At 64.1% G+C, this 50,639-nt stretch carries 40 protein-coding genes and 1 pseudogene; 19 read left to right on the forward strand and 22 right to left on the reverse strand.

Going from position 1 to position 50,639, the window contains the following annotated elements; translation table 11 throughout:
- The 4 genes and pseudogenes from AC52Q4_RS14055 to AC52Q4_RS14070 form a co-directional block, all read left to right on the forward strand.
- The coding region (locus AC52Q4_RS14055; RefSeq protein ID WP_495537425.1) for a hypothetical protein at positions 1 to 937 on the forward strand (937 nt) is incomplete at its 5' end.
- Between the two features lie 2,332 nt (positions 938 to 3,269).
- Positions 3,270 to 3,548, forward strand: a pseudogene (locus tag AC52Q4_RS14060) (helicase-related protein); the annotation flags it as partial.
- Between the two features lie 604 nt (positions 3,549 to 4,152).
- Entirely contained in the window at positions 4,153 to 5,949 is a 1,797-nt protein-coding gene (gene drmB / locus AC52Q4_RS14065) for a DrmB family protein (RefSeq protein WP_495537426.1), read from the forward strand.
- 1 nt (position 5,950) lies between these two features.
- A complete protein-coding gene (locus AC52Q4_RS14070) occupies positions 5,951 to 7,648 on the forward strand; it encodes a nuclease-related domain-containing DEAD/DEAH box helicase (protein ID WP_495537427.1) in 1,698 nt (565 codons plus the stop codon).
- A gap of 56 nt (positions 7,649 to 7,704) precedes the next feature.
- Here AC52Q4_RS14070 and AC52Q4_RS14075 read toward each other — a convergent pair whose 3' ends face one another.
- The 3 genes from AC52Q4_RS14075 to AC52Q4_RS14085 all read right to left on the reverse strand — a co-directional run bounded on the left by AC52Q4_RS14075 (position 7,705) and on the right by AC52Q4_RS14085 (position 11,802).
- Positions 7,705 to 8,025, reverse strand: coding sequence for a PD-(D/E)XK nuclease domain-containing protein (locus AC52Q4_RS14075; protein WP_495537428.1), 321 nt, complete (start codon positions 8,023 to 8,025; stop codon positions 7,705 to 7,707).
- Positions 8,026 to 8,284: 259 nt separating this feature from the next.
- Positions 8,285 to 11,035: a putative bifunctional diguanylate cyclase/phosphodiesterase gene (locus AC52Q4_RS14080; RefSeq protein ID WP_495537429.1), complete on the reverse strand. Its 2,751-nt coding sequence runs from the start codon at positions 11,033 to 11,035 to the stop codon at positions 8,285 to 8,287.
- A 329-nt stretch (positions 11,036 to 11,364) separates the two neighbouring features.
- Positions 11,365 to 11,802 carry an OsmC family protein gene (locus tag AC52Q4_RS14085; protein ID WP_495537430.1) on the reverse strand — a complete coding sequence of 146 codons (438 nt, stop codon included), beginning with the start codon at positions 11,800 to 11,802 and terminating at the stop codon, positions 11,365 to 11,367.
- A 321-nt stretch (positions 11,803 to 12,123) separates the two neighbouring features.
- On the opposite strand from AC52Q4_RS14085, the gene AC52Q4_RS14090 reads away from it, so the two are divergent.
- Genes AC52Q4_RS14090 through AC52Q4_RS14100 form a run of 3 tightly spaced genes read left to right on the forward strand, consistent with a single transcriptional unit; the run spans position 12,124 to position 16,142 of the window.
- On the forward strand, positions 12,124 to 13,488 hold the full coding sequence (locus AC52Q4_RS14090; RefSeq protein WP_495537431.1) for a glutamine synthetase family protein: 1,365 nt from the start codon (positions 12,124 to 12,126) through the stop codon (positions 13,486 to 13,488).
- 28 nt (positions 13,489 to 13,516) lie between these two features.
- Entirely contained in the window at positions 13,517 to 14,908 is a 1,392-nt protein-coding gene (locus AC52Q4_RS14095; RefSeq protein ID WP_495537432.1) for an aldehyde dehydrogenase family protein, read from the forward strand.
- A 49-nt stretch (positions 14,909 to 14,957) separates the two neighbouring features.
- Positions 14,958 to 16,142 carry an iron-containing alcohol dehydrogenase gene (locus AC52Q4_RS14100; protein ID WP_495537433.1) on the forward strand — a complete coding sequence of 395 codons (1,185 nt, stop codon included), beginning with the start codon at positions 14,958 to 14,960 and terminating at the stop codon, positions 16,140 to 16,142.
- 209 nt (positions 16,143 to 16,351) lie between these two features.
- Here AC52Q4_RS14100 and AC52Q4_RS14105 read toward each other — a convergent pair whose 3' ends face one another.
- A complete protein-coding gene (locus AC52Q4_RS14105) occupies positions 16,352 to 16,606 on the reverse strand; it encodes a CsbD family protein (RefSeq protein ID WP_495537434.1) in 255 nt (84 codons plus the stop codon).
- A 148-nt stretch (positions 16,607 to 16,754) separates the two neighbouring features.
- Positions 16,755 to 18,053: an ATP-grasp domain-containing protein gene (locus tag AC52Q4_RS14110; protein ID WP_495537435.1), complete on the reverse strand. Its 1,299-nt coding sequence runs from the start codon at positions 18,051 to 18,053 to the stop codon at positions 16,755 to 16,757.
- Between the two features lie 157 nt (positions 18,054 to 18,210).
- Here AC52Q4_RS14110 and AC52Q4_RS14115 point away from each other — a divergent pair, with 157 nt between their 5' ends.
- Positions 18,211 to 19,116: a glutathione S-transferase gene (locus AC52Q4_RS14115; RefSeq protein ID WP_495537436.1), complete on the forward strand. Its 906-nt coding sequence runs from the start codon at positions 18,211 to 18,213 to the stop codon at positions 19,114 to 19,116.
- Positions 19,117 to 19,236: 120 nt separating this feature from the next.
- Here AC52Q4_RS14115 and AC52Q4_RS14120 read toward each other — a convergent pair whose 3' ends face one another.
- Entirely contained in the window at positions 19,237 to 21,663 is a 2,427-nt protein-coding gene (locus AC52Q4_RS14120; protein ID WP_495537437.1) for a heavy metal translocating P-type ATPase, read from the reverse strand.
- A 138-nt stretch (positions 21,664 to 21,801) separates the two neighbouring features.
- Positions 21,802 to 23,187, reverse strand: coding sequence for a glucose-6-phosphate dehydrogenase (gene zwf / locus AC52Q4_RS14125; protein ID WP_495537438.1), 1,386 nt, complete (start codon positions 23,185 to 23,187; stop codon positions 21,802 to 21,804).
- A 306-nt stretch (positions 23,188 to 23,493) separates the two neighbouring features.
- Here zwf and AC52Q4_RS14130 point away from each other — a divergent pair, with 306 nt between their 5' ends.
- Complete coding sequence (locus AC52Q4_RS14130) at positions 23,494 to 23,844, forward strand: DUF190 domain-containing protein (protein ID WP_495537439.1); 351 nt, start codon at positions 23,494 to 23,496, stop codon at positions 23,842 to 23,844.
- A 196-nt stretch (positions 23,845 to 24,040) separates the two neighbouring features.
- Here the strand turns inward: AC52Q4_RS14130 and AC52Q4_RS14135 are convergent, their stop codons facing one another.
- Complete coding sequence (locus tag AC52Q4_RS14135; protein WP_495537440.1) at positions 24,041 to 24,322, reverse strand: alpha/beta fold hydrolase; 282 nt, start codon at positions 24,320 to 24,322, stop codon at positions 24,041 to 24,043.
- Positions 24,323 to 24,898: 576 nt separating this feature from the next.
- Here AC52Q4_RS14135 and AC52Q4_RS14140 point away from each other — a divergent pair.
- A complete protein-coding gene (locus tag AC52Q4_RS14140) occupies positions 24,899 to 25,216 on the forward strand; it encodes a hypothetical protein (RefSeq protein ID WP_495537441.1) in 318 nt (105 codons plus the stop codon).
- A 481-nt stretch (positions 25,217 to 25,697) separates the two neighbouring features.
- Here the strand turns inward: AC52Q4_RS14140 and AC52Q4_RS14145 are convergent, their stop codons facing one another.
- From AC52Q4_RS14145 to AC52Q4_RS14165, 5 genes are all read right to left on the reverse strand, one after another.
- Positions 25,698 to 26,123 (reverse strand): cytochrome P450, encoded by a 426-nt coding sequence (locus AC52Q4_RS14145; RefSeq protein WP_495537442.1) that lies wholly within the window; start codon positions 26,121 to 26,123, stop codon positions 25,698 to 25,700.
- 152 nt (positions 26,124 to 26,275) lie between these two features.
- Entirely contained in the window at positions 26,276 to 27,469 is a 1,194-nt protein-coding gene (locus AC52Q4_RS14150; RefSeq protein ID WP_495537443.1) for a zinc-dependent alcohol dehydrogenase, read from the reverse strand.
- Complete coding sequence (locus AC52Q4_RS14155) at positions 27,466 to 28,374, reverse strand: SRPBCC family protein (RefSeq protein ID WP_495537444.1); 909 nt, start codon at positions 28,372 to 28,374, stop codon at positions 27,466 to 27,468. Before AC52Q4_RS14155 ends, AC52Q4_RS14150 begins: the two co-directional genes overlap by 4 nt.
- A gap of 153 nt (positions 28,375 to 28,527) precedes the next feature.
- Positions 28,528 to 29,307: a hypothetical protein gene (locus tag AC52Q4_RS14160; RefSeq protein WP_495537445.1), complete on the reverse strand. Its 780-nt coding sequence runs from the start codon at positions 29,305 to 29,307 to the stop codon at positions 28,528 to 28,530.
- An 88-nt stretch (positions 29,308 to 29,395) separates the two neighbouring features.
- Positions 29,396 to 29,875, reverse strand: coding sequence for a YbhB/YbcL family Raf kinase inhibitor-like protein (locus tag AC52Q4_RS14165; RefSeq protein WP_495537446.1), 480 nt, complete (start codon positions 29,873 to 29,875; stop codon positions 29,396 to 29,398).
- Between the two features lie 494 nt (positions 29,876 to 30,369).
- Between AC52Q4_RS14165 and AC52Q4_RS14170 the strand changes: the two genes are divergently transcribed.
- Positions 30,370 to 30,747 (forward strand): sensory rhodopsin transducer, encoded by a 378-nt coding sequence (locus tag AC52Q4_RS14170; RefSeq protein ID WP_495537447.1) that lies wholly within the window; start codon positions 30,370 to 30,372, stop codon positions 30,745 to 30,747.
- 45 nt (positions 30,748 to 30,792) lie between these two features.
- On the opposite strand, the gene AC52Q4_RS14175 is transcribed toward AC52Q4_RS14170, so the two are convergent.
- From AC52Q4_RS14175 to AC52Q4_RS14195, 5 genes are all read right to left on the reverse strand, one after another.
- The gene (locus tag AC52Q4_RS14175; protein ID WP_495537448.1) at positions 30,793 to 31,911 is read right to left on the reverse strand and encodes an SDR family oxidoreductase; all 1,119 of its coding nucleotides are present in this window, start codon (positions 31,909 to 31,911) and stop codon (positions 30,793 to 30,795) included.
- Between the two features lie 86 nt (positions 31,912 to 31,997).
- Complete coding sequence (locus AC52Q4_RS14180; protein ID WP_495537449.1) at positions 31,998 to 35,084, reverse strand: FAD-binding and (Fe-S)-binding domain-containing protein; 3,087 nt, start codon at positions 35,082 to 35,084, stop codon at positions 31,998 to 32,000.
- 71 nt (positions 35,085 to 35,155) lie between these two features.
- Entirely contained in the window at positions 35,156 to 35,701 is a 546-nt protein-coding gene (locus AC52Q4_RS14185; RefSeq protein WP_495537464.1) for an enolase C-terminal domain-like protein, read from the reverse strand.
- A 15-nt stretch (positions 35,702 to 35,716) separates the two neighbouring features.
- Positions 35,717 to 36,256 carry an enolase-like domain-containing protein gene (locus AC52Q4_RS14190; protein ID WP_495537450.1) on the reverse strand — a complete coding sequence of 180 codons (540 nt, stop codon included), beginning with the start codon at positions 36,254 to 36,256 and terminating at the stop codon, positions 35,717 to 35,719.
- Positions 36,257 to 36,274: 18 nt separating this feature from the next.
- Positions 36,275 to 38,068, reverse strand: a complete 1,794-nt coding sequence (locus tag AC52Q4_RS14195) for a thiamine pyrophosphate-requiring protein (RefSeq protein WP_495537451.1) — start codon at positions 38,066 to 38,068, stop codon at positions 36,275 to 36,277.
- Positions 38,069 to 38,366: 298 nt separating this feature from the next.
- On the opposite strand from AC52Q4_RS14195, the gene AC52Q4_RS14200 reads away from it, so the two are divergent.
- The 3 genes from AC52Q4_RS14200 (at position 38,367) to AC52Q4_RS14210 (ending at position 42,070) form a co-directional block, all read left to right on the forward strand.
- Positions 38,367 to 39,155 carry a glycoside hydrolase family 15 protein gene (locus AC52Q4_RS14200; RefSeq protein WP_495537452.1) on the forward strand — a complete coding sequence of 263 codons (789 nt, stop codon included), beginning with the start codon at positions 38,367 to 38,369 and terminating at the stop codon, positions 39,153 to 39,155.
- On the forward strand, positions 39,070 to 40,155 hold the full coding sequence (locus tag AC52Q4_RS14205) for a glycoside hydrolase family 15 protein (protein ID WP_495537453.1): 1,086 nt from the start codon (positions 39,070 to 39,072) through the stop codon (positions 40,153 to 40,155). Before AC52Q4_RS14200 ends, AC52Q4_RS14205 begins: the two co-directional genes overlap by 86 nt.
- Before the next feature lie 61 nt (positions 40,156 to 40,216).
- On the forward strand, positions 40,217 to 42,070 hold the full coding sequence (locus AC52Q4_RS14210) for an AI-2E family transporter (protein WP_495537454.1): 1,854 nt from the start codon (positions 40,217 to 40,219) through the stop codon (positions 42,068 to 42,070).
- A gap of 33 nt (positions 42,071 to 42,103) precedes the next feature.
- Here the strand turns inward: AC52Q4_RS14210 and AC52Q4_RS14215 are convergent, their stop codons facing one another.
- Positions 42,104 to 43,369 (reverse strand): two-component system sensor histidine kinase NtrB, encoded by a 1,266-nt coding sequence (locus tag AC52Q4_RS14215; RefSeq protein ID WP_495537455.1) that lies wholly within the window; start codon positions 43,367 to 43,369, stop codon positions 42,104 to 42,106.
- A 514-nt stretch (positions 43,370 to 43,883) separates the two neighbouring features.
- On the opposite strand from AC52Q4_RS14215, the gene AC52Q4_RS14220 reads away from it, so the two are divergent.
- A complete protein-coding gene (locus AC52Q4_RS14220; protein ID WP_495537456.1) occupies positions 43,884 to 44,258 on the forward strand; it encodes a hypothetical protein in 375 nt (124 codons plus the stop codon).
- Between the two features lie 36 nt (positions 44,259 to 44,294).
- Here the strand turns inward: AC52Q4_RS14220 and AC52Q4_RS14225 are convergent, their stop codons facing one another.
- Positions 44,295 to 44,921 (reverse strand): response regulator transcription factor, encoded by a 627-nt coding sequence (locus tag AC52Q4_RS14225; RefSeq protein WP_495537457.1) that lies wholly within the window; start codon positions 44,919 to 44,921, stop codon positions 44,295 to 44,297.
- 101 nt (positions 44,922 to 45,022) lie between these two features.
- Here AC52Q4_RS14225 and AC52Q4_RS14230 point away from each other — a divergent pair, with 101 nt between their 5' ends.
- Positions 45,023 to 45,259, forward strand: coding sequence for a hypothetical protein (locus AC52Q4_RS14230; RefSeq protein ID WP_495537458.1), 237 nt, complete (start codon positions 45,023 to 45,025; stop codon positions 45,257 to 45,259).
- A 184-nt stretch (positions 45,260 to 45,443) separates the two neighbouring features.
- Entirely contained in the window at positions 45,444 to 46,160 is a 717-nt protein-coding gene (locus tag AC52Q4_RS14235) for a response regulator transcription factor (RefSeq protein ID WP_495537459.1), read from the forward strand.
- 43 nt (positions 46,161 to 46,203) lie between these two features.
- Here AC52Q4_RS14235 and aspS read toward each other — a convergent pair whose 3' ends face one another.
- Both aspS and AC52Q4_RS14245 read right to left on the reverse strand, forming a co-directional pair.
- Positions 46,204 to 47,991: an aspartate--tRNA ligase gene (aspS, locus tag AC52Q4_RS14240; RefSeq protein ID WP_495537460.1), complete on the reverse strand. Its 1,788-nt coding sequence runs from the start codon at positions 47,989 to 47,991 to the stop codon at positions 46,204 to 46,206.
- Between the two features lie 129 nt (positions 47,992 to 48,120).
- Complete coding sequence (locus tag AC52Q4_RS14245) at positions 48,121 to 48,501, reverse strand: FmdB family zinc ribbon protein (RefSeq protein WP_495537461.1); 381 nt, start codon at positions 48,499 to 48,501, stop codon at positions 48,121 to 48,123.
- A gap of 184 nt (positions 48,502 to 48,685) precedes the next feature.
- Here AC52Q4_RS14245 and AC52Q4_RS14250 point away from each other — a divergent pair, with 184 nt between their 5' ends.
- Both AC52Q4_RS14250 and AC52Q4_RS14255 read left to right on the forward strand, forming a co-directional pair.
- The gene (locus AC52Q4_RS14250; protein WP_495537462.1) at positions 48,686 to 49,339 is read left to right on the forward strand and encodes a DUF1614 domain-containing protein; all 654 of its coding nucleotides are present in this window, start codon (positions 48,686 to 48,688) and stop codon (positions 49,337 to 49,339) included.
- 65 nt (positions 49,340 to 49,404) lie between these two features.
- Positions 49,405 to 50,268 (forward strand): SDR family NAD(P)-dependent oxidoreductase, encoded by an 864-nt coding sequence (locus AC52Q4_RS14255; RefSeq protein WP_495537463.1) that lies wholly within the window; start codon positions 49,405 to 49,407, stop codon positions 50,266 to 50,268.
- The last annotated feature ends 371 nt before the right edge of the window (positions 50,269 to 50,639 follow it).

Here is a 50,639-nt window from a genome sequence, read left to right on the forward strand (position 1 = left end):
TACGGATGCCGATCTGAACCGCGACAGGTTCATAGCCCTGTGGGCCGAAAAGGTGCACGATACGTCGCTCGCGACCTGCGACGCCGATGACGCGTGGGCGCATCTGGTGCGCATTGCGGGCCGGACGCAGACTGTCGTGGAGATGCGCCTGTTGCGGCAGCGCCTTGGGCGCAAACAGCCGCCCGCGGAACTGTGTCATGCCGAACTGGGGCTGCATGGCCCCATCGTCGGCACGATTCATGCATCCAAGGGGCGAGAAGCGGACACCGTGCATCTGATGCTGTCCGACATGCAGGGCCGCAATGTGGACCAGGACGAAGAAGCGCGGGTCGTATTCGTCGGCGCGACGCGCGGACGCTCGCGGCTGCTGGTCGGCCGCGGCTGGAGACAATTCGCAAGCCGGGTCGAGGCCTCCGGCAGGGCGTATTGTCTTCAGACGAAGAACAACAAGCCGCGCGCCCAGGTCGAAATCGGCCATGACGCCGATATCGGGGCCGAAGGGTTGGTGGGCCGAGGTTTCTTTGCAAGCCCCGGCGCGGTGCGCGCCGCGCAGACGCGGATTCGCAGCTTCGCGGACGAAACCGTGTCGCTGGTCGCCGAAAGCGACCGCGACGCCGGTTTCGTGTACAGGCTAAAAGAAGACGGACAGGGGCAATGCCTTGCAGTCCTGTCGCAAGCGGTGAACTCCGACCTGTTCACCGTCGCAAACGCCGTTCAGACGAAACTCGGCGGCGACCGGCGGCGGCCGCCCGACAGATTCCGGCACCTGCATGTGCGCGGGGTGCGCACGATCGTCCTGCCGCCGGATGCGCCGGACGGCGAGACGCTGTTTGAGCCGTGGCGCAGCAGCGGGATCATGTTGGCGCCACTGGTGCTGGGCTACAGCACGGCGTTCTTCCCTTTTGCGCGCGGACGAGGGAGGCGGCGAAATGCGTGACAGTCTTCTCGACAGGCTGAGATGCGATCTGGTGGGGCCGTATACGGCGGACGAGGTCCTGACCTCGCGCCCCGCGGCCGAGTCTCTGACGGGCATTTTGGTGCCGCGCGAAACCCGCATGGGCTCGGTGGTAGACGAACGCCTCGGCCTGTCCGGAGGAGATGACACAGAATCCGACGGTGGCGGCGAGGAAGAGGAAGTCTGGCTGGCCGTTCTTGTGCGCCCGTGTTCGGCGGGCGTGTCCTTCGCAGCACGCGCGGCGGAGGGAGGGTCCCCCGGACTCGACGTGACGGTCCGCTTCGCAACCTACGAGCCCGTCGTTCCCGACGAGTCGGGCGCCGGGGAACAGGAAAACGGCGGCGGCCGTGCGCGGCGGCGCACGGAATGGCGACGCCGGGCGCATGACATACCGGTGGACGGCATCACGCTGGACGATGCGTCGCGCTTCGTCGATCTCGAACCGCACGGCGCGCCGGCGGGCGTGCGACTGCACATGCGCACCGCGCCGTGGTCGGGCGGTACGCTCGCCACCGTCACGCTGCTGAACCAGGCCGAGCCCGATGAAGATGAAGGCCACGACGGAATCGAGCGACTGACGCTGTTCCAGACCTGTGTCGAGGTTCGTCCCCGGCCGGGCACCGTGCTGGTGGCGCGGCCGTCGCGGCGGCCGGTACTTGATGACGACGATCGCGCCGCGGCGCTGCTATACCGCAATGCCCATGAGTTCGCGACCGGTCACACCTGCTCGGTTGAATGGGAGACAGGGACCGACCCGGCGACAGCCGACATGGTCGCCACGAGCTGGATTCCCACGGCCACGGTGCCCGCGACCAGCGCGGCCGGCCACGAGGTGTTCGACACACTGCGCGGAAACGGACCGCTCAAGCCGCTCTCGGCGCGGTGGCTGGCGATGGCCGCGCCGGACGAGCTCGGCGATGCCCTGCAACAGCTCCCCGCCGCCTATGCGCGTTGGCTCGAAAACAGGGAAGCGGAAGTGCCTTCGCTTCCCGAAGAATTCCGAAACCAGGCCGAAAAGAACATCGCGATTTGTCGCGAGGTCCATGCCCGCATCGCCGGAGGTGCCGCGCGTATCGCCGAAAACGCCGCGATGTCCCGCGCCTTTCGTCTGGCCAATCTCGCGATGGACATGCAGCACGGCTGGGATCCCGAGAAAAGCGCGCGCGGTCCCCTTGCGTGGCGGCCGTTCCAGCTCGGCTTCATCCTTCTTGCGGCAGCATCCGTCGTCGACCGCGAGCATCCGGAACGCCGGATCATGGACCTGCTGTGGTTCCCGACCGGCGGCGGCAAGACGGAAGCCTATCTTGCGCTCATCGCCTTCCTCGCCTTCTACAGAAGGCTGTCCGCGGGCGATGATCCGGACGCGGGGGACGGTGTCGCCGCCATCATGCGCTACACGCTGCGCCTGCTGACCACCCAGCAGTTTACGCGCGCCGCCTCCGTCCTGCTCGCCTGCGAGGCGATCCGACGCGGACGCATCCGCGAAGCGGGCGTATCGCGCCGGGAACTGGGGAACACGCCGTTCTCGATCGGTCTCTGGGTCGGGGGCGATGCCGTACCGAACCGGGTCAGCAATGCCGCCGCGGCGCTCGGCGGCGCGGCTGACCAGCCGGCGCCGAAGCAGCTCGTGCATTGCCCGACGTGTCGGGAACCGCTGACCTGGAAACACGACGAACAGGCAAACGCGATTCACGTCCACTGCGAGAAGGAAGACTGCCTCCTGTTCGATCCGGATACACCGCTCCCGGTCTGGACCGTGGACGAGTATGTGTACCGGATGCGACCGACGCTGCTGATCGGCACGTTCGTCAAGTTCGCGCAGATCGTCCGGCGCAAGGAAGTCAACGGCCTGTTCGGGCTGGACGCCGGCACGCCGCCCGATCTGATCCTGCAGGACGAGTTGCATCTGATTTCCGGGCCACTCGGCACGGTCGCCGGTCTGTATGAAGTCGCGATCGACCGGATGTTCGCCGCGCGCGGAGCGCGCCCGAAGATCATCGGCTCCACGGCGACGATCCGGCGCGCCTCCGAACAGGTGGCTGCACTGTTCGACCGCGAGACGGAACAGTTCCCGCCGTCATTTCTGGACGCCTCTGATTCCGCATTCGCCGTTTTGGACCGCGACGCGCCCGGCCGCGTCTATGCAGGCGTCACGACGGCAGGCCGATCGGCGAAATTCCCCCTCCAGGGCGTGGCCGCATCGCTTCTCCAGTCCGCCTTCGGCGGCACGTCGGATGACGCCGCCCGCGACCCGTACTGGACGCTGGTGTCGTATTTCAACTCACTGCGCGAGCTGGGCGGCGCGCTCGTCCTGATGCAGGACGACGTGAACGACAGCCTGGCATTGCTCGCGCAACGGCGCGGCGAGAACGCACGTCGCCCTGAGTTCACCGAAGAGCTGACCTCCAGGCGCACGCAGGCCGAAGTCCGGGACATGCTGGACCGGCTCGCGATCCGCGCCGCAGATCAGGGTGCACTCGATGTCGTGCTTGCGACGAATATGCTCAGCGTCGGCGTCGATATTCCGCGTCTCGGCCTGATGCTGGTCAACGGCCAGCCGAAAGGCATCGCCGAATACATCCAGGCGACGAGCCGCGTCGGGCGCGGCGATGTGCCGGGGCTCGTCGTCGCCGTGCTCAACAATGCCAAGGCCCGCGACCGGTCGCATTACGAAGGCTTCCCGACCTGGCACGAAACCCTGTACCGGGATGTCGAACCGACCAGCGTGACGCCCTTCGCATCGCGGGCGCGCGACCGCGCACTGCACGCGGTGCTGGTGGCGCTGGTGCGTCATCTGGCGCCCGGCATGATCGACCGGCCGGCGCTCGACGACGATGCGACCGATGCCGCGAAAGTCCTCATAAACGACATCGTCGGACGCGCCGCGGCGATCGATCCGCAGGAAGCGGCCGTCAGACTGGAGCTGGAGCGCTGTCTCGACACCTGGGAGTTCCGCGCGCCGCGAAGCTACTGGAGCCGGCAGGTCCGCAGCTCGCTGCTTCAGGATGCGGAACGCGCTGCGACGCTTCGGGCGATGGGGCGCATGCCGGGCGAAGCTTGGCCGACGCTGAACAACATGCGCAGCGTCGAGGCCGCAACAAGGTTCAGGCTCGCCGAATGGCTGCGCGAACAGACATCCGGGGGGAGCGGCGATGGCAAATTACCGGCTGGGAGAATTGCGCAGAAGCGCCGCCGTCATGACCTTCGGGCCGGGTTCCGTCGTGGACTTCCGCGCCGACGGCGCACCCGTATCCGCCGTCGCGGCGGGGCTCGAAGAATGGGACAGGTCTTTCCCGCCGGCGGGGCTGGTCAATCCGCAGAGAATCACCGAGCCGCGTTTGCAGCGAAAGCTCTCCGTCGGCGGTTTCCGTCTGCCGCCGGTCGTCGATGAAAACTGGCGGGACGATCAGGGTAATCCCGACGGTCGCACGCTCGTCGCGGCACGGTTTCCGGAATGGCTGCAATGCCCACAATGCGACCGTCTCGCCCCGGCGGGGCGCTGGTCGCAGGACCCCGGCCGGGCCGGTCGCTATTGCGCGGGCTGCACGCGCAAGGCGCCGGGCCAGCGCAGGATATTCGCGGTGCCGACCCGCTTCGTCATGGCCTGCCCCAAGGGACATCTGGACGATTTCCCGTGGCATATCTGGGTCGGACACAAGGCCGATTGCAAGAAGAAGGACCGCGCCGATCTCTATCTCAGGTCGGAGCGGCCGGGCCTCGCCGGATTGATCCTGAGCTGCCGCGACTGCGGGGCGCGGCGCTCGATGGACGGGGTATTCAGCGCCCAGACTTGGCGCGGTTTCCGCTGCCGCGGACGGCGGCCCTGGCTCGCCGCAGCGAACGAGACATGCGATTGCGAACCGCGGGCGCTGCAACGCGGTGCATCGAACCTGTATTTCCCGGTGATCGAGTCGGCGCTCAGCATTCCGCCGTGGTCGGATGCAATACAGGAAGCGGTCGGAGTCTACTGGAACGACATTGTCGAGACAGAGCCCAATGATCGCGCCACCTTTATCCGCATCCTCGCCAAGGGCGGTCTCGAACCGGTTCTCCGGGAACTCGGCCTGAGCCCCGACGAGCTTGCTCGGCATATCGAGGCTCGCCTGACCCGATACAACGACGATGCCGTCCTGAACATCCGCCAGGAGGAATACAGACAGTTCGTCTCAGGCACGGACACGCGGGACAGCGACGCGCGGGAATTCGAGGTGCGGAACGTACCCGTGCCCGACAGGCTGCGCCCGTTTCTCAGCCACATCGTCCGCGTGGTCCGGCTTCGCGAGGTGCGCGCCCTGAAGGGCTTCACGCGGATCAATCCGCCGGGCGACGAAGACAGCCCGGACATCGCGGCGATCGCCGTCGGCGATCCCGGCTGGCTCCCGGCGGTGGAGGTCCGCGGCGAAGGCATTTTCCTCGCCTTCAACCAGAACACGCTCCGTGCCTGGGAGACGCAGGATTATGTGGCGTCGCGCGCGCAAAGCGTCGATGAAGCGTGGCGGATCGAATGGCACCGGCGGTACGGCGAAGGCGAGCCCGCTTGGCCGATAACGCCGCGCTACCTGCTGGCGCACAGCTTCGCCCATGCGCTCATGCGCCAGCTCACGCTGGAGTGCGGCTACTCAACCGCCGCGTTGCGCGAACGTCTCTATGTGAGCGACGGGACCGACGGCATGGCAGGGCTGCTGATCTATACCGCCACCTCCGATTCCGACGGCACGCTCGGCGGTTTGCAGCGCCAGGGCGAAGCCCATCGCATCGAACGGGCCGTCGGCGCGGCGATTGCGGGGATGGAATGGTGTTCCTCCGATCCGCTGTGCATCGAAGGCATGATCTCTGGCGCCGATCGCCTGTCCCTTGCCGCCTGTCATGCCTGCGTCCTCGCGCCGGAGACCGCCTGCGAGGAATACAATCGCTTCCTGGACCGGGCCGTGCTCGTCGGCCTGCCGGACAAGGACGAAGTCGGATTCTTCTCGCCGCTTGTTCCGAGGACGTGACATGGCGGTGATGTGGCCGAGAACGCTGCCGCCCGATGTCACAGGCAACATGCTGCGAAGCACCGAATGCGAGGTGTTCAGACGGCTGGAAGCCGTGCTGGATGACTCCTTCGTCGTCTTCTATTCGCGGCCGTGGCTCGGGCTGAAACTCGATGGCGAGGAAATCGACGGCGAATGCGATTTAATCGTCGCGCACGCCGAACGCGGGATGCTGACGATCGAAGTGAAAGGCGGCGCGGTCGCCTATGATCCCCGCGCCGATCGATGGACGAGCCGCGATCGCTGGAAGCTCACGCACAACATCAAGAACCCGGTGCACCAAGCCAGAAGCGCGAAGCACGAACTGCTGAAGAAGCTGAACGTCTCGCCGCACTGGACGTCGCGGCGCATCCGGGCGCGGCACGGCGTCGTGCTGCCGCATTCCTCCGCGCCGCCCGGCGACATCGGTGCGGACATGCCACTGCGCATATTCTGCTTCGCCGAACGGTTCGAGGACGGGTTCCGGGACTGGATTCTTGAGCGCTTCGGCGATGCGCCGCGCGATGAAGGACGCACGAAAGAGCTGGGCCGGGACGGCGTTCAGGCGCTTGAAAAAATCCTCGCGAAGCCGTTCCAGCTTCGCACGCCGCTCGGCACGGTGCTGTCCCGCGACGATGCCGCGCTTCAGGTGCTGACACGGCAGCAGTTTCATATCCTGCGTGCGATAGAAGCGGTGCCGCGCGCCGCGATCAGTGGCGGCGCCGGTACCGGCAAGACCGTGCTGGCGATGGAAGAAGCTAGGCGCTGCGCAGAAAGCAGCCTCCGCACCTTGTTCGTTTGCTACAACCGCGGTCTGGCGACAGAAACCCGCCACCGGCTCAAGGACGGCCCGCCGGTTTCGGTTATGACCTTCCATGAGCTGTGCGCGGAAATGACCCGTCGTGCGGACATCCCGCGTCCGGCAGGCATCCCGGAAAGACAGCTCTTCGAAGAAATCTGGCCCGAACTCCTGATGCAGGCATTCGAGCGGCTGCCGGACGAAAGATACGATGCGATCATCGTCGATGAGGGGCAGGACTTCCTGCCGCTGTGGTGGACGGCCGTCGAGTCGGGCCTCGATCCCGAAGGCCGGGGGATATTCCGGATATTCTACGACAACAACCAGCGCGTATACGCGAGCGCGATCAAACTTCCCGAAGACGTTGACCTGGTTCCGATCCGCCTCACGCTGAACCTGCGCAACACGCGGCACATCCACGAGCTGGTTCGCCAGCATTATACCGGCCATGAAATCGAGGCCGTCGGTCCCGAAGGCGTCGAGGTTCACTGGATCAAGGCGGATGCGCCGGACGCGCTCGCGCACCGAATTTCCGACTGCGTGGCAAAGCTGAATTCACTCGAACGCGTGTCGCCCGATGACATCGCAGTTCTGGTCGCCACAGAGGCGGCAATCGACAAAATCGCGCCGGGCAACCGCCTGGGCGAGTTTCGTACCGCGCGCTGCGACGAGCAATCCGAAGGCCGGATCATCGTTGACAGCATCAGGCGCTTCAAAGGGCTTGAACGCCCGGTCGTCGTGATCGCGGCGACGCCGGGCACCGTGATCGATACGGAGCTTCCTTATGTCGCGCTGTCGCGGGCGCGCACGCATTTGGTGATTGCGGGAACCGAGAAGGTGCTGGAACGGATGCGCGGTATGACCGCCGCATCACTCGAATGATCGACTCGAATGATCGCCGGCCCCGGGGCTCTATTTGCGCGCCTTGCGGCCCGGAATCATGCTGCGCCGTTGCGTTGCACGATGACGACATCGACAATGCGCTCGCTGCGTCGCTTGAAAGCGTCGCGGATCGCGGGGTAATTTTCCGGCTTCGGTTTGTCCCGGTCGTCGTAGATATAGACGATCATTGCCCTGAACGGATTGCCGTCCTTGAAATACAGCGCCAGATCGGCGGCGATTTCCGATTCCAGCTTGTTGATTTCGTTCGTACTGCGCATCACCTTGACCTCGACGATCAGGCCAAGTCCCGTAACCGCGATATCAAATCGCCCCTGCCTGAGCCCGAATCCTTGCAGATACTGCTCGTCTTGCAGCATTTTGCATCAGAGACTGCCTGCGACTCTTCGGCAGGTCAAGAGTATTTCGCGAACAAATCCAGAACTTTGGGTTGTATTTGCCCTTCGCCGTAATCCCGATGGGCGGCGCGGACGGCTGCCGGAGGTGCATTCGCCCACTCAGGCCCGCCAAACATCCAACATTAGCTGGAAGTAGCCGCATCGCCCGATTTCCCCGTAAGAGTGCGTTTGCGTACAGCACCACAACCCCCACCACACATGAGCACGGCGCGAGGCGGAATCACGCTCGGGCGCGTTTGTAATAGTCGATGAATTCATCGCCGGGCATGGGTTTGCCGAACAGCCAGCCTTGCGCCCGGGTACACCCGTGCTGGAAGAGGAAGCGCTGTTGCGCCGGAAGCTCCACTCCTTCGGCTACGACCGAAATGTCAAAAGTTTTCGCCAGCCCGATTATGGCCAGCGTAATTCGCGCATCGACGGCTTCCTCGGCGAGTTGCTGGATGAAGCTGCGGTCGATTTTAAGGGTGTGGATGGGAAAATCGCGGAAATAGCTGAAGCTCGAGTAGCCGGTACCGAAATCGTCGATGGCGAACCTTACGCCCAGATCGATCAGGGCATCGAGGACGCGGCGGTTCTGAGGAATGGCGTCGACGAGCAGACGTTCGGTCAACTCCACTTCCAGGCGCCCGCGCGCCGCCGGGTAACTGTTCAGTATTTCACGAAAATCGTCGAGCAGCCGCTCCTTGTAGAGCTGGCGGGCGGAAATGTTGATGCTGACCCAAGGCAGCGCGAGCCCGTCCTCGCTCCAGCGCTGCAGGTCGGCGGCCACGTGGTGCAGCACCTCGCTGTCGATCTGCACGATCAGATCGCTCTCTTCGGCCAGCGGGATGAAGCTGTTCGGCGGCACCAGGCCGTATCCCGGGCGATCCCAGCGCACCAGCGCTTCCGCGGCCACGATACGGCCGTCGGCGAGCGATACCTGGGGCTGGTAGTGCACCCGCAACTCGCCGTTGCGAACGGCATAGCGCAATGCCCGCCTGAGGTCGACGCGGGCAAGCGCCGCCTCTCCCAGCTCCGGCCCGTAGAGCACATAAGTGTTGCGCCCGGCGGCCTTGGCCTGGCGCATCGCCGCGTCGGCGTTTTGTATCAACGCCTCGGCCGTCGTGCCGGAGTCCGGATACCGCGCCACGCCGATGCTCGTCGTCACCGCGACCTCACTTGAGCCCGCCTGGAAGCCTTCTCCCATGGCGCCGAGAATTTTCTCCGCGATACCAACCGCGCGGTCGAAGGCACCCAAATCCGGACACAGGACGACGAACTCATCTCCGCCCAGGCGCGCGAGGACATCGCTGCGGCGCAGGCACTGAGCCACGCGCCGGGAGAACGCCCGCAGCAGATCGTCACCGGCGGCGTGCCCCAGGCTGTTGTTGACTTCCTGGAAGTAGTCGATCGCCAGACAGATAACCGCCAATCGCCGGCTTTTTCGATCCGCTTCCGCCAATGCCTGGCGCAGGTGCTCACTGAAGAGCATCCGGTTCGGCAGCTCGGTCAGCAAATCGTGGGTGGCGAGATAAGAGAGCTCCTCGCTGCGCTGAGCGATTTCCTTCTCCAGCCCCTGCTTCGATCGCGTCAGGTCGCTCGCGCGCATGGCCAGAAGCTGGCGGCTGCGCAGCGCGATACCAAGCAGCATGGCCAGCACCAGGCCAAGGACGAGCACCGTCTCCGGCAAAGCCGTCCTGATCGCCGCCGTCCCCTTCGGCACGCGGTATATGGCCAGTCGCCAGTCCTTGCCGGCGACCGGAATCGTCACTTCGTAATCGGCTGAATGCCGCGATGCGGACGCTTCGGAGGCCGCGCCGAGCCCCAACCTGTGCCCGTCTTCGAAAAGCACGAACCGATAACCGCGCTGTAGATACGTTTCGGCCAGCGGTAAAAGCACGGATTTGAGGTCGACGAGCGCGATGAAATAACCCACGACGTCCTGACCCTGGCGTATCGGCATGAACACGTAGAAGCCGGAGCCGCCCTTGTCGTACAACTCGGTCACCGAAGAGCGGAATAGCTGCCTGCCGCCCAGTTTCACCGGCGAACCGCTCGAGAGATCGTCGATCGCCGGCAGGCGCAGCGCCTTCGAATCAACCGAGGGCACGGCCGTGATCACGGAGCGGACCGCCAAGTCCCGGTCGGCCCACAGCAAAGCATAGTAGGGGTCGGTTTCGAGATAGCGCTGTGCATCCGACTGCCACCGGGCACCCGGCGGCACGCTGTCGCCTTCCATTCGCCAGGCCATCCGTTGCAACGCCTCGAGGTCTTCGCGAATCGGAGCGGCAATCGCCTGGCGCAGGAAATAGGCTTCGGCGGCCAAACGCCGGGTCGCGTAAGCCGCCTCATTCGCCCGCAATCCGCTCCAGAGAAATACCGCGGCGACCAGCACGGACAAGCTCGCCGCCCACGGGGCCCAATCGATCTGCCGATCCGGCATCGCAAGCTGCGTCCGACGCGCGGCAAATCCCGTGAGGCTCACCCCGGCCAATAGGAACGCCACTGCCGCGGGCAGGGCCATTCCCGTGTGACTTACCAGCCGGAAGGCGGCCTCGACCCCCGTGAGATAGCCCAGCAGAGGCACGGCACCCATGGTGGTCGTGGCACTGCCGATGAGCCCCACCGCCCAGCGTACCCAGCGATGGTGCGTATCCAAGGCGAACAGGGCAATCCCCGCGCCCAGAAAGACGAATGCGAACGACGAGTTGGGCGAGGGCCGCCCCGGAGCGGAGCTCATCTCCGTGATGAAGTGGTGAATGAAGAGGGTGTCTATGCCGAGCCGAGTGCCGGTTACATCCTCGAAAAGGCTGGCGGCGCCGAGGAGGAAAACCAGCACGGCGGCCACGAAACCGAGCACGCGCTGGCGGAAAGCCCCGGCAAGCAATCCGATCCCGGCGAGCGCAACCCCGACCGCGGTATTGAACTGCATCGGCACGAACGACGGGCTCAACCGCACGACGCTCGGCCATTTCAGGTACCAACCGGCCATGACCGCCGCGCCCAGCCCGACCAGGATTAAATTTATTATTGCGAATACACGCTGCGTTGGGCGTTCGGGACTCTCGGCGTAATCCATTAGCTCGGGCTACGTTCTGTCGAGAACGGCCTGTTTAAGCCTTCCCTGTACTACGGGCCGGCATGACGTATCAGCCGGTTCTGAGTAAATTTTTCAACGGCACCAAGCCATGGCACCCGGGCGGCTATACCTCGCTTCTTCCCCCCGCCGCGTGAGGTTGGCATGATGCATGCTTACTCTAACCCGCTCCGGGCGGGTTAGGTCCACCACGGTGCGCAATGGCAAGCGTACGATCGCGATGCCTAGGCGCCCCTCGACACCGTTGCTTTCAACCGCGTCGCGCCGAGCAGTGAGTTCGTTATGAGACAGTTCTCTTCTGCTTTCTGAAGGATTCGCTGAGCGCGATCCTCGTTCGCTTCGGGGGCCACCTCCAGCGTCGCGTGGATCACGAACTGCGTAAACTTCGCCTTACCCTCGCTGCGCTCGAGCGTCCCGCTCACTTCACACTGCAAGGCCGTCCAGGACAGCCGGGACGCCGCAGCACTCGCCCGAAAGCTGAGCATAAAGCAATCCGCAATGGCGGCCACTAACAATGTTTCAGGTGACCACCGACCTCCGGGCCCGTCAAACTCCACGGAGGGTGCGGAAGGCAAGGGCTCGAGTCCATCGCCCGTAAGGCGAACGTCCCCCTCGGGGCCTGCACTCGCGGCAACTTTGTATTGATGAGGAAAATTCTGCATGTTCGATCTCTCAAGGCTTCACCCCGTCTTTTTTAGATAGGAACAGGCTCGCCGTCCACCATTTTCAGCCGCTCGTGCCGCTGGCCACCCGTAGCGAGGCGTCGCTGGCACGGCTTCGCGCCTTGCGCTGGGCCGACGGCGGCGGCCGCTCGGCGCTGGCACCTGTTCCATTGGGGGTATGAGTCCGCCTCGCGACCTCAGGTTGCCGGACGAGGGTGCCATGAGCCCTGCCGTGGCGCGGCCGCGGCGTCTTGGCGCAGAATGGTTTGATGACGGTCCGCTTGAAAAACACGGGATTCGTAGCGACGAGAGGATAGCCACATGTCCGATCATGCGCACCGAGGGCAGTTGACGCTGGAAGACATTCGTGCCGGCGCGCAGGCCGGAACGCTCCATACCGTGATGCTCGCCATGGTCGATATGCAAGGGCGCTTGCAGGGCAAGCGCCTGACCGCCGAGCATTTCCTAAACGAGGTGATCGTGCACAAGGCCGAAGGGTGCTGCTATCAGCTCGCCGTGGATGTGGAAATGAATACCGTGGCCGGCTATCGACATGCGTCCTGGGCGACGGGCTACGGCGATTTCGTATTCGCGCCGGATCTCGCCACGCTGCGTTCTATTCCCTGGCACGCGGGCAGCGCGCTCGTCATGAACGACCTCGAGTGGGAGGACGGCTCGCCGGTCACGGTCTCGCCCCGCCAGATTCTGCGCCGCCAGATCGCGCGCCTGGAAGAGCGCGGGCTCACCGCCTATGCCGGCACAGAACTCGAGTTCATCGTTTTCCGCGAGAGTTACGAGGAAGCTTGGCGCAAGGGCTACCGCGATCTCACCCCGGCCAATCACTACAATGTCGACTATGCGCTGCTCGACACCGCGCGCCTGGAGCCGCTGCTATCGCGTATACGCAATGAGATGCGGGGGGCGGGACTTGCGGTGGAGGACTCCAAGGGCGAGTGCAACCTCGGCCAGCACGAGATCAACTTCCGCTACCGCCCGGCACTGGAAGCGGCCGACGGCCACGCCATCTATAAGACCGGCGCCAAGGAAATTGCCGCTCAGGAAGGTTACGCGCTCACCTTCATGCCCAAGTTCAACGCCCGCGAGGGCAGCTCCTGTCATATCCATCTCAGCGTGCGCTCGGCGGACGACACCCCGGTGATGGCCGAAAACCATGGGTTGTCCGCGCTCGGCGAGCATTTCGTCGCGGGCCTGCTGGCCGGCCTGCGGGAGATGACCCTGTTCTTCGCCCCCAACATCAACTCCTACAAACGCTACATGGCGGGCAGCTTCGCGCCCACCGCGGTCGCCTGGGGCCGCGACAACCGCACCTGCGCTCTGCGTCTGGTCGGGCGCGGGCCGTCGCTGCGAATCGAAAACCGGGTGCCCGGCGGAGACGTCAATCCCTACCTGGCACTCGCCGCGATGATCGCCGCCGGCATCCACGGCCTGGATCATCAGCTCCCGCTGGAGCCCGCCTTCACCGGCAATGCCTACCAGGCCGACAAGCCTCACGTGCCGCGTACACTCGCCGCGGCCCGGGATCTTTTCGCCGGCTGCGAGCTGGCCGTGGAAGCGTTCGGCGCCGATGTGGTCGAGCATTACCTGCACATGGCTCAGGTGGAGCTCGACGCCTTCGAGGCCGCGGTGACGGACTGGGAGCGTTACCGCGGGTTCGAGCGGCTCTGACCGGCTCCGAGAGAGGGAGGTTGCGACCGTGACAGAGACCTTTGAGATCATCAGCCCGGTGGATGGTTCGGTCTATGCCGAGCGGCCGCTCGCCGAGCGCACCGAGGCGCTTGCCGCCCTCGCCCGCAGCACCTCGGCCCAGCGTGACTGGCGCGAAACCTCACTCGCGCAGCGCCAGCAGATTCTCTCCGCCGCCGTGGACGGGCTCATCGCGGAGCGCGACGGCGTTGCCGAGGAGCTCGCCTGGCAGATGGGCCGTCCCGTGAGCCAGGGGGCTGCGGAGACCGACGGCTTCGCCGAGCGCGCCCGTTACATGATCGACCTCGCGCCGGCGGCGTTCGCGGACATCGAACCCGGGGCGAAGCCCGGATTTCGCCGCTTCATCCGCCGCGAGCCCATCGGCTTGGTGTTCACCATCGTGCCCTGGAATTTCCCCTACCTCACGGCGGTGAACTCCGTTTGGCCGGCGCTGCTCGCCGGCAATGCCGTGATCCTCAAGCCGGCACAGCAAACCGCGCTTTGCGCCGAACGCCTGGCCCGCTTGCTCGCCGAGGCCGGGCTGCCCGAGGGCGTGTTTCAGGCCATGAACCTCAGTCACGATACCGCCGCCGCCGTGATGCGCCACGAGGCGGTGGGCCTGGTGAGCTTCACCGGTTCGGTGCGCGGCGGCCGGGAGGTGCAGCGGGCGGTCGCCGCCGGCGAGGGCTTTGCCGGCACGGCACTCGAGCTCGGCGGCAAGGATCCTGCCTACGTGCGCGCCGATGCGGATCTCGCGGTGAGTGTGCCTGGCATTGCCGATGGCGCCTTCTTCAATGCCGGCCAATCATGCTGCTCGCTGGAGCGGGTCTATGTGGACGAGGCGGTCTACGAGGACGTCGTGGCAGGGCTGGTCAGCGAGGCGCGACGATTGGTGCTCGGCAACCCGCTCGACGGGGGCACCACGCTGGGTCCGGTGGTCCGGCCCGCCGCGGCGGCTTTCGTGCGGGAGCAGATCGCCGCCGCCGTGCACTCGGGTGCACGGGCATTGATCGATCCGGCATCCTTCCCTGCCAACGCCCCGGACACTGCGTATCTGGCACCCCAGGTGCTGGTGGACGTGGATCACGGCATGCGCGTGATGCGCGAGGAGAGCTTCGCTCCGGTGGTCGCCGTGATGTGCGTGCGCTCGGATGCGGAGGCGGTACGGCTGATGAACGACAGCGCCTTCGGCCTGAGCGCCTCCCTGTGGACTCGCGATGTGGCGGCGGCCGAGCGTATCGGCGAGTCTCTGGAGACCGGAACCGTTTTCATGAACCGCTGCGATTACCTCGATCCGGCGCTGGCGTGGACCGGGGTCAAGCTCAGCGGGCGAGGCTGCACGCTCTCGGTACTCGGCTACGGGCAGCTCACGCGCCCGAAGAGCTTCAACCTCAAGCTTTAGCGCCGAGCCCTTGCAGGGGGGGCGCAGGCAGGATAGGAATGGGGGCCGTATGGGGACAAAGGGTTTTGATCCGGCGGCCGTGACCGCCGACTGGGGCTTTCCCAACCGCATACTGGTCGGGCCGGGACGGCGCGCCGAGCTGCCGAGGCAGTGCCAGGATGTCGGTATCTCCCGGCCGCTGCTGGTCACGGATTCCGGTCTACGCTCGCTGGCGATGATCGACGAGGCGCTCGGCGCGCTCCGCGGCGCGGGTTTCGCCGCCGTGCTCTTCGCTGAGGCCCAGGGCAACCCCGTAGAGGCCAATGTCGCCGCCGGCGTTACGGCCTATCAGCGCGGCGCTCACGATGGGGTGGTGGCCTTCGGCGGCGGCAGCGCGCTGGATGTCGCCAAGGCCGTGGCGCTGATGGTGGGCCAGCAGCGAGCGATCTGGGATTTCGAGGACGTGGGCGAGAACTGGCGGCGGGCGGACGCCGACGCCATTGCACCCGTGATCGCCGTTCCCACGACCGCGGGAACCGGCTCCGAGGTGGGACGCGCCGCGGTGATTCTCGACCCGGCACGTCAGCGCAAAATAATCGTCTTTCACCCCCGCATGCTGCCCCAAGCGGTGATACTGGACCCCGAGGTGACCGTGGGGCTGCCCGCGTGGGTCACGGCGGCCACGGGTATGGACGCCTTCGTACACTGTTTCGAGTCGTGGTGCGCGCGAGGCTTTCACCCGATGGCCGAGGGCATCGCCCTGCAGGGCATGCGGCTGATCGCCGAAGCGTTGCCCCGCGCCTACCGCAATGGCGGTGATCTGGAAGCACGCACGCACATGCTCGCCGCGGCGAGCATGGGGGCGCTCGCCTTCCAAAAAGGGCTCGGCGCGGTGCATGCCCTCGCCCATGCGGTCGGCGCGCTGTACGGCACGCACCACGGGCTGACCAATGCCGTGCTTCTACCCTATGTGATGCGCTTCAACCGTGAGGCCATTGCCGAGCGCATGCCCCCCGTGGCCCAGGCGCTTGGTATGAGTGACGGCGGTTTCGATGCCGTGTTGGACTGGGTGCTGCGCTTTCGCGAGCATCTGGGTATTCCGTGCACACTCATGGAGCTGGGCGTGGACGCCGCCCGGGCAGAGGAGATTGGCCGGCTGGCCGAAATCGATCCGTCTGCGGCCGGCAACCCGCAACCGGCTACGGCGGAAGGCCTGCGGCGGGTCTTTATCGAGGCGGTGCCAGGAAAGGACTGATCAACGCGAGCGTCTATGCGCTCGGGGAAGCTGCGCCTTGAGGCAAAGCACAGGAAGAGCGTCGCTCGGCCATCGGATGGCCGGGCCGAAAAGAGCGGCTTTCATGTCAGGCCCGCGGTGCTTGTCTCCTCCTGAACCGGCGCCGGGAACGCAACCTCCAGCGCGATCCACCCAACAGGGCCCGGAGGGACTCAGGAGCCCTCAGGCAATCAGGACAATGGGCTGCAAGGCGGATTTGCGCTGGTATCGGTATCCTGCGGCTCGTTGCGTACCCGGTACCATTCCCTGAGCTTCTCGTCAGCCTCCTTCTTACTGATTCCGTAAGCCTTTTGAAGCTTTCCGCTCAGCTCTTCCTCGTAGCCATCGGTGAGGTGGTCCAAATCCTGATTGGTGAGCATTCCCCACCGCTGCCGGACTTTGCCCTTCAAGATATGCCAGCTGCCACCGATCTGATCCCGAAGCATGTCCGTCTCCGTCATGTTCGAATGACCGCCATCAATCACTAGAACACATCGCAATTCCATTATAGCTGCCCTGCCATTTTGCTCAGGACCGCGCCTCGGAAGACACGCCCGCGGCGCGGGCGTCGCGTAAAACTCGTACCGCCGGCCGTTAGCTGTAGTTCGTGGGGAGCACCTCCGAGAATTGGAAATCGAGCAGCTGCATGGTCTCGCGGAACTTCTGGTGCAGCTCCTCTTCGCTATGACCACCCAGGAAGACATCGGCGATTTCATAGCTGTAGCTGTCCTGGTTGTGCAGCTCGGAGAGCTGCATCCCCTCCTCGACGTAGACGTTTACGCTCAGCTCCGGGTGATGGCGCTGGATAGCCTCGATCTCGGCCGCCGAGGGCACCCGGTTGACGATCGCATCGCCGTAGACCCGGGGCATGAACTTCGCCGCCATGGGAAAACGGCCCTCGGGACGCGGGAAGTCCGGGCGCCGACCGAGCACGATGTCGATGGCCACCTCGTGGTGCGAGGCGCCGGTGGCCATTTGGAAAATGGGGCAGTGTGACTTCGATATCCGCGGATTGATCTCCAGCAACCAGACCCGGTCGGTCTGTGGGTCCCAGAAGAACTCCATATTGAACGGCGTCTGATCCAGGGCGATATGTTTGAGAATCCGCTCGGCGTGGGCCTGCATCCGATTCTGGATGCCCTCCGGCAGCTGCGAAGGGTACTGATAACTGAGAAAGCTGACGTTGTTGGAGCCCCGCAGGGAGTCGACCACCGCGTAGGTCACCACCTCGCCCTCGTGGACGTAGCCCTCCAAAGTGCACAGGTGACCGCCGATCAGGCCCTCGGCGAGCACGGTGGCCCCGTTGCCGCGCGCCGGTAAGGCCGCCCGGTTCTCGCAATGCTGCAGGATGTAGTCGAAGGGCTCGGCGAAGACATGAATGTTCTCGCGAATGGTGGCCATGGCCTGGCGGTATTGATCCTCGTTGTCGATGCGAAAGCCCAGATACGAGGAGAAGGCCGTGGTGGGTTTGAGCCAAAAAGGGTAGTCGAGCTCCAGATCCCCCACCGGGTCGTCGCTGTAGGCATCGATCCCCTGGAATGAAGGCGTGCATTCCGGCACCGCTTCCTGGTGCGCGATGCGGCTCCAATACTTGCTCTCGCAGTAAAGCACGCTCTCCAGTGTCGGCGTGGGAAGTCCCCACTCGCGGCGCAGGATCGGCAGCATCGAAGTGGTGGGGAAATCCCAGTGGCCGATGATGGCGTCCACGCCCGGCGCCGCGCGCAGCGTACGGCGGGCCTCCGCCATGATTTCCGGCATCGGGTAGGAAGTCGGTTTGACCATGGTGTCGTAGGCGACGAGGCCGTGGAACTCATAGTCGGCGGCGTTCCGCACGGTCTGAAGCTCCCTTAGATTGAACTCGTCCAGGCCGATTACGAATACGTGTTTGGTCATGGAGAAACCTCTCTAGCAGCCGCTGCAACCCTAGTAAGAATAAACACTCTGTTTTCTCAGATCGATCGAGCCACGAAGACGTTCATTCACCGTGATCCTCGCATTATTCCCGGTGGATCCGACACCCGGCTGAGCGCCGGACAGAAGCGCCGGGGCAATGGCCACGGCTGACCGGCTGTTCCCGTCCGCCGCGGTGCGTGCGGCGGCGACTGGAGCACTCGCCCATTTCGCTGCCTGGCCGCTTGTGCGTGCGCTGCACTGCTCGACCAGCGATGCCATGATGCGTTTTAAAGCGGAGCGCTCGGAGTTCATCACACGAGAGGAGGCTGCCATGCGATATGAGCTCTATTACTGGCCGGGGATCCCGGGGCGGGGAGAATTCGTTCGGCTGGCTCTGGAAGATGCCGGCGCCGATTACGTCGATGTCGCCCGGGAGTCGGCGGCAGAGGGTCGGGGGGTCGCAGCGATTCGACGCTATCTCACGGGCAAGGCCACCGCCCGGCCACCCTTCGCGCCGCCGTTCCTGAAAGCAGGCGATCTCATCGTCTCGCACGTTGCCAACATCCTGCACTTCCTCGGACCGCGGCTCGGGCAAGTGCCCGGGGACGAAGCCACGCGGCTTTGGGCCCATGGATTGCAGCTCACCATCAGCGATTTCACCGCGGAAGTGCACGATAGCCACCACCCGCTGGATCCGGGCCTTCACTACGAGGAACAGAAGGAGGCGGCCGCCCGCCGCGCGGAGCTTTTCATCCGTGGGCGCTTACCGAAATTCCTGCACTATTTCGAACGCCTCCTCGCGGCCAATCCGGCGGGCGACGTTCATCTCCTTGGCAAGCCCTGCTCCTATGTGGATCTGTCGCTGTTCCATATGCTGAGCGGGCTGCGCTACGCCTTTCCCAGGGCCATGCGGGCCATCGAGCCCGAGCTGCCGCGTGTGACGGCGCTGACCGAGCGTATCGCGCAGCGTCCCAACATCGCCGCCTATCTCGCCTCAGAGCGCCGGCAACCCTTCCGCGAAAACGGGATCTTCCGTCACTATCCCGAGCTCGACCAGCCGTAAGGGGTACGACCAAAAGCACACCGGCCGCACCGGGCACGCGCGCGTCGCCGAAGTCAACAACGCCGTGGTGGCTCTGCAAGCGCCGTCTATCGGCCGGAAGTCGCCCCGATCGCGTGGCGCTTACAACGCGGCCCGGCGCAGGCGCAGCGCGTTGCTGATCACCGAAACCGAGCTCAAGCTCATCGCGGCGGCGGCGATCATCGGCGAGAGCATCCAGCCGGTGAGCGGATAGAGCGCGCCGCCGGCAATCGGGACGCCGAGGCCGTTGTAGAGGAAGGCGAAGAAGAGATTCTGGCGGATGTTGGTGAGGGTCCGACGCGAGAGCCGCCGCGCCTTGGCGACGCCGCGCAAGTCGCCTTTGACCAGCGTCAGCCCGGCGCTTTCCATCGCGACGTCGGTGCCGGTGCCCATCGCGACCCCGACATCGGCAGCGGCAAGCGCCGGCGCATCGTTCACCCCGTCGCCCGCCATCGCCACCACCCGGCCCTCGGCCTGCAAACGGCGCACGCTATCGAGCTTGGCCTCGGGCAACGCCTCCGCCTCGATCTCGTCGATACCGACAGCGCGCGCCACCGCCTCGGCCGCCCGCCGGCCATCGCCGGTCACCATGACGACGCGCACTCCCTCGCGGTGCAGGATCTCCACCGCCTCCCGGCTTGTCTCCTTCACCGGGTCCTGCACCCCGAGCAGCCCCGCCGCACGCCCGTCGAACGCCACGTACATGACCGTCGCCCCGTCGGCGGCGAGCGCCTGCGCCCGTTCGGCGAGCGCGGCGGTCGCGACGTTCGACTCGGCCATGAACGCCGCGTTGCCGGCAAGCACCGTACGACCCGAGAACGTGCCCCGCACGCCGCGGCCGGTCACGGCCTCGAAGGCATCGAGCGGCGCCGGCGTGATTCCTTGCTTACCCGCCCCGGCGAGAATCGCGCCGGCCAGGGGATGCTCACTTGCCGCCTCGAGGGCGGCCGCATAGCGGAGCACCTCGTGCCTCTCGAAACCGGGCGCCGCATCCACCGTCTCGAGCCGCGGCTTGCCCTCGGTAATGGTGCCCGTCTTGTCCACCACCAGCGTATCCACACGCGCCATGCGCTCGAGTGCCTCGGCGTCGCGTACTAGTATGCCCGCGCCCGCACCACGGCCGACGCCGACCATCACGGCCATCGGCGTGGCGAGCCCGAGCGCGCACGGACAGGCAATTATGAGCACCGAAATCGCGGAGAGCAGCGCGAAACCGAATCCGTCACTCGCCGGCATCACAACCATCCAGGCGACGAACGCGGCAATGGCGCAAGCCACCACGGCGGGCACGAAGACGCCCGCCACCCGATCGGCCAGGCTTTGAATCGGCGCGCGGCTTCTCTGAGCGGCCGCCACTTGGGCGACGATGCGCGCGAGCAGCGTCTCCTCGCCCACGCGCGTCGCCCGCATCACGAAACCGCCGTTGCCGTTCACGGTGCCTCCGGTCACGGGGTCACCCTCTGTCTTTTCCACCGGCACCGGCTCGCCGGTGATCATGGATTCATCGATACTCGAGCGCCCTTCGAGCACCTCACCGTCGACCGGCACCCGCTCACCCGGGCGCACGCGCAGGCGATCCTCCCGCTGCACTTGCGCCAGATCGATCTCCTCGTCAGTGCCATCGCCACGCAGACGCCGCGCCCTGGGCGGTGCCAGATCGAGCAGCGCCTTGATGGCGCCCGAGGTACGCTCACGCGCGCGCTGCTCGATCAGCTGCCCGACGAGCACCAGGGTAACGATCACCGCCGCCGTCTCGAAATAAAGCGGCGCCTCGCCCTCGCGTCCCCGGAAAGCCGGTGGTAGCAGAGATGGGAAAACCAGCGCGAACAGGCTGAATAAAAACGCCACGCCGGTACCGAGCCCGATCAGCGTCCACATGTTGAAATTCGGCCCTTTGAGCGACTTCCAGGCGCGCACGAAAAAAACGGAGCCCCCGTAAAGCACCACCGGTGCCGCCAGCGCGAGCGAAATCCAGCCGTACGCCGCACCAAGCCAGCGCTGGAAGCTCACCCCCGGCAGCATGTCGCCCATGCTGATCACCAGCAGCACTGCGGTTAGCGGCGTGGCGACCCAGAGCCTGCGGGTAAAAGCGACGAGCTCCGCGCTTGGGCCTTCCTGCGCGCTTGCGGTGCGCGGCTCGAGTGCCATGCCGCACTTGGGGCAATCGCCCGCCTCGTCCTGCACGATCTCGGGATGCATCGGGCAGGTGTATTCAACTCGGCGCTGCGGCGCTTCAGGTTCGAGCGCCATGCCGCACTTGGGGCAATCGCCGGGGCCCTGCTGGCGCACCTCCGGGTCCATGGGGCAGGTATAGATCGCACCGGCACGCGCGGCTGGCCGCTGCCGCGAGCGCTCATCAAGGAAGTGCTCCGGTTCGGCCAAAAACCGCTCGCGGCAACGCGCGGCGCAGAAATAGTACGAGCGACCGCGGTAGGCCGCCGTGTGCTTTGCCGTGGCGGGGTCCACACTCATGCCGCAAACGGGATCCTTGACTTCCTCGCCGCGCTCGCTTGCTACGCTTGCTTGCATTTTCCTGCCCTCTCAGATGCCGTTGCCCAGTCGGTGCCTTCATTTGTCCTGCGCTCCCGCCAGCGCGGCCAGAATGGGGCACTCAGCGGCCGGTCCCTCGCCCGAGCAGGCGGCCGTCAGCTCGGCCGGCGCGCGAGCTCAGCAGGCCGGGTCGCTCCAGCCGCCGATGAAGGCCGTCATGGCACGTGCTTCCGCCGGCCCCCAGCTGCCGGGTTGGTAGGTATAGACCGGCGTTTGCGCTGCGAGCGCGGGGTCCACTATCCGCCAGGCGGCCTCTACGCCGTCGCTGCGTGCAAAAAGCTCCTGGTCGCCCTTGAGCGCATCGCCGATCAAGCGCTGATAAGGCGGCTCGTTGGTCGAAGGATCGCTGGCCAAATCCAGCTCGATCTGCCGGCCTGCCATGATCTCACCCGGCTGCTTGATGCGCGCGCCGATGGCGATCTCGATCCGATCCGGACCGAGGCGGAAGCGCACGTGATTGGTGTCGGTGGTGATGGGCTCGTTAAAAATATCATGCGGCTGGCGACGCAGGCGAACGAGCACTTCTTGCGCGCTTCCGGGGAGGCGCTTCCCGGCACGAATGAAAAACGGCACGCCGGCCCAGCGCCAGTTGTCGATATGCAGCCGCAAGGCCGCGAAGGTCTCCTGCGTCGAGTTGGATCTCACGCCCTGGATCTGACGGTAGCCGGCATACTGCCCCCGCACCACCTCCTGAGGCGAGAGCGGGCGCGCACAGCGCAGAAGCTTGGCTTTCTCGTCCCGCAACGATTGCGCATCACTCGCCGCCGGCGGCTCCATCGTGAGTATGGCGAGCACCTGCAGCAGGTGGTTCTGTACCACGTCGCGAATCGCGCCGACTTCGTCGTAGAAAGCGCCCCGGTCTTCCACGCCGAAGGACTCGGCCAAGGTGATCTGCACGCTCGCCACGTAGGCGCGGTTCCAGAACGGCTCCAAAAACGTGTTGGCGAAGCGGAAGTAGAGCAGATTCTGCACCGGCTCCTTGCCGAGAAAATGATCGATGCGAAAGATCCGCTCCTCGGGAAAGAAACGCAGCAGCGTCCGATCGAGAGCTTGCGAGGAGGCGAGATCACGGCCGAACGGCTTTTCCACCACGACCCGCGCCGTTCTGGCCAGCCGCGCCTTGTTCAGCGATTCGATCACGGTGGGAAACAGGCTCGGCGGAATCGCCAGGTAGCAAAGCGGGCGCTTGCGGCCTTCGAGTCGACGCTGCAACTCGGTAAAGACCTTCTCATCCCGGTAATCGCCGTCGATATAGTCGATGCGCCCGAGGAGGCGCGCGACGACCTCCTGGTCGTGGCTCCCGCCATGGTCTTGCAGGCTCGCTCGGACGCGTTCGCGCAGCCGATCGGCATCCCAGCCCGATTTGGCGACGCCGATCACGGGCACGCCGAGCTCGTCTGCCGCCTCGAGCCGGGCCAGCGCCGGGAAGATTTTCTTGTAGGCGAGATCGCCCGTGGCGCCAAAGAGCACCAACGCATCCGACGGCCCAATCCGTGCCGGCATCTCAGTTACCTTCGTGCTCGTCTCGAGCCTCAAGCTCAACCCGCGCCGCCGGGACGAGGCACATACCACGCCGCGTGCGCGCCCGTCGCATCAAAGCGTATTGCATAGTTCCTCCCTTGAACGTTTGCTTAGGTGTAAAGGCCCGCAAGGGGCTGTCGGTTCACCGCCGCCGTCTCCATTGGCCACGCGAAGCACACCCCCCGCAAGACGTCGGCCTCACGCCTGACGGGACAGCGACTACGCTAAGAAGCATCCGCCTAATCGGCGATGACGGTAATCGCCCGCGCGACACACGGAGAACGGCGCATGAGCAAGCAGATGAGCGTGGTCAGGATCTACATAAGCGAATCGGATAGCGGCCGCAAGGGTAACCTGATGAAAAAGATCATGGGTATCCTGCATGATGAACACCGGGTTCGAGGCGTCACCGTGTTCCGCGGCGTCACCGGATTCGGCTCCAAAGGCCTCGTTCACGCCGCCGACCTGCTGCGGCTCGATCCTCATCTGCCGGAAGTCATCGAGTTCTTCGACGACACCGCAACCGTCGAGGCGGCGATCGAAGCGCTCGCTGGCCTGGTCCCGGAGGGCCACATCATCTCCTGGCAGGTGGAAGACGACCGCGATCACCAGCAAATCGACCCAGAACAACGGAACTGACCAAGGTGAGACTCGGGCGCGTTGACAGCGAGCGTAACCTGCGCGCTCGCCTCGCCATTACCGCGCCGCACAAGCGCCTGCCTAAGCCCAATGGACACGATACCGTCCGGCTGTGCTATCCAAAAAGGCGTGGAACTCGTCGAGAGCCAACGCGGGCGGTAGCGGATAACTCTCACGGACGGCCCGACACAGCGCGCTATGGTAACGGGCGAAAACCGCGAAGTCCCGGGGATAGGCGCGAGTGTCTACCCCGATGAAACGCCCCGTTTGCCGCGGCGCACTCGAGGATGACCTGGCAACCGAATGAGTTGCCGAGCAGAGCCGCGTGTTGGAGGCCGACCGCTGCCATCCACTCCCCCAAAGCGTCGCCCAGCTCGGGGACATCCCACACCCGCCGCGGCTTGCCGCTGCGCCCGAAGCCGGGCAGGTCCGGCACCCACACGCGATAGTCATCGGCGAGCAGGCGACGTATCTCCACAGGGGTTCAAATTCCGCCATTCATGATCTGCCTGTTACCCGAGTAAGGCGTTGCAGCCTCGGCAAACCCTGTCTTTTCCCTAGAGCCCATTCGGTGCTTGGCAACGCAGCAGCAAGGAGCGGTGAAGCCACAAGTGGGCAAGAGGAGGCAATCGAGGCTTTGCCAAAACGGCGGCCGCTACCGTGCATGTAATGTCTTGACCGCGTAACGAAAACCTGGCTTGGCGTCCGGCAACGGGCTCGCCCACGTATAGACAATACGCTCGGGTGAACGACTCACTCGCACCCATCGGCGCGAAGTCACAATTGACCACCCGGCATGACTTGCGCCCGCACCAATGCAAAAGCCGGTGGTGGGCTGAATGCCCGCCCGCGCGCGATGGCGAACAAAAGCGGCGGCATGGGCGGCAGGCCCAGCCGGGTGTGCGATAATTCTCAATACGCAGAGCATTGAAACGAACGGGATGAACCCACAGTAAGTGAATGCGGCTCCTCAGCTTGGAGCCGATCCGGTCTTCGACCGGGCCTTTAAGACGTGCCTAGCGTTAATCCAGTAGTTCAGTGAGGAAGTACTGTCATGCGACATCCAAACACGGCACACGCCACTGATGGCGACTCTGCATTCAAAAAGAAGGGCTATGCGCTTGCGGCGGCGGCTGCGCTTTTCCTTGCCGCAGGACTCACGGGCTGCGGCGAGAGTGGTGAACAGAGCGAGAACGGCCAGGGCGGCCCATCCGGAAGCCCCGGGCAGATGCAGGAGCAGCAGCCGCCGGGAGGCGGGGGCTCTGGCATGCAGGAGCAGCCGCCGGCGGGCGGAGGCTCCGGTATGCAGGAACCGCCCCAAGGCGAGCGGCAGCCGCCGGGTGGCGGCATGCAGCCCCCCGAGGAAGGCTAGAGCTAACAGCATCAACGCGACCTAGAAGATCGCGCCGCCCCCTGAGGGGGTGAACGGGGCGTGTCCAGGCCGTACGGCCAAAACCAAGTCGCAGAATCGCGACTTGGTCGGACAGCGGGTGTCACGAAAATGAGGGTTACCGATATATGGAAGCGCCGGTCAGAGCACGAACATCCGGTAGCCCTCGTGAGCCAATAAAGACGGTTGTCTTGTATTCGCGGCCTCGGCAAATGGGGAAGCCTGCTTCTCGATCCGACAGCTAAGCTCGTTAACGGCCAGTCGCCGTGCCGCTGGACTGATGGGGTCTCAGCCGGGAGCGAATCGACTGAGCATCGTTGTGTGCAGAGGCTTTAGCGGCGCTGGATGCATTCAACCCCGGGGCTTCCGACAAAAGGCGGGACCGCGGCCCAAACGCCGTTGTCCGGTTCAGCGGAGGCAACTCCAGCAAGTGTGCAAGGCTTCGGCGGGCAGCCCCGAACCGCTAATCAATTCTATGCCTTAACCTTACATTCCTCATGACGAAGCGGCTTCTCGGAACCGCCGGAACTCTCGACAACCTGATACCGAGGTCTTGTTCTGGCACCCCGTAGTTCATCGACCTGACCAGATGTTTTACAGCTAGCTTAGTGAGCTTGATCGTAAGCCATTCGCCCGCGCAGCGGTGATGGTGGTAATGGTCACCACCGCCCTGGGGAATGAAGGCGAAGGCGCTTGCCTTGCAGTCCCGAAACCGCTCCGCGCGGAACTCATCGGGGCTATTCCACAATCGGGCGTCATGGTTCGTGCCGTAAAGATCCAACATCACCCGTTGACCTTTTGGGAAATGGAAGCCGTTCCATTCAAATTCGTCCCGTACACGGGCCGCGACGAACGGAAAAAAAGGATAAAAACGGCGAACCTCCTGCACGAAACATTCGAGCTGCGCGTCCCCTCCCGCTAAAAGTTGCTCGTGATGCTACGGGTGGGTAGGGAACGGCGGCTCGGCCGAATCGAGGCGCCTAATGCGGAGTACGGTGGCTCGCGAAGAGTTGGCGCAAAATGGCCAAACGCGCCATGAGCTCACCCCTCGCCATCCGTACGCAGTACCACCTTGATGCAGCCCTCCTGCTTGTCGCGAAATAGACGGTAGGCGCGGGGCGCATCATCCAGGCGCATCCTGTGCGTAATGACAAAGCTCGGGTCGAGATCGCCGCGCTCGATGCGCGCCAGCAACGGCCTGAGATAGCGATGAACGTGGGTCTGTCCGGTCTTCAGGGTAAGCGCCTTGTTCATCATGGAGCCGAGTGGAATCTTATCGGCGAAACCACCGTAGACGCCGGGGACGGAGACGATACCGCCCTTTCGGCAGGCAATGATCGCTTGCCGCAGCGCGGTCGGGCGCTCGGTCTCCATTCGCATGCTCTGTTTGACGGTATCGAACCAACCTTCCAAACCGACCCCATGGGCTTCCATCCCGACGGCGTCGATGCAGGCATCCGGCCCACGGCCCCGGGTCATGTCCCGCAACGCCTCGGCCATTTGCAACGTGTTGCCCACCTCGGCGGGACGCAGCAGCGTGGCATCGGAATGCTCGGCCGCCATCTCCAAACGCTCCGGCACGTCATCTATGGCGATGATGCGCTCGGCCCCGAGCATTTGAGCGCTGGCGATGGCGAACTGGCCGACCGGTCCGCAGCCCCAAACGGCAACCGTGTCACCCGCTGCAATGTTGCAGTATTCGGCCGCCTGGTAACCGGTTGGGAAAATATCGGTCAGGAAAAGCGCCTGCTCATCGCCCAGCCCTTCAGGGACCTTGAGCGGTCCCACGTCCGCGTAGGGCACTCGGACATATTCGGCCTGTCCACCGGCATACCCCCCAAGAAGATGCGAGTATCCGAAAAGCCCCGCCGGCGAGTGGCCCCACATTTTTTCCGCCGCCGCCGCGTTGGGGTTAGAGTTGTCGCAAAGCGACCAGAGCTCGCGCTGGCAGAAAAAACAGCTGCCGCAGGATAAGTTGAACGGGACGATTACCCGGTCGCCCCGCTGCAGCTGCTTGACGCTAGGACCCACCTCGATGACCTCGCCCATGAACTCGTGGCCGAGGACATCCCCTGCGCGCATGCCCGGAACAAAACCGTTGTAAAGGTGCAGGTCGGAACCGCATATGGCGGTCGTTGTAACCTTTACGATCGCATCGCGCTGGTTGACGATTTCCGGATCCGGCACGGAATCGACCCGGACGTCTCCCCTGCCATGCCAGCATACGGCTTTCATTGCGGGCCTCCCTGGCGGTTCGCAATCGCAGTGACGGCGTTTGTGGGAATCTCGTGCGCCTCCATCAAGCGCTTGAAGCGCCGGAGATCTTCGCGGATGGCCTGCTCGGTCAACGAGTTGAAAAAGCCGGCCAATGTTCTGCTGAGCGTTCCGGCGGGCAACTCGTAGCGCAGATCCAGCTCCACCTCCGTCCCCCGGCCACCGGCTACGGAGCGGAAACGGACCTTCCCGTCCTGTTTGATTTTGGAATTCGCCGTGGCGCGCCAGACGATTCGCTCGTTGGGGACGTCCTCCACGACCTCGGACTCCCACTCCAGCTTCCCGCCCAGGGGGCTTTCAGCCACCCATCGGGTGCGCTGCTCGCTGATGGGCCGGACCTCTGTAATGAACTTCATGAATTTCGGCAGCTCGGTGAAGTCCCGCCAAAAGAGATATAGCTCGCGCGGCTCGCGATTGATCGTCACGCCGGTCGTTATTCGCAGCGGCTCGCCTGCGAATAGCCCGCGGTCGGTCGGCCTCGCCGTGCTCTTGCCCATCTTGGCGAATACGGGACAATGCCCAGTGGCACCGCGGTAACCAAGCAAGCCGCCGAATGCGCCCAGCGCCAATCCGAATGCGCCGCCGCGGCGCAGCCCGAGCAGTACGCTCGCGAGGCCGGCGATCAGGGACGCTTTGCGCTCCTGGTCGTTGACGTTGCGGTAACTCGCTTCCGGCCGACGCCGTGGCGGCGGCTCATCATGCGTTCTGGTATCCATGAACGCGTCCTCCAGAACGTTGGAATCACCTGTAAAAACGTTTCGGCAACGCTCATCCGTGGACAAGATGACCGTATGCCCCTCCGCGGCTCGCGGTGCGGGAAAGATCCGAGGAAGGAGCGCTTCATCGGCCTGCGGTTTCACCTGCATTTGTCCGGCGTGTGATACGCGCCGCACCTGAGCTGGAGATGGACCCTGCCCGTAGCACTTGCGGCCAGGGCGAATTCAGCAGGGCGCCTGGAACCGCTTGCGTGAGCATTTCACAATGTGGCCGAATTCATGCGCACCGAGAGCCGGGGCGGATCAATCCCACTCGCCCTTGAATAGGGGATTGAGCGGATGCTGTGATTTGTCGAGCTTCAGGTCCTTGAACATATCCGCCGAAGAGCGGCTCTCCCGGTCGGTGTCGAGTCGGATGCCAAGATCCTCGGATACATCCTCCGACGCCGCGACCAGTAGAAATTCAGTGCCCTCGCGGTTGAGAAAATCCGGTGGGTCGCACTCGCAGAATCGGCGGTTGCGAAACACCTTCTGCAACCGTTTCGGGTACTTGGCCTGCTGGTCCTCGGACAATCCGGCGGCCCGCGGCGAGCCCGCTTCGGGATTCTTGATGCTGATGACGTAGCTCGCGTCCTCGGCAATGTTCAGCTCTTGTTGCACGTCTTTCGGACGGCGTGGCAATTCCAGGGCATATACCAGATGGGTATGGTCATCGTGGCGTAAAATCCGATAAACACCCTCGCCGGCGGGACGCGCGGAGGGCTTATGGCGTTCGCCGCGGGTTTTCGTCTGGTATGTCTCCCCCCGCAGCGCCTCTTCGGTCTTCTCGGGCCGGTCGGTCACGCTGTCGACAAAACCCCAGATCTGGCCCTTTCCGCCTTCGGCCGGATCGGAGAGTTGCCGGCGGCCAATTTGCAGGAGGCGGTAATCCCCGGTCTCGAAGGGATGAATGACCATCATCAAGCGTTGGATATCCTCTGCCCCCTGCGGCTCCTCCTGTTCGACGCGTGGCCGATAGAAGAAGTAGATGTGCCCCTGCTCCAGGGTCTCCACCGAATTTTCTGACGATCCTTGCTCGGCCATGCTGATATCTCCTTTACCAATACCTACCTGTTTAGTGTGCCTAGCCTGCCTTGAGTTCGAGACCGGGCGTTTCGGACGTCGGCTCGGACTAGGGGCGGGGCCGCGGCCATTCGATTTCGAGTGAGGTCTGACCGATGATGTGCTTTGCAGCCGCCCGCGCGAAGGTGGCTTGGTCGACGCCCGGATCCAGCCCGAGCGGCTCGTCCAGGGCCAGCAGCCGAAAGCGGTAGCGATAGCGCCGGCCGACAGTGCCGATGGGGCCGTCGTAGCCGACGTTGCCCAGCGCGTTCTTGCCTTGGCGCAATTGCTCCGGGCCCTGCGGCTCCGCCTTATGCCGAAAACCCTCGGGCAGGCCGCTTCGCTCGGCCGATATGCCATAGACCAGCCAGAGCAGCTGAGGATCTTCGGTTTCAGGGCTGATGGTTTCGAGCAGCAGTGCCAGCTCCCGAGTCGGCCGCGGCACCCCGGACCAACTAAGCGGGGGAGAGATGTTGTCGCCGTCTTTCGTGTACTTCTGCGCGATCCTCGCGCTCGAATCGACGGCGGAAGAGCTCGGTTCCATGGTCATGTCCTTTGCATGCAGACCCGCCTCTCAGCCGCTGCCTTTTGAGGCAAACGCCGAGCACGCCGGACCTACGTTCGAGGAGCCCGCGCGACGCGCTCTCTGCCACTCCTCCGAGGAATACCGCGGCATCGGAGAGGAGCTATAAATGTTTGTCCTCGCCCATGGGCATTCGTTCCCGAGGGCTCGACCATCAGGATCGGCGGGTTAACCCAACGCCGCGGTCCGAGCTTGCGCAAACGACCTCGCACATCCTCACCGGGTGGTAAGCGTGCCGGTGACGGTAAGATTCCGCGGTTAGCGGTCTCTTTCTAGCTGGGAAGCGGTCTTCGCCTCAGATTCGGCGGGAGCGGCAAACCGTTTCGTTTGGCAGCAAGTGCTTTATAGCTGAACTCAACTCTTTACCGCCCCTCAAAGCAGGGGAGGCGGCTGCGCAGTGCGCCGTTATTTCCTTGCCATCGGGAAGGTCCCAACGAACATTCATGATGAGGCGCAATGAAATGAGCAATCGGATAGGCAAAAGATATTGGGCCATTCCCGAAGGCTATATACCTGCGGGCAGCACCGGTTCCGCGCCGCAGATGATAAGCCACGAAACAGCTTGTATTCTCAACACCACTGACCAGGCGGCTGCGGTGACGATTGTCGTCTACTTTGCCGACCGGGAACCCGTCGGGCCTTACGAGCTCACTGTCCCGGCGAGGCGCACGCGGCACGTGCGATTCAACGAGCTGGACAACCCGGAGCCTCTTCCCAGAGATGAGGATTTCGCCAGCGTGATCGAGTCGGATGTGCCCATCGTAGTACAGCACACCCGTTTGGATTCCCGTCAGGCGGAGCTCGCTTTGCTTACGACCATCGCGTATGGGAGCGACTGAAGCCTAGCGCTACTGGGCGTGTGCCGGTAGCCTTTGCTCACCCGGTCAGCAAAGGCTGTACGCAGACGCCACCGGCCGCTGGTACCGGCCGAGGCCGCATCGGCTTGGAAAATGCGCCACGTCCCGGTTCAAGCTAATCGGCTCAGCCGCCGTCGATTGCTCCTTTGCCGCCGCCGGGCGCGCGCAGACTGCGCCGATCGCCAACGCAGCACCGGCGAGTGTGAGCCAGCCGCGGTGAGTTGTCGCCCAGAGCTGAATGCTGTGCCCGTAGGCCTCGTCGCCGAAGCGCCCGTGCGCACCACCCTCGCCCGCCACGGGCTTCCAGAGGTTGCCCGACTCGGCCGGGTTGGCGCGCTCATCGGTTTGTTGCGCGCCAACAGCGCCGCGCGCCAAATATCGGTCGAGTAGACCTGGGGCCAGCTTGTCGGCCCAGCGCGTCAGCAGCGACGACAGGCCGACATCAACGCGCGGGCGGCGGTGGTGCGCGGCCCAGACGATCGCGCGGGCGGCCACCTCGGGCTGGTAAACCGGCGCGACGGGACGCGCGCGTTTCGGCATCTTGTTGAGCGCCCAGTCGAATTGCGGCGTGTTGAGCGCCGGCATATCGACGAGCGTGACGTGCACGCGGCTGCCGCGATGCAGCAGCTCGATCCTCAGCGCCTCGGTGTAACCCTTGAGCGCGTGCTTGGCACCGCAATACGGCGCCTGCAGCGGTATCGAGTGGTGGGCAAGCGCGGAGCCGACTTGCACGATCGTTCCCCGATCGCGCGGCAGCATGCGCTTCAATGCCGCCATGATGGCGTAAACGTTGCCGAGATAGGTCACTTCGGTCACCCGCGCGAACTCCTGCGGCGCGATCTCATCGAGCGGGGCGAGCACCGTCACCATGGCGGCATTTACCCAGATATCTATCTCACCGAGGTTTTCTTCGATGGCCTCAGCGGCCCTCTCGATGGCGGCGGCGTCGGAGACATCGACACTGATACCAAAAGCCTTGCCGCCCAATGCTTCGAGCTCACAACGTGTGGCCTCCAGCCGGTCGGCGTCGCGGGCGAGCAAGGCGACGTGCGCCCCGCGCTTGGCAAACGCGCGCGCCGCCGCGCGGCCGACACCCGCCGTCGCGCCGGTGATGACGACGACTTCGGATGCTGCGTGTTCGTTCATGCCTCTTCCCTTCCTTTGTAAGCCGCCGGTGCCGCGCCGACAGCGGCGCCCGCGTATTGGTTGTACACGGCTGATGGAGCGGAGCCTCAGCGGCGGTTTTGCCGGCTGACGCGCCAGGCAAGCAACCCGCCGACGACGAGCGCGCCGAGCGTCACGGCGCTGGCTCGGTTGGCCTTGCGCTGCGCCGCCGCACGTTCTCGTTCGATCGCCACCTCGGCCGCCCCCGCCGGCGCACCGCCATGCAGCGCCATCTGGATGACTTGCGCGATGTGCAGCGCGCGGCGATGGGTGCTCTGCGCGATCTGCTCGCGACAGCTGAAGCCATTGGCGATGATCAACGTGTTCTCATCCGCCGCGCGTATCTTCGGCAGCAGCACGCGCTCGCCGACGGCCATGGAAACCGAGTACTTCTCCTTCTCGAAGCCAAATGAGCCGGCCATGCCGCAGCAGCCGGAATCGGGCAGCTCGTAGTCGAGGCCGAGCTTTTCGAGCAGGCTTTTCTCGCAGTCCAGGCCCATGATCGATTCGTCGTGACAATGGGCCTGCACCAGCGCTTTGCGTCCGAGACGCGGCGGGCTGTAGTTTTCCACGACGGTTTCGAGAAATTCGCTCAGCAGGTAGCTCTGCCGGGCAAGGCGCCGCGCGCGCGGGTCATCGGGAAAGAGATTCGTCAATTCATCACGGAACACGGAGATGCACGACGGCTCGAGGCCGACCAGGGGCACCCCGGCGTCGATTTCGCTTTGCAGCGTGTCCATCACGCGTTGCAGATAGTGCCCGGCGCGATCGAGCATGCCGAACTCGTAGAGCGGCCGCCCGCAGCAGATCGGCTGCAGCGGCACCAACACGCGGTAGCCCTGCGATTCGAGCACCTCGACGGCCGCCTGCGCGATGTCCGGGAAGAAATGGTTGTTGAACGTGTCGGCCCAGAGCACGACCGGAGGACCCCCGGCGTTGCGCGGGCCACGCCGGCGGAACCATGCCTTGAATGTTCGCGGCGCGTACCGCGGGATTGCGCGCGCCCGGGGCATTCCGGCGAGGCCCTTGGCGATGCGCGAAACGCCGGGGGCGTGCGTGAGGAAATTCACTACCGTGGGCATCTTTGCTGCCAGGCGCGACCACCGGTCGATCAGCCCGAAGGCATACGCCGGCAGCGGTTTCATCCTGCCCAGATAGTAATGCGACAGGAACTCCGCCTTGTAGGTGGCCATGTCCACGTTCACCGGACAATCGCTCTTGCATCCCTTGCAGGACAAGCACAGATCGAGCGATTCCTTCACGGCTTCGGAGCGCCAGCCCTCGTTCAGCACATCGCCCTGCAGCATTTCGAACAACAGCCGCGCGCGACCGCGCGTGGAGTGTTTCTCCTCGCGCGTGGCCATGAAGCTCGGGCACATGGTGCCGCTGTCGCTGCGGCATTTGCCGACACCCACGCAACGGATCGCAACGCGCCCGAAGCGGCCTTCGTCATTCGGATAGGCAAAGTGCGTCGCGGTTTGCGGCGGATGAAAGTTCACCAAGCGCAGGTTTTCGTCGAGCCGATACGAATCGATCACCTTGCCGGGATTCATTTTCCAGCTCGGATCCCAGATCGATTTAAACTCGCGGAACGCCTGCACCAGCTCTTCGCCGTACATCTTGACGAGCAATTCCGCGCGCGCCTGGCCATCGCCGTGCTCGCCGGAAAGCGAGCCGCCGTAGGAAACCACCAGCTCAGCGGCCTCCTCCACGAACGCGCGGAATTTCTTTACCCCTTCGCGGGAGTGCAGCTCGAAGTCGATTCGCGAGTGCACGCAGCCCTGGCCGAGGTGACCGTACTGCGCGCCCGTGTAGCCGTGCTTGGCGTAGAGCCGCTGCAGCTCCCGCAGGTAGGCGCCAACCCTTTCCGGCGGAACGGCCGAGTCTTCCCAGCCGGGCCAATGCGGCCGGCCGTCGGGACCGAAGGCGGTGGCACCGAGCCCCGCCTTGCGCACCGCCCAGAGCTTTTTTTGCCACTGCGCGTCGTCCACGACGGCGTAACCGCTGGGCGCGGCATCGCTGTGGTTGAGCGCCTCACGCAGCGCCTCGGCCTTGGCGCGGGTTTGCCGAGAATCATCACCTCCGAGTTCCACCAGCAGCCAGGCGCGGCCTCGCGGCAGCTGCGAGAGCGTGTGCACGTGCATGTGCATGTGCATGTGCATGTGCATGTGCTGCACACGCTGGTCCTGCAAAAGCTGATGATCGATGCCTTCCAGTGCAATCGGGCGCTGCGCCATGATCTCCGGGACATGATCGGCGGCAGCGGCGATATCCTCGAAGCCGATCACAACCAGCGTGCGATGACGGACGTTGGGCGTGAGCTTGAGCGTTGCCTGCAGCACGGTGACACAGGTGCCCTCCGTGCCGCACAGCGCGCTGGCGAGATTGAAGCCATTCTCCGGGAGCAAATCGTCGAGGTTGTAGCCGGAGACGCGGCGCGGCAGCGTCTCTATGCTCGGGTAGCGCGCGCGGATGCGCTCCGCGTAGCGATCGCGCAACGCCTTCAAGCGCGAGAAGATTTCGCCCTTGCGCCCGCCCTCGGCGACGATCGCGTCGATCTCGCGTTCTTCGTAGTGATCCCTGAGCGTCAGGCGCGCCCCGTCGTAGGTAAGCACATCGAGGGAATGGACATTGTCGGCGGTGCGCGGACCGGGGCCGTAAAACTGGGCCTGGACCGAGTGCATGCCGCAGGAATTGTTGCCGATATTGCCGCCGATCGTGCACCAGTGGTGCGTGGACGGATCCGGTGGAAAGACGAGCCCGTACGGCGCCAGCATCGCGTTGAGCTTGGCGTTGATCACCCCCGGTTCGACGGTGGCCCGTTGCTTGTCGGCCTCGATCGCCAGCGTTTCCTGCAGGTATTTCGAGTGATCGATGACAACGGCATAGTTCACCGCCTCGCCGGAGAGGCTGGTGCCGGCGCCGCGCGATAGGATCGGCGCATTGTGGTCGCGGCAGATGCGATGCGTGGCGACGATGTCATCGATGGTTCGCGGGATGACCACGCCGATCGGCGGCTGACGATAGTTCGAGGCGTCATTGGCGTAGAGCGCGCGGCTGCCGGCATCGAAGCGGACCTCGCCGCTCAGCGCGGCATCGAGATCGCGAGCCAATCGCTTGCCGGCGGATTCATCGAAGCGTGCCACTTCGCGCATTGCTGCTCCCTGCCTTACTGTCTTAGTGTTTGCTGCCAGGATGGAGAACCGGCGCGGGCTTCGAACCCGTGCTACAGGCGATACCGCTGCGCGTCGAGGCGTTTGAACTCGAGCCCCAAACCCGACCGGAAGAGGTCCGGACGCAGCGAGCCGCCATTCGGCTCCTGCACCCCGTCGAAGAGCATGCGCTCGACGCGCACGTGATCATGAAAGTATTCGAGGTGGCGCAACGGCTTGATCGCACAGCAGGGGTGCAGGTGCAGCGCCGGCGCGTTATGCGCGGATAACGGCACCTGGTACGCTTCGGCAAGCGCTGCCACGGCGAGGAATCCGCTCACGCCGGCGCAGCGGGTGATGTCGGCTTGTAGAACGTCGACGGCGCCCGCTTCGAGCATGGCGCGGAAGTAAGGCAAATCATAGCCGTATTCGCCGGCGGTAATCTCGATGCGCGCAGGGACGCGATCGCGCAGCAGGCTCAATCCGGCGAGGTCATCGGAGGTTACCGGCTCCTCGTACCAGCTAACGCCCTGCTCGGCGAAAGGCTCGGCGAGCGCGAGCGCCTGTTTGCGATCGTAGGCGCCGTTCGCATCGACGAACAGCTCCGCCTGCGCGCCGATCGCTGCACGCGCCGTTTACACTCGCCGCAAATCCTGCAAGGGCTTGCGCCCCACCTTCATTTTCACCCTCGGTATCCCGGCGTCGACCCAACGAGTCAGTTGAGCGCACAGCTGTGGCTCGGAATACGAAGTAAAGCCGCCGCTGCCGTAAACCGGCACGCCCGAGCGAACCCTTCCGAGCAACCGCGCCAGCGGCAAGTCAAGCAAGCGCGCCTTCACGTCCCAGAGCGCGATGTCGAGCGCCGCAATCGCCATCGATGCGATACCGGGACGCCCGAGATTGCGGATCGATCTGATCAGGGCGAGCCAACAGGCCTCGATATCCATGGCGTCGCGCCCGACGAGCTCATCGACGAGCTTGCCGCGAATCAGCGTGGCGATTGCCTGATGGCCATACGTGTAACCGAGTCCCACCTTGTCACCGGCGCTCAGCTCGACCAGCACCAAAGTGGTCGAACCCCATTCCAGCGTTCCGTCCGATTCCGGCAGATCGGTCGGAATCTCGTAGGCCGAGACATCGATCCCCTCGATAGTCGCTGCCGCGCGAGTCGCCATTGCCGTGGCCTCCGTGCCTCAGCTTTTTGCGGTCGGGGCGAAGGTCTTCAGAAAGTCCTTGGCCGAGGCCTTGATGATACCCAGGGCGTCCGGGTCGCCGTGCAGCAGCGCGGAGAGATACGCTTTGGCCTGCTCCGGCTTGATATGCGGCGGCATCGGCGGCACATCCGGATCGGTAACCGCTTCCAGCACCACCGGCCGGTCACTGCCGAGCGCCGTCTCCCACGCCTCGCCAAGCGCATCCGGTTCATCGACCTTGATCCCGCCAAGCCCAAGCAACTCCGCGTAGCCCGCGTACGGGAAATCCGGAATGTCCTGTGAGGGCGCGTACTTCGGATCGCCGGCCATTACCCGCTGTTCCCAGGTCACCTGGTTCAAATCACGGTTGTTGAGGACCAGCACCACCAGCCGCGGGTCTTGCCAACGTTTCCAATATTTGGCGATGGTGACCAGTTCATTGATGCCGTTCATTTGCATCGCCCCGTCGCCGACCATCGCGATCACGGCCCGTTGCGGATACGCAAACTTGGCCGCGATCGCGTACGGCACGCCCGGCCCCATGGTGGCGAGCCCGCCGGAGAGCGAGGCCATCATCCCCCGGCGGAGCTTGAGGTCACGCGCGTACCAGTTAGCTGCCGAGCCGGAATCGCAAGTCAGAATGCAATTATCCGGCAGGCGGGGCGAGAGCTCCCAGAAGACGCGCTGCGGGTTGATCGGCGTGGCCTTGGTCATTGCGCGCGCCTCTAAAATCTTCCACCAATGCGCCACCTCCTCTTCGATATGCTGCTGCCAGGAGCGATCCTCCTTACGCTCGAGATGCGGGAGCAGCGCGCGCAGGGTCTCCGCGCTGTCGCCGATCAGATTGACCTCCATCGGGTAGCGGATGCTGAGCACGCGACCATCGAGATCGATCTGCACGCCGCGGGCCTGGCCCTCCTTGGGCAGAAATTCGGAATACGGAAACGTTGAACCGACCATCAGCAGCGTGTCGCAGCCGTTCATCAACTCCCAGCTCGGATTGGTGCCGAGCAGACCGATCGCGCCGGTCACGTAGGGCAGATCGTCCGGTACGGCCGCACGACCGAGCAGCGCCTTGGCAACCCCGGCGCCGAGCCGCTCGGCGACCTCGATGATTTCATCGCTCGCGTGCAAGGCGCCCGCGCCGACCAGCAACGCCACCTTCTTCCCCTCGTTCAACACGCTCGCCGCCCGTTTCAGCTGGGCTGCCTCCGGCACGGTCCGCGCGCGCTCGTAGCCGATGCCGGAATGCACCGTGCCGTGCGCCCGCGGCGGGATTTCGACCGCGTCCATTTCCTGCAGGTCGCTGGGGAGGATCACGCAGGTTACGGTGCGCTGATCCATGGCGATGCGTATCGCGCGGTCGACGAGGTGGCGCACCTGCGCAGGGCTGCTCGCCATGTGCACGTATTCGTGGGCGACGTCCTTGAACAGCGAGGTCAGATCGACTTCCTGCTGGTAATCGCCGCCGAGCGCGCTCTGCGCCTGCTGGCCGACGATCGCCACGACCGGCTGGTGATCCTTCTTGGCATCGTAGAGGCCGTTCAGCAAATGGATCGCTCCGGGCCCCGAGGTTGCGAGACAAACGCCCACCTCGCCCGTGAATTTCGCGTGCGCGCACGCCATGAAAGCGGCCATCTCCTCATGACGAACCTGCACGAACTCGAATCGCTCATGGGCACGGCCAAGCGCACCGAGCAGACCATTGATGCCATCGCCCGGGTAGCCGAAGATGCGTTTGACACCCCATGCCGATAGCCGCTTGAGCAAAAAATCGCTGACCTGCTCGCCCATGATCTCCTCTCCTCCCTGTCGTTCGTTCCAGCCGCTACGCGGAGCACACCGACGGTGGCAGCCGTCCGGGAAAGCCAACTGTCTATAGTGACTGAGAGGCCCCCACGCCTGACGAGTTCCTCCCCACACGCCGCTGCGTCCGTGCGCTACGAGCGTGGCTGCGCATAGCTCACACACGGGATGCGCGCCGCCAATCTTTGATCGAGGATTGAAATCGCCGAGGCGGTGCGAAAAGCTGGTGCAACCTGACCGGGCTACGCGTTCCCCTTGGCGAGCGTGACTCAAGGCAAGCAAAGCAATGACTCAACGTATCGAAGACTATGCGCTGATCGGCAACATGCGCAGCGTCGCGCTGGTCGGGCGCGATGGCTCGATTGACTGGTTGTGCCTGCCCCGCTTCGACTCCGATGCCTGCTTTGCCGCCTTGCTCGGCGAGCCTGAAAACGGTCGATGGCTAATCGCACCCCAGCAACCGCCCGAAAAAATCACCCGGCGCTACCACGACGAGACGCTGGTTCTGGAGACCACGTTCGAGACCGCCTCCGGCACGGTAGCGCTGATCGATTTCATGCCGCTGCCACGCGATGGAAAAGAGGTCATTGACGTCGTGCGCATCATCGAAGGCCGGCACGGCCGGGTGCCGATGCGAATGGAGGCAATTTTCCGGTTCGGTTACGGCAAGGTGACGCCGTGGGTGCGCCGGCGTGGCGACAGCCTCCAGGCAGTCGTGGGAGCCGATACGCTGCAACTGTACACGCCGCTCAACCTGCGCGGCCGCGACAAGACCACCGTGTCCGAGTTCAGCGTCGCCGCCGGCGAGCGCGTGCCCTGCGTGCTGACCTGGCACTTGTCCTGGCGTGATGCGCCCAGGCGACGCGATGCCGACGCGGCTCTGGAGGAGACGCAGCGCTGGTGGCGCGAGTGGAGCGGCCGCTGCGAAGTGCGCGGCGATCACCACGAGGCGGTGATACGCTCATTGATTACCCTGAAGGCGCTAACCGATGCGGACACCGGGGGCATGGTGGCCGCAGCGACCACCTCGCTGCCGGAGTGCATCGGCGGCGGGCCGCTATACCTGGCTTCGTGACGCCACCTTTACTCTCTATGCCTTGTTGCTCTCGGGCTACCGTGAGGAGGCCTGCCGCTGGCGCGAATGGCTGCTGCGGGCCGTGGCCGGCGACCCGGGGAAGCTCCAGGTCATGTATGGCATCGGCGGCGAACGGCGGCTGCCCGAATACGAGCTCGGCTGGCTGAAAGGCTATGAGGGCAGCCGCCCGGTGCGAATCGGCAATGACGCCCACACCCAGGTCCAGCTCGACATATATGGCGAGGTCATGGACGGCCTGTATACGGCGCGGCGCCACGGCATTCAGCCGGACGACGATACCTGGAATGTCCAGCTGCAACTGCTGAAATATCTCCAGGATCACTGGCGGGACAAAGGCTGCGGGATTTGGGAGATGCGCGGCCCGCCGCGCCATTTCACCCATTCCAAAGTGATGGCGTGGGTGGCGTTCGACCGCGGTGTCAAGGCAGTCGAAAACTTTGGCCTCGACGGTGACGTCGAGCGCTGGCGGGCGCTGCGCAATACCATCCACGAGGAGGTCTGCGAGAAGGCGTTCAGCAGCAAACACAACGCCTTCGTGCAATATTACGGCGGCGAGACGCTCGACGCGGCGTTGCTGCTGATGCCGCTGGTCGGCTTCCTGTCACCCGATGACCCACGCATCAAAGGCACGGTCGCGGCGATTCAGAGTAATCTGATGAACAACGGGTTCGTCATGCGCTATTCGCAGGCAGGGGATGGTGACGGCTTGCCCGGCGGCGAGAGCGCATTCCTGCTCTGCTCGTTCTGGCTCGTCGATAATCTGGCGATGACCGGTCGTCACGCGCAAGCGCGCGAACTCTTCGAGCGCCTGCTCGCCGTGCGCAACGACGTCGGTTTGCTCGCCGAGGAATACGATCCGCTACGGCGTCGCCTCCTGGGCAATTTTCCGCAAGCCTTTTCGCACGTCGGGCTGATCAATACCGCGCACAATTTAAGGCTGGCAAGCCAGGGTCCGGCACAGTGTCGATCCTGTCGATGAGGCCGCGCTTGGTCCGCCCTCCAACCGGAGGCGGCGCACGCCCAACATTAGCAGCGAACTCATGGAAAAGCCGCAGGCGCCAGCCGCATCCGTAAATTCCAGCAAAAGCGGCAGCCTGCCGCCCACAGCTGGAACGCCCTTTTCGACGCTGGCATTACTGGTACTACTTACCGTCGTGCTCTATTTCGGGCGCGATATTCTGATTCCCTTCGCGCTCGCTATTCTTTTCAGCTTCGCCCTCGGCCCTCTTGTAATACGGCTACGCCGTTGGGGTTTCTCACGGTTGCTCGCGGTGTTGCCAGTGGTGAGCCTCGCATTCGTCCTTATCGGCGGCTTCGCCATCCTGGTGGGGAGTCAATTCGCCCAGCTTCTCAGTGAACTGCCCACCTACCAGGAGAACATCGAGACCAAGATCCGCTCACTGGTCTCGACAACATCGGGTGGCGGCGCCGTAAGCCAGATTGCGAGCATGTTTCAGGAATTGCGCCAAGAACTCGAACCGCGGGCGCCCACGGATCCTCAGGTTCCGGTCGTTCGACTCAAGGAACCGCCGGCGTCCCCTCTGCAACTGTTCGATACCCTCGCTGGTCCATTGCTGGCCCCAATCGCCACGGCGGGACTCACGGTTATTTTCGTCATTTTTATACTCTTCGAACGCGAGGATCTCAGAAATCGGCTGATCCGGCTCGTCGGCGAAGATCTTTACCTGACCACAGAAGCCATGGATGAGGCGGCGCAACGGGTCAGTCGTTATCTGCTGATGCAGCTGATCGTAAACGCCACCTATGGCATTCCCATCGGCCTGGGGCTGTACTTCATCGGCGTGCCTAGTGCGCTGCTGTGGGGCATCCTCGCCGTGCTGCTGCGCTATATCCCGTATGTCGGGCCGGTGATCGCTGCACTGTTTCCCCTCGCCTTGGCGATCGCGGTCGATCCGGGCTGGGAAATGCTGTTCTGGGCCTTGGGTCTGTTCCTCGTCATGGAGGTGATCAGCAATAATTTCGTCGAACCCTGGCTCTACGGAGCGAGCACCGGCGTGTCCGCCGTTGCAATCATCGCGGCCGCTATTTTCTGGACCATCCTCTGGGGCCCGGTGGGCCTGTTTCTCTCGACTCCGCTGACGGTCTGCCTGGCGGTTCTGGGCATTTATGTCCCGCAGCTACGATTTCTCGACATCATGCTGAGCAGCGCGCCAGCGCTGTCCCCGGCGGAGCAGTTCTATCAGCGGCTGCTTGCTGGCGACCCTGACGAGGTTGTGCGCATCGCCGAGGAATACTTGAAGAAGCGCCCGTTAGCCGCCTGCTACGATGAGCTTGTTCTGCCGGCGCTGCGCCTCGCGGAGGAGGACCGCAGACGCCAGCGTTTGCGGGCTGATCGGCTCACGATGGTCGGCGACGGTGTGCTTTGGGCGATATTCGAGCTGGCCGATCATGAAGATGCAATCATGGAGACCGAATCCGAACCAGAGGCGGAATCAACGGCTTGGACCGGCCAGCCCGTGCTCTGCCTCGCCGGACGCACCCCGCTCGATTTCGCCGCGGCGGCGATGCTGGCGCAGTTGCTAGAGCGCCGTGGTATCAGTAGCCAAGTTCTGCCGGCCGATACGATCAGCCCTGAGAAAATCGCCGATATCGACCTGCGCGACTATGAATGGATTACCCTGAGCTACATGGGGAACGCTGCGGTAGTACAGGCGCGCCATGCTTGCCGCCGCCTCCGCCGACGCTCATCCCAGGCGCGGCTTTTGCTTGGCTTCTGGAATAATCAGTTGGATAAGGCTAAACAAGAGGACTCCTCTGTAGCGCTCGGGGCCGACTTGATCGCGGCGTCGCTCACGCAGGCACTCGAGCAAATTGCCGCACAAAGTTGCTCGTTGCGCGAACCCTCAGACAATGGCGGCGAATCCCAGGAGTGACAAAGCGCCGGTCAAGAGGTCCCGTGGAGCGCATCAAGCGCCTGGGGAACGGTCCTGCGCGCCGGCAGTTGGCAGAGTGAAATGGAAGGTGGTGCCCGGCCCGTCATTCGGCTCGGCCCACAGTCGCCCCCCATGTGCCTCGACAATCGAAGCGCTGATGGGCAGTCCCAAGCCGATGCCCTCGGGCTTGGTGGTAAAGAACGGGAAGAAAAGCAGCTCGTGGACGCCTTTGCCGAGCCCGCGCCCCGTATCGCGCACGGTGACCGCAACCATGCCGTCGTCGGCCGGTTCAACCGACAACCGAAGCTCCCGATGCTCGATACTCGGGTCGTCCATCGCATCGATGCTGTTGCGTACCAAGTTCTCCAGAACCTGCTGAATTTGCACGGCATCGACCTCGACCGGGGGGAGCGAATCGGCGATATCGACCCGAATACGGGCCCGGTCACCTACCGCATCGGTCGTCGTGGCAATATAGTTCAACGTCTTGCGCACGAGCACCTGCAAACCCACCGACTCCCGCTGTAGCGGCGCCTTGTTCACCAGGGCGCGCAAGCGGCGAATGATGTCGGCGGCACGCTGGCCCTGCTCGGCGATCTGCTCGATGGCCTCGAGAAGATCCTCGCCGTTGACTTGCCCCGCGCGCAGCAGGCTCAAGCAGGCCTCGCTGTAATTGGCAATCGCCGTGAGCGGCTGATTGAGCTCGTGAGCGATCCCCGCGGCCATTTCCCCCGCGAAGGTAAGTCGACCTCTGTTCAAAAGCGCGACGCGCAGCTGGCGCTGCTCGTCCTCGACCAGCTTTCGATCGGTGATATCCACGAGCACGTTGACGGCGCCGACGAGGGCGCCGGCCTTGTCCCGGATCGGGTTCGCGTTGGCCAGCACCGTCAGCCGCTTGCCGTCCGGACGCTCGATGATGATCTCCCGGTCGTTGTAGCCCTGTTGTTCGCGCAGCGCCAACGCCATCCAGCACTCATCGAGACAAATCGGCCTGCCGTCCTCCGCAGAATACAGCCGGAAAGACCCGCAGTACCGGTCTTCGGGATCATAAAGCTTAGGCGCGCGGCCCCAAAGTTCCACCGCACGCCGGTTGTAGTAAGTGATCAACCCGCCCGGGTCACAAACATACGCGCCGGCCGGAAGACCGTCGAGCAGTTGGTGTAATTCCACCTCCTGACCCGCCAGGCAAGCCGCGTTGGCGCCTTGCTCCAGCGAATCACCAATCGCGCCCTCCGGCATCGCCGCCGACTCAACCGCCTCGCCATCGACTTGCCGCGCGGAGCCGCTCTCAGAAGTCATGGAATACCTCTCGTTTAACGGTGGCGCCCGGCGGCGAATGGATCTTGAAGATGTATAGCAGACCTCGTGATCGACGCACAAGCGAAGCTTCGAGTCAGAACACGACACTGCCCGCACCGCGCAGAACCGCAATCATCCCGAGCTCCGGCGCCGCAAGTAGGGAGATCCCGCACCGGGCCAAGGTTCGCCCGAATTCCCTCGATCGGTGTCTTTCCCTTATCGTTTCTTACTTGCTGGACCCAACAATAATAGCGCCGCAAACGCCCCGTAAGAGCCTGCCTTATATGAAAACCAACCTTTTTCGTTCTATTCGCACCGAAAACCTTCGCCTCGAAAAAGGGTGGGACAGCGTGATCGCTTCGACCCCGAGGGATGGAATCAGCCGAAACGCTCCGGGCGCCATTTGCTTGCGGGCCAATTCACTGCGGGCAAAGGGGGGAAAGTCCCCTCGAGGCTGGGTATCCGGACCAAGCCGCCGCGATCCGTGATGAGTGACCCAAAGAGAGTATCGTCCATGACAGGCTTCATCGCCCATCGATACACGGCCCGACCCCGTCTGCTGCTCGATCATGAATTGCGCATCGTACGCGCCAGTTGGAGCTTTTGCCGACTATTCGGCGTGCTTCCGGATCATCTGACGAGCAGCCGGATCGATGACTGGATCAATATCGATCCGATGTTGCTGTACCGCTTACGCGGGCGAATCCGCTGCGGCACGATTTCGTGGCACGTGATTTTACGGCTGCGTCTTTCCGGCCTGCAGGTACTTGTCGTTTCACAGCTTTTTCTGCCCCTGCACAGCCAGCGCAACGGTTATCTACTGATATCGCTCGCGGGAGTTCAGTTGCCGGAATCGGCCGCGAACGAAATCGCATTGCGGTTGATGTAGGCTTGTGCAACTCGCGCATTAATATCGTCGTTTTTGCTAGCGTGGCGGCCGCTCGGGGTCGAGAAAGCGCTCAGCAATGTACATCAGATCGTAAAGTGATTTCGCGCGCAGCTTCTCCATTATTTTCTTGCGATGCGCTTCCACGGTGGACACGCTGACCCTGAGATTGGCAGCGATCACCTTGTTGAAATGGCCCTCGACGACCTGGCGCAGGATCTCCCGCTCGCGCGCCGTAAGCAGTGCCACGCGCGCAAGTTGCAAGGCATCTTCGCAGCGTTGTTGCCGCAGGCGGGCATCGAGCGCGAGCGCTTCGTTGATCAGCGGGATCAGTACCGACGGGGCAAACGGCTTTTCGATGAAATCAAGGGCGCCTGCCTTCAGCGCGCGTGCCGCCATCGGCACATCGCCGTGACCTGTGACGACGATCACCGGCAGCGTATAGTCCTCCTCGCGCAGCCGATACTGCAAATCCAGACCGCTCAGACCCGGCATTCGGACATCCACGATCAGGCAACCCGAGACGCTCGGCGGGCAGGCGTTGAGAAACGCCCAAGCATCCGGGAAACACTGGCTGGGCAGACCCTTTGACCGCAAAAGCACGGTCAAAGAGGCCCTGACCTCCGCGCTGTCGTCTACCACATAAACGGTGCCCTGATCGCTCATCCGTTATCGATGAGCCAACTCCCGGATTCGCCGAAAAGGTTTACCGGCGGACGTGATACTTGCATCTCTCCGGCAGGACGTTTCTCGATCGGAGCACATTTTTGCACCGCAAGCTGCAGTGCGGTAAACGCGCGAACGCACGTCGCATCGCGATGCTCACCGGACCAATCGAGGCTCCGCGCCAAACGCAACCATGCCTGAAAATGCTCGTGATTTCGCATGATTTACCGTCTCTCCTGCACTTCAAGGGGACGTTTTATTTCTTATACCGCGCCGCTCGCAATAGTGTTGCTGCAAAGCAGCATAAAATTCGCTATGATTTGCGGCTGTTCCATTGACGAATGGCCTATACTTTAAGGGCCGGTCGATGGCCGGTAAATTGGGGGAAACCCCGAATCGCTTGCGGTTTCCACCCAAGAATCCCGGCCTCTGCGATGCGGCTGCAAGCACGTTAGGAATAGGCGACGGTAAACCTTATAGTTCCATACTTGTTTTGGCACATGAGGCCGTCCCGGTTGCGCGATGACAGAGCCAGCTGTACCGAGCCATATCCGCGATGGATCGAGCGTTTACGTGGTCGATTCCGACCCTGAGGTTGTGGCGACGCTCAAGGAATTGTTCGCCTGCGTACGCATCCGGGCCGAATACTTCGACTCGGCGCGTGACTGCCTCGCGCGGCTGAATCGATCCACTCGCGGCTGCCTCATCGCCGATGCGGCCGCACCGCGTGTGCTCGGGGCCGACTTCCAGCAACGATTGCGCGACGATGGCATCGATCTGCCGGTCATCATTCTCTCTTATGCCGGCGACGTGACCACGGCCGTCAAGGCTCTGAAGAACGGCGCCGCCGATTTTTTCGAAAAACCGTTCAATGGCCAGGCGCTGCTCGACGCCGTCCACCGGGCGATCGAAGCCGACCGGGTCGAGAGCCATGACAAAGCCGCGCGGTGGGAGCTACGGGGCCGATTCGACACACTCACGCCGCGGGAATGGGACGTGGTCGTGCCGATGATAAAGGGGTGCTCGAACCGCCTGATTGCGGCGCAGCTCGGGCTCAGCGAGAAAACGGTCGAGCTCTACCGTTCCCGCATAATGCGCAAAATCGAGGTGACCAAGCTCACGGAGCTGATTCGCATCGCCATCCGGATCGATTTACTCGCGGAGCTGGATCCGTGCGCGTTTGAGCCACGCGAGACACCGCCGCTGAGGCAATCGTCGATACGCTGGCGAGGGGAATAACCGATATCCCCGTTGGGGCTGAACCTTTCGCCGCAATGGCGCCTTATTCGCTCTTGGCCGTAGCGACGCTCGGACGCACGCGGATGCCGAGCTCCCGCAGCGCCCCCTCCTCCACCGGCGCCGGGGCCTGGGTAAGCAGGCAGCTTGCGGTCTGGGTCTTAGGAAAGGCCATTACCTCGCGGATGGAGCTGGCACCGGTCAGCAACATGACCAGCCGATCCAAACCGAAGGCGATGCCGCCATGGGGCGGCGCCCCGTATTCCAGCGCCTCGAGCAGGAATCCGAACTTCTCCCGCGCCTCCGCCTCGCCGATGCCGAGCAGATCGAAGACGGCGTACTGCATGTCCGGGCGATGGATGCGCACGGATCCGCCGCCGAGCTCCGTGCCGTTGAGCACCAGATCGTAGGCACGCGAGAGCAGCGCCTGCGGGTCGCCCTGCAACTCGGCAGGCTCACTTACGCGCGGCGCGGTGAAGGGGTGGTGCAGCGCATAGAGACGCCGGTCGTCCTCGTCGTATTCGAACATGGGAAAGTCGACGACCCAGAGCGGACGCCAGCCCGGCTCGATCAACCCCAACTCCAAACCGAGCTTGTTGCGCAAGGCGGCGAGCGATTCGTTGACAATCTTGGCGCGATCGGCGCCGAAGAATATCAGATCCCCCGCCTTGGCCGCGGTGCGCTCAAGGATGCCGGCCACCGCCACGTCCGGAAGGAACTTCAGTATCGGCGACTGCAGCCCCTCGCGGCCGCGGGCCGGATCGTTCACCTTGATGTAGGCCAGGCCCTTCGCCCCGTAACGGCTCACGAATGCGGTGTACTCGTCGATGGCCTTGCGGCTGAGCTCGCCGCCGCCCGGCACGCGCAACGCCGCCACGCGCCCGTTGGGATCCCTGGCCGGCTCGGCGAAGACCTTGAACTCCACCTCCGCCATGAGATCGGCGACCTCGACCAGCTCCAGGGGAATGCGCAGATCCGGCCGATCGATGCCGAAACGCTGCAGCGCTTGCGCGTAGCTCATGCGTGGAAAAGGCTCGGGCAGCTCGACGGCGAGCACCTCGCGGAAGAGTTCGCGGATCATTCCCTCCATGAGGGACATGATCGCCTCTTCATCCAAAAAGGAAGTCTCGATATCGAGCTGAGTAAACTCCGGCTGCCGGTCGGCGCGCAGATCCTCGTCGCGGAAGCAGCGCACGATCTGGTAGTAGCGATCCAGCCCCGAAATCATCAGCAGCTGCTTGAACAGCTGCGGCGACTGCGGCAGCGCATAGAAAGAGCCCTGGTGCACTCGGCTGGGCACAAGAAAATCGCGCGCCCCCTCCGGGGTCGCCCGCGTGAGCATGGGCGTCTCGACGTCCACGAAGCCATGCCGATCGAGGTAGCGGCGCAGCACGCCGGCCACCCGAGCGCGGGCGCGAAGCTGCTGCTGCATCGCATGCCGGCGCAGATCGATGTAGCGGTACTTGAGGCGCACGTCCTCGCCGACGTCCACCTCATCGAGCTGAAACGGCGGGGTCTTCGACTGACTGAGAATTTCCAGCTCATGGCCGAAAACCTCGATCATGCCCGTGTTCAGAGAGAGATTCTCCGTCCCCTCGGGGCGGCGGCGCACTTCTCCGCGTACCCGCAGCACGTATTCGCTGCGCACCCGGTCCGCTGCCTGGAATGCCGCCTCCATGTCGGGGTCGAAAACCACCTGGAGCAGACCCTCCCGATCCCGCAGATCGATGAAAATCACGCCGCCATGATCCCGACGTCGATGGACCCAGCCACAGACGTCGACCGCGCTGCCGAGCAACGCCTCGGTCACCTCGCCGCAATAGTGAGTACGCATGGGATGAGCCGCCGCCCGTCTGCTGCCGATGGTAGAATCCGCCCCGTCAAGCGGGACGCGATGCGCAAAGCATAGTAAGAGCTCCGCCGGGGCTCGCGCAAGCCGACGCCCCGGCCGAGCCTTATGGAATCAGGCCTCGCTGGATTTTTTGGCCGTCCCCCCGGAGTGAGCGCTCGAAGCGTTACCCTTGGCGGATTTCGCGGCACCGGACTTGCCCTCGCCGGACTTGCCTTCACCGGATTTGCCTTCACCGGATTTGCCCTCCGCCGCCTTGGACTCGGCGGATTTGTTCTCCGTGGCCCGCTCGCCCGCGAGATTACGTTTGTTGTTGGTCTTGAAGTCGGTCTCATACCAACCGCCCCCTTTGAGCCGGAAAATCGGGGCGGAGATCAGCTTACGCAGCTCAGCCTGCCCGCACTGCGGACAGTCCTGTAAGGGGGACTCGCTGATCGCCTGCAGAACCTCCAGCTCGTGGCCGCAGGCGTTACACATGTACTCATAGATCGGCATCTTAGGTTACCTTCGCTGAACTCTCCGGATCGCGATATAAGGCCCGGGCGGGTCCACCACAAGTGGCCCAATAATACCCAACTTCAACGACGTGCGATATGCGCCGCGTCACACCGCACGCCTTGCTTGATTCCTACTCGCCCGCCCCACACCATAGCGCCATCTCGCGCATGGCAGGGCTCACGTGCTTCCCTTTCGACTGTTCGTCGCCATCATGTTCTTTGCGGTGCTCTTCGGGCTCATCCAGGTGGGCCTGCTCAGCATTGCCTTCGATAAGCTTGGCCTGACGACGGACTCGGCGATGCTGCTGCTGATCAGCTCCTTGCTCGGCAGCGGCATCAACCTGCCGCTTTTCAGCATGGCCGCCAAGCGCGGCCCGGATTCGCAGTGGCAACCCCCGCCACCTTGGCAGAACCTCTTGCTCAGGCATCGGCCGGGCAAGGTCGTGGTGGCCTTGAATGTTGGCGGCGGTCTCATTCCCATTGCCTTCTCGCTGTTCCTTTTTGCGCATGAACCGTTGCCGCTCGGGCCGGTCGCCCTCGCCGTCGCAAGCGTGACCACGGTGTGCTATCTGGCCAGCCGCCCGGTCCCACGTCTGGGCATCGGTATGCCGATATTGGTTGCTCCCATCACGGCCGCGCTGGTAGCCATCACCCTGCTGCCGCAACAAAGTGCGCCGCTGGCCTACATCTGCGGTACCATCGGCGTACTCATCGGGGCGGACCTATGCCGTCTCAAAGACGTGCGCGAGCTCGGAGCCCCACTCGCCTCAATTGGCGGGGCGGGCACATTCGACGGCATCTTCATCACCGGTATCGTCGCTGTCCTGCTCGCCTGAAGGGCAACAAGCCGCGAGAGCACCTAGCCTTTTCTCGGCTCGCCTAACGAATAAGGCATCCCATCATGAAGCACGATCGTAGCGAGGACGCCAAGCGCACGATTCTCATTACCGGCTGCTCGAGCGGAATCGGCCTGGAAGTCGCCCGAGGCCTGCGAGCGCGTGCGTGGCGCGTTTTTGCCACGGCCCGGCAGCGCCGCGATGTCGAGTGGCTCACTCGCGAGGGCCTGGAGAGCCTGCCGCTCGATACCGCCGATTCGGCGTCGATTCGCCGCGCTGTGACCACTGTGTTCGAGCGCACCGGCGGCAGCTTGGACGCCTTGTTCAACAACGCCGGCTATGGTCAACCGGGCGCCGTGGAGGACGTGAGCCGGGAGGTCCTGCGTGCGCAGTTCGAGACCAATTTGTTCGGAGCCCACGAGCTCACCTGCGCCGTGCTGCCGGCCATGCGCCGCCAAGGCCACGGCCGGATCCTGCAGCACAGCTCCGTGCTCGGCCTTGTGGCGCTGCCCTATCGAGGGGCCTACAACGCCAGCAAATTCGCCCTGGAGGGACTCACGGATACGTTGCGCCAAGAGCTGGCCGGCAGTGGCATCCACGTTTGCCTGCTGGAGACCGGTCCCGTGCGCAGCCGGTTTCGTGCCAATGCCCTGCAGATGTTCCGGCGCCATATCAACCGCCAGGCGAGCGCCCATCGCGAAGTTTACGACGCCTTGGAGCGACGGCTTGCCTCCACCGGCGACGATCCCTTCACGCAAGGCCCGCAAGTCGTGCTCCGTAAGGCCGTTCATGCCCTGGAGAGCCCGCGGCCGAAGGCACGATATTACATCACTACGCCCACCTATGTTCTCGGCACACTGCGCCGCGGACTGCCGACCCGCGCATTGGATGCGCTTTTGCGGCGCAGCACCGCCTATCAGCGCCGCTGACGGCTCGACAGCTCATGGATGGAGCAATTTTCCTGTGACCTAGAGAAGGCGGAAGCGCTAGAACGAGGTGCGGGCGATGTCTCTCCCCAGTTCTTCGCGCAGGACTCGCTTCGAGGCGTCGGAGTGCTTCCACCGAAATAAAGGAACACGCCGGATTCGTGTCGTGACCGGGGTGTAGCCGTGCGGTGACGTGACAGCCATGTCTGGCTGTGGGCTTCATAACCCCTGTCGGCGAGCGCGCTGACAGGGCGCGCTGCCTACGAGCCAAGCTGCCTCTACCTTGTCTATCCGAGTGCAAGCACCAGCACCGGCGTACTTCTTGTTGCTTTGAGACTACGTAACCGGACCGCCCGGGTTCATGCACCGTGGAC

This window comes from Nitrococcus sp. (genome assembly GCF_059432795.1).

What these genes read in the sequence shown, in the direction of transcription:
- AC52Q4_RS14075 (WP_495537428.1), bottom strand. Translation starts at nt 8,025, where the DNA reads ATGCTGCAAGACGAGCAGTATCTGCAAGGATTCGGGCTCAGGCAGGGG.
- AC52Q4_RS14110 (WP_495537435.1), bottom strand. Translation starts at nt 18,053, where the DNA reads ATGACCAAACACGTATTCGTAATCGGCCTGGACGAGTTCAATCTAAGG.
- AC52Q4_RS14220 (WP_495537456.1), top strand. Translation starts at nt 43,884, where the DNA reads ATGACAGGCTTCATCGCCCATCGATACACGGCCCGACCCCGTCTGCTG.
- AC52Q4_RS14140 (WP_495537441.1), top strand. Translation starts at nt 24,899, where the DNA reads ATGCGACATCCAAACACGGCACACGCCACTGATGGCGACTCTGCATTC.
- AC52Q4_RS14165 (WP_495537446.1), bottom strand. Translation starts at nt 29,875, where the DNA reads ATGACCATGGAACCGAGCTCTTCCGCCGTCGATTCGAGCGCGAGGATC.
- AC52Q4_RS14150 (WP_495537443.1), bottom strand. Translation starts at nt 27,469, where the DNA reads ATGAAAGCCGTATGCTGGCATGGCAGGGGAGACGTCCGGGTCGATTCC.
- AC52Q4_RS14100 (WP_495537433.1), top strand. Translation starts at nt 14,958, where the DNA reads ATGGGGACAAAGGGTTTTGATCCGGCGGCCGTGACCGCCGACTGGGGC.
- AC52Q4_RS14130 (WP_495537439.1), top strand. Translation starts at nt 23,494, where the DNA reads ATGAGCAAGCAGATGAGCGTGGTCAGGATCTACATAAGCGAATCGGAT.
- AC52Q4_RS14235 (WP_495537459.1), top strand. Translation starts at nt 45,444, where the DNA reads ATGACAGAGCCAGCTGTACCGAGCCATATCCGCGATGGATCGAGCGTT.
- AC52Q4_RS14115 (WP_495537436.1), top strand. Translation starts at nt 18,211, where the DNA reads ATGGCCACGGCTGACCGGCTGTTCCCGTCCGCCGCGGTGCGTGCGGCG.
- AC52Q4_RS14090 (WP_495537431.1), top strand. Translation starts at nt 12,124, where the DNA reads ATGTCCGATCATGCGCACCGAGGGCAGTTGACGCTGGAAGACATTCGT.
- AC52Q4_RS14170 (WP_495537447.1), top strand. Translation starts at nt 30,370, where the DNA reads ATGAGCAATCGGATAGGCAAAAGATATTGGGCCATTCCCGAAGGCTAT.
- AC52Q4_RS14085 (WP_495537430.1), bottom strand. Translation starts at nt 11,802, where the DNA reads ATGCAGAATTTTCCTCATCAATACAAAGTTGCCGCGAGTGCAGGCCCC.
- AC52Q4_RS14195 (WP_495537451.1), bottom strand. Translation starts at nt 38,068, where the DNA reads ATGGGCGAGCAGGTCAGCGATTTTTTGCTCAAGCGGCTATCGGCATGG.
- drmB (WP_495537426.1), top strand. Translation starts at nt 4,153, where the DNA reads ATGACCTTCGGGCCGGGTTCCGTCGTGGACTTCCGCGCCGACGGCGCA.
- AC52Q4_RS14155 (WP_495537444.1), bottom strand. Translation starts at nt 28,374, where the DNA reads ATGCAGGTGAAACCGCAGGCCGATGAAGCGCTCCTTCCTCGGATCTTT.
- AC52Q4_RS14245 (WP_495537461.1), bottom strand. Translation starts at nt 48,501, where the DNA reads ATGCCGATCTATGAGTACATGTGTAACGCCTGCGGCCACGAGCTGGAG.
- AC52Q4_RS14190 (WP_495537450.1), bottom strand. Translation starts at nt 36,256, where the DNA reads ATGGCGACTCGCGCGGCAGCGACTATCGAGGGGATCGATGTCTCGGCC.
- aspS (WP_495537460.1), bottom strand. Translation starts at nt 47,991, where the DNA reads ATGCGTACTCACTATTGCGGCGAGGTGACCGAGGCGTTGCTCGGCAGC.
- AC52Q4_RS14205 (WP_495537453.1), top strand. Translation starts at nt 39,070, where the DNA reads ATGCGGACACCGGGGGCATGGTGGCCGCAGCGACCACCTCGCTGCCGG.
- AC52Q4_RS14210 (WP_495537454.1), top strand. Translation starts at nt 40,217, where the DNA reads ATGGAAAAGCCGCAGGCGCCAGCCGCATCCGTAAATTCCAGCAAAAGC.
- AC52Q4_RS14120 (WP_495537437.1), bottom strand. Translation starts at nt 21,663, where the DNA reads ATGCAAGCAAGCGTAGCAAGCGAGCGCGGCGAGGAAGTCAAGGATCCC.
- AC52Q4_RS14175 (WP_495537448.1), bottom strand. Translation starts at nt 31,911, where the DNA reads ATGAACGAACACGCAGCATCCGAAGTCGTCGTCATCACCGGCGCGACG.
- AC52Q4_RS14160 (WP_495537445.1), bottom strand. Translation starts at nt 29,307, where the DNA reads ATGGCCGAGCAAGGATCGTCAGAAAATTCGGTGGAGACCCTGGAGCAG.
- AC52Q4_RS14200 (WP_495537452.1), top strand. Translation starts at nt 38,367, where the DNA reads ATGACTCAACGTATCGAAGACTATGCGCTGATCGGCAACATGCGCAGC.
- AC52Q4_RS14070 (WP_495537427.1), top strand. Translation starts at nt 5,951, where the DNA reads ATGGCGGTGATGTGGCCGAGAACGCTGCCGCCCGATGTCACAGGCAAC.
- zwf (WP_495537438.1), bottom strand. Translation starts at nt 23,187, where the DNA reads ATGCCGGCACGGATTGGGCCGTCGGATGCGTTGGTGCTCTTTGGCGCC.
- AC52Q4_RS14255 (WP_495537463.1), top strand. Translation starts at nt 49,405, where the DNA reads ATGAAGCACGATCGTAGCGAGGACGCCAAGCGCACGATTCTCATTACC.
- AC52Q4_RS14215 (WP_495537455.1), bottom strand. Translation starts at nt 43,369, where the DNA reads ATGACTTCTGAGAGCGGCTCCGCGCGGCAAGTCGATGGCGAGGCGGTT.
- AC52Q4_RS14080 (WP_495537429.1), bottom strand. Translation starts at nt 11,035, where the DNA reads ATGGCCGGTTGGTACCTGAAATGGCCGAGCGTCGTGCGGTTGAGCCCG.
- AC52Q4_RS14180 (WP_495537449.1), bottom strand. Translation starts at nt 35,084, where the DNA reads ATGCGCGAAGTGGCACGCTTCGATGAATCCGCCGGCAAGCGATTGGCT.
- AC52Q4_RS14225 (WP_495537457.1), bottom strand. Translation starts at nt 44,921, where the DNA reads ATGAGCGATCAGGGCACCGTTTATGTGGTAGACGACAGCGCGGAGGTC.
- AC52Q4_RS14105 (WP_495537434.1), bottom strand. Translation starts at nt 16,606, where the DNA reads ATGCTTCGGGATCAGATCGGTGGCAGCTGGCATATCTTGAAGGGCAAA.